Source organism: Jiella pacifica, assembly GCF_010500815.1.
Classification (GTDB): domain Bacteria; phylum Pseudomonadota; class Alphaproteobacteria; order Rhizobiales; family Rhizobiaceae; genus Jiella; species Jiella pacifica.
This window is the reverse complement of sequence record NZ_JAAAMG010000013.1, coordinates 1-56300: the sequence shown is the minus strand read 5'-3', so window position 1 is coordinate 56300 and position 56300 is coordinate 1. Positions and strand designations below refer to the sequence as shown.

General features: G+C 66.8%; 51 protein-coding genes and 1 tRNA gene (1 of these 52 running past the window's edge). 20 read left to right on the top strand and 32 right to left on the bottom strand.

Annotation, left to right across the window (positions count from 1 at the left end; translation table 11 throughout):
* Both ehuA and ehuR read right to left on the bottom strand, forming a co-directional pair.
* Positions 1–407: the 5' portion of an ectoine/hydroxyectoine ABC transporter ATP-binding protein EhuA gene (ehuA, locus tag GTK09_RS16005; protein ID WP_163464319.1), read on the bottom strand. The gene continues 370 nt to the left of window position 1, outside the view; the window shows 407 of its 777 coding nt (coding positions 1–407); its start codon is at positions 405–407; its stop codon lies beyond the left edge, outside the window.
* A gap of 142 nt (positions 408–549) precedes the next feature.
* Entirely contained in the window at positions 550–1932 is a 1383-nt protein-coding gene (gene ehuR / locus GTK09_RS16000) for a MocR-like ectoine utilization transcription factor EhuR (RefSeq protein ID WP_163464316.1), read from the bottom strand.
* Between the two features lie 72 nt (positions 1933–2004).
* Here ehuR and GTK09_RS15995 point away from each other — a divergent pair, with 72 nt between their 5' ends.
* The 4 genes from GTK09_RS15995 to GTK09_RS15980 all read left to right on the top strand — a co-directional run bounded on the left by GTK09_RS15995 (position 2005) and on the right by GTK09_RS15980 (position 7292).
* Positions 2005–2463 carry an Lrp/AsnC family transcriptional regulator gene (locus tag GTK09_RS15995; protein WP_163464315.1) on the top strand — a complete coding sequence of 153 codons (459 nt, stop codon included), beginning with the start codon at positions 2005–2007 and terminating at the stop codon, positions 2461–2463.
* Between the two features lie 236 nt (positions 2464–2699).
* Entirely contained in the window at positions 2700–4193 is a 1494-nt protein-coding gene (locus GTK09_RS15990; RefSeq protein WP_163464313.1) for an NAD-dependent succinate-semialdehyde dehydrogenase, read from the top strand.
* Between the two features lie 52 nt (positions 4194–4245).
* Positions 4246–5619 carry an aspartate aminotransferase family protein gene (locus tag GTK09_RS15985; protein ID WP_163464311.1) on the top strand — a complete coding sequence of 458 codons (1374 nt, stop codon included), beginning with the start codon at positions 4246–4248 and terminating at the stop codon, positions 5617–5619.
* A 392-nt stretch (positions 5620–6011) separates the two neighbouring features.
* Positions 6012–7292, top strand: a complete 1281-nt coding sequence (locus tag GTK09_RS15980; RefSeq protein ID WP_163464309.1) for an NAD(P)/FAD-dependent oxidoreductase — start codon at positions 6012–6014, stop codon at positions 7290–7292.
* 282 nt (positions 7293–7574) lie between these two features.
* On the opposite strand, the gene GTK09_RS15975 is transcribed toward GTK09_RS15980, so the two are convergent.
* From GTK09_RS15975 to GTK09_RS15940, 8 genes are all read right to left on the bottom strand, one after another.
* Positions 7575–8303, bottom strand: coding sequence for an SDR family oxidoreductase (locus GTK09_RS15975; RefSeq protein ID WP_163464307.1), 729 nt, complete (start codon positions 8301–8303; stop codon positions 7575–7577).
* A gap of 50 nt (positions 8304–8353) precedes the next feature.
* Positions 8354–9196, bottom strand: coding sequence for a carbohydrate ABC transporter permease (locus GTK09_RS15970; protein WP_163464306.1), 843 nt, complete (start codon positions 9194–9196; stop codon positions 8354–8356).
* A 4-nt stretch (positions 9197–9200) separates the two neighbouring features.
* Positions 9201–10100: a carbohydrate ABC transporter permease gene (locus GTK09_RS15965; protein WP_163464304.1), complete on the bottom strand. Its 900-nt coding sequence runs from the start codon at positions 10098–10100 to the stop codon at positions 9201–9203.
* A 101-nt stretch (positions 10101–10201) separates the two neighbouring features.
* A complete protein-coding gene (locus GTK09_RS15960; protein WP_163464302.1) occupies positions 10202–11449 on the bottom strand; it encodes an ABC transporter substrate-binding protein in 1248 nt (415 codons plus the stop codon).
* A 189-nt stretch (positions 11450–11638) separates the two neighbouring features.
* Positions 11639–12787 (bottom strand): ABC transporter ATP-binding protein, encoded by a 1149-nt coding sequence (locus tag GTK09_RS15955; RefSeq protein WP_163464300.1) that lies wholly within the window; start codon positions 12785–12787, stop codon positions 11639–11641.
* A gap of 148 nt (positions 12788–12935) precedes the next feature.
* Positions 12936–13880 carry a PfkB family carbohydrate kinase gene (locus tag GTK09_RS15950; protein WP_163464298.1) on the bottom strand — a complete coding sequence of 315 codons (945 nt, stop codon included), beginning with the start codon at positions 13878–13880 and terminating at the stop codon, positions 12936–12938.
* Complete coding sequence (locus GTK09_RS15945) at positions 13880–14680, bottom strand: class I fructose-bisphosphate aldolase (protein WP_163464296.1); 801 nt, start codon at positions 14678–14680, stop codon at positions 13880–13882. The genes GTK09_RS15950 and GTK09_RS15945 overlap by 1 nt, the downstream gene beginning before the upstream one ends.
* 66 nt (positions 14681–14746) lie before the next feature.
* The gene (locus GTK09_RS15940) at positions 14747–15562 is read right to left on the bottom strand and encodes a sugar phosphate isomerase/epimerase family protein (protein ID WP_163464294.1); all 816 of its coding nucleotides are present in this window, start codon (positions 15560–15562) and stop codon (positions 14747–14749) included.
* 167 nt (positions 15563–15729) lie between these two features.
* On the opposite strand from GTK09_RS15940, the gene GTK09_RS15935 reads away from it, so the two are divergent.
* Both GTK09_RS15935 and GTK09_RS15930 read left to right on the top strand, forming a co-directional pair.
* Complete coding sequence (locus tag GTK09_RS15935) at positions 15730–16878, top strand: Gfo/Idh/MocA family protein (RefSeq protein ID WP_163464292.1); 1149 nt, start codon at positions 15730–15732, stop codon at positions 16876–16878.
* The gene (locus GTK09_RS15930) at positions 16875–17801 is read left to right on the top strand and encodes an alpha/beta hydrolase (RefSeq protein WP_163464290.1); all 927 of its coding nucleotides are present in this window, start codon (positions 16875–16877) and stop codon (positions 17799–17801) included. The genes GTK09_RS15935 and GTK09_RS15930 overlap by 4 nt, the downstream gene beginning before the upstream one ends.
* 909 nt (positions 17802–18710) lie before the next feature.
* Here GTK09_RS15930 and hpaI read toward each other — a convergent pair.
* The 12 genes from hpaI to GTK09_RS15870 all read right to left on the bottom strand — a co-directional run bounded on the left by hpaI (position 18711) and on the right by GTK09_RS15870 (position 30941).
* Complete coding sequence (hpaI, locus tag GTK09_RS15925; protein WP_163464288.1) at positions 18711–19511, bottom strand: 4-hydroxy-2-oxoheptanedioate aldolase; 801 nt, start codon at positions 19509–19511, stop codon at positions 18711–18713.
* Positions 19512–19515: 4 nt separating this feature from the next.
* Entirely contained in the window at positions 19516–20322 is an 807-nt protein-coding gene (gene hpaH, locus GTK09_RS15920) for a 2-oxo-hept-4-ene-1,7-dioate hydratase (RefSeq protein WP_163464286.1), read from the bottom strand.
* Positions 20319–21200 (bottom strand): fumarylacetoacetate hydrolase family protein, encoded by an 882-nt coding sequence (locus tag GTK09_RS15915; protein ID WP_163464284.1) that lies wholly within the window; start codon positions 21198–21200, stop codon positions 20319–20321. The genes hpaH and GTK09_RS15915 overlap by 4 nt, the downstream gene beginning before the upstream one ends.
* 22 nt (positions 21201–21222) lie before the next feature.
* Positions 21223–22203, bottom strand: a complete 981-nt coding sequence (hpaD, locus tag GTK09_RS15910) for a 3,4-dihydroxyphenylacetate 2,3-dioxygenase (RefSeq protein WP_163464282.1) — start codon at positions 22201–22203, stop codon at positions 21223–21225.
* Between the two features lie 86 nt (positions 22204–22289).
* Positions 22290–23807 carry a 5-carboxymethyl-2-hydroxymuconate semialdehyde dehydrogenase gene (hpaE, locus tag GTK09_RS15905; RefSeq protein WP_163464280.1) on the bottom strand — a complete coding sequence of 506 codons (1518 nt, stop codon included), beginning with the start codon at positions 23805–23807 and terminating at the stop codon, positions 22290–22292.
* 120 nt (positions 23808–23927) lie between these two features.
* Positions 23928–24326 carry a 5-carboxymethyl-2-hydroxymuconate Delta-isomerase gene (locus GTK09_RS15900; protein ID WP_163464278.1) on the bottom strand — a complete coding sequence of 133 codons (399 nt, stop codon included), beginning with the start codon at positions 24324–24326 and terminating at the stop codon, positions 23928–23930.
* 78 nt (positions 24327–24404) lie between these two features.
* Positions 24405–25160, bottom strand: a complete 756-nt coding sequence (locus GTK09_RS15895; protein WP_163464276.1) for an ABC transporter ATP-binding protein — start codon at positions 25158–25160, stop codon at positions 24405–24407.
* The gene (locus tag GTK09_RS15890) at positions 25157–26929 is read right to left on the bottom strand and encodes a branched-chain amino acid ABC transporter ATP-binding protein/permease (RefSeq protein ID WP_163464274.1); all 1773 of its coding nucleotides are present in this window, start codon (positions 26927–26929) and stop codon (positions 25157–25159) included. The genes GTK09_RS15895 and GTK09_RS15890 overlap by 4 nt, the downstream gene beginning before the upstream one ends.
* The gene (locus GTK09_RS15885; protein WP_163464272.1) at positions 26926–27966 is read right to left on the bottom strand and encodes a branched-chain amino acid ABC transporter permease; all 1041 of its coding nucleotides are present in this window, start codon (positions 27964–27966) and stop codon (positions 26926–26928) included. The genes GTK09_RS15890 and GTK09_RS15885 overlap by 4 nt, the downstream gene beginning before the upstream one ends.
* A gap of 283 nt (positions 27967–28249) precedes the next feature.
* Positions 28250–29401, bottom strand: a complete 1152-nt coding sequence (locus GTK09_RS15880) for an ABC transporter substrate-binding protein (protein ID WP_163464270.1) — start codon at positions 29399–29401, stop codon at positions 28250–28252.
* Between the two features lie 92 nt (positions 29402–29493).
* The gene (gene hpaR, locus GTK09_RS15875; protein WP_163464268.1) at positions 29494–29997 is read right to left on the bottom strand and encodes a homoprotocatechuate degradation operon regulator HpaR; all 504 of its coding nucleotides are present in this window, start codon (positions 29995–29997) and stop codon (positions 29494–29496) included.
* Complete coding sequence (locus tag GTK09_RS15870) at positions 29994–30941, bottom strand: LysR family transcriptional regulator (RefSeq protein ID WP_163464266.1); 948 nt, start codon at positions 30939–30941, stop codon at positions 29994–29996. The genes hpaR and GTK09_RS15870 overlap by 4 nt, the downstream gene beginning before the upstream one ends.
* Before the next feature lie 142 nt (positions 30942–31083).
* On the opposite strand from GTK09_RS15870, the gene GTK09_RS15865 reads away from it, so the two are divergent.
* Together GTK09_RS15865 and GTK09_RS15860 are read left to right on the top strand one after the other, a co-directional pair.
* Entirely contained in the window at positions 31084–32268 is a 1185-nt protein-coding gene (locus tag GTK09_RS15865) for a cytochrome P450 (RefSeq protein ID WP_163464264.1), read from the top strand.
* 210 nt (positions 32269–32478) lie between these two features.
* Positions 32479–32793, top strand: a complete 315-nt coding sequence (locus tag GTK09_RS15860; protein WP_163464262.1) for a 2Fe-2S iron-sulfur cluster-binding protein — start codon at positions 32479–32481, stop codon at positions 32791–32793.
* Between the two features lie 260 nt (positions 32794–33053).
* Here the strand turns inward: GTK09_RS15860 and GTK09_RS15855 are convergent.
* Together GTK09_RS15855 and GTK09_RS27205 are read right to left on the bottom strand one after the other, a co-directional pair.
* Positions 33054–33128 (bottom strand) — tRNA-Glu (locus GTK09_RS15855).
* Between the two features lie 187 nt (positions 33129–33315).
* Positions 33316–33702 carry a fimbrial protein gene (locus GTK09_RS27205; protein ID WP_203561071.1) on the bottom strand — a complete coding sequence of 129 codons (387 nt, stop codon included), beginning with the start codon at positions 33700–33702 and terminating at the stop codon, positions 33316–33318.
* A 91-nt stretch (positions 33703–33793) separates the two neighbouring features.
* On the opposite strand from GTK09_RS27205, the gene GTK09_RS15845 reads away from it, so the two are divergent.
* Positions 33794–34819 carry an RluA family pseudouridine synthase gene (locus GTK09_RS15845; RefSeq protein ID WP_163464260.1) on the top strand — a complete coding sequence of 342 codons (1026 nt, stop codon included), beginning with the start codon at positions 33794–33796 and terminating at the stop codon, positions 34817–34819.
* 248 nt (positions 34820–35067) lie between these two features.
* Entirely contained in the window at positions 35068–35970 is a 903-nt protein-coding gene (gene rpoH / locus GTK09_RS15840) for an RNA polymerase sigma factor RpoH (protein ID WP_163464258.1), read from the top strand.
* Between the two features lie 130 nt (positions 35971–36100).
* Here rpoH and GTK09_RS15835 read toward each other — a convergent pair whose 3' ends face one another.
* Positions 36101–37126 carry a DUF2125 domain-containing protein gene (locus tag GTK09_RS15835; RefSeq protein ID WP_163464256.1) on the bottom strand — a complete coding sequence of 342 codons (1026 nt, stop codon included), beginning with the start codon at positions 37124–37126 and terminating at the stop codon, positions 36101–36103.
* Positions 37127–37297: 171 nt separating this feature from the next.
* On the opposite strand from GTK09_RS15835, the gene GTK09_RS15830 reads away from it, so the two are divergent.
* The gene (locus GTK09_RS15830) at positions 37298–37810 is read left to right on the top strand and encodes a gamma-glutamylcyclotransferase (RefSeq protein WP_163464239.1); all 513 of its coding nucleotides are present in this window, start codon (positions 37298–37300) and stop codon (positions 37808–37810) included.
* On the opposite strand, the gene GTK09_RS15825 is transcribed toward GTK09_RS15830, so the two are convergent.
* From GTK09_RS15825 to ftsE, 4 genes are all read right to left on the bottom strand, one after another.
* Positions 37786–38583 carry a lysophospholipid acyltransferase family protein gene (locus tag GTK09_RS15825; protein ID WP_163464237.1) on the bottom strand — a complete coding sequence of 266 codons (798 nt, stop codon included), beginning with the start codon at positions 38581–38583 and terminating at the stop codon, positions 37786–37788. The genes GTK09_RS15830 and GTK09_RS15825 overlap by 25 nt on opposite strands.
* 123 nt (positions 38584–38706) lie before the next feature.
* Positions 38707–39429: a YdcF family protein gene (locus tag GTK09_RS15820; RefSeq protein WP_163464235.1), complete on the bottom strand. Its 723-nt coding sequence runs from the start codon at positions 39427–39429 to the stop codon at positions 38707–38709.
* Positions 39430–39629: 200 nt separating this feature from the next.
* On the bottom strand, positions 39630–40619 hold the full coding sequence (locus GTK09_RS15815; RefSeq protein ID WP_163464234.1) for a cell division protein FtsX: 990 nt from the start codon (positions 40617–40619) through the stop codon (positions 39630–39632).
* Positions 40612–41271 carry a cell division ATP-binding protein FtsE gene (gene ftsE / locus GTK09_RS15810; RefSeq protein ID WP_163464233.1) on the bottom strand — a complete coding sequence of 220 codons (660 nt, stop codon included), beginning with the start codon at positions 41269–41271 and terminating at the stop codon, positions 40612–40614. The genes GTK09_RS15815 and ftsE overlap by 8 nt, the downstream gene beginning before the upstream one ends.
* A gap of 260 nt (positions 41272–41531) precedes the next feature.
* Here ftsE and GTK09_RS27520 point away from each other — a divergent pair, with 260 nt between their 5' ends.
* The 3 genes from GTK09_RS27520 (at position 41532) to GTK09_RS15800 (ending at position 43285) form a co-directional block, all read left to right on the top strand.
* Positions 41532–42179, top strand: a complete 648-nt coding sequence (locus tag GTK09_RS27520; RefSeq protein WP_246217945.1) for a hypothetical protein — start codon at positions 41532–41534, stop codon at positions 42177–42179.
* Positions 42176–42712, top strand: coding sequence for a hypoxanthine phosphoribosyltransferase (hpt, locus tag GTK09_RS27515; protein WP_312869902.1), 537 nt, complete (start codon positions 42176–42178; stop codon positions 42710–42712). Before GTK09_RS27520 ends, hpt begins: the two co-directional genes overlap by 4 nt.
* Positions 42713–42883: 171 nt before the next feature.
* Positions 42884–43285, top strand: coding sequence for a response regulator (locus tag GTK09_RS15800; protein ID WP_376768008.1), 402 nt, complete (start codon positions 42884–42886; stop codon positions 43283–43285).
* Between the two features lie 195 nt (positions 43286–43480).
* Here GTK09_RS15800 and sciP read toward each other — a convergent pair whose 3' ends face one another.
* The gene (sciP, locus tag GTK09_RS15795) at positions 43481–43771 is read right to left on the bottom strand and encodes a CtrA inhibitor SciP (protein ID WP_163464230.1); all 291 of its coding nucleotides are present in this window, start codon (positions 43769–43771) and stop codon (positions 43481–43483) included.
* Positions 43772–44061: 290 nt separating this feature from the next.
* Here sciP and mnmA point away from each other — a divergent pair, with 290 nt between their 5' ends.
* Positions 44062–45240, top strand: coding sequence for a tRNA 2-thiouridine(34) synthase MnmA (gene mnmA, locus GTK09_RS15790; protein ID WP_163464229.1), 1179 nt, complete (start codon positions 44062–44064; stop codon positions 45238–45240).
* A 97-nt stretch (positions 45241–45337) separates the two neighbouring features.
* On the opposite strand, the gene GTK09_RS15785 is transcribed toward mnmA, so the two are convergent.
* The gene (locus GTK09_RS15785; RefSeq protein ID WP_163464228.1) at positions 45338–46285 is read right to left on the bottom strand and encodes a Gfo/Idh/MocA family protein; all 948 of its coding nucleotides are present in this window, start codon (positions 46283–46285) and stop codon (positions 45338–45340) included.
* Between the two features lie 158 nt (positions 46286–46443).
* Positions 46444–47952, bottom strand: a complete 1509-nt coding sequence (locus GTK09_RS15780; RefSeq protein ID WP_163464226.1) for a sigma-54-dependent transcriptional regulator — start codon at positions 47950–47952, stop codon at positions 46444–46446.
* Between the two features lie 226 nt (positions 47953–48178).
* Between GTK09_RS15780 and GTK09_RS15775 the strand changes: the two genes are divergently transcribed.
* The 5 genes from GTK09_RS15775 to GTK09_RS15755 all read left to right on the top strand — a co-directional run bounded on the left by GTK09_RS15775 (position 48179) and on the right by GTK09_RS15755 (position 55947).
* On the top strand, positions 48179–50005 hold the full coding sequence (locus GTK09_RS15775; protein WP_163464224.1) for a M3 family oligoendopeptidase: 1827 nt from the start codon (positions 48179–48181) through the stop codon (positions 50003–50005).
* Positions 50006–50164: 159 nt separating this feature from the next.
* On the top strand, positions 50165–51721 hold the full coding sequence (locus tag GTK09_RS15770; RefSeq protein ID WP_163464222.1) for an ABC transporter substrate-binding protein: 1557 nt from the start codon (positions 50165–50167) through the stop codon (positions 51719–51721).
* A gap of 199 nt (positions 51722–51920) precedes the next feature.
* Positions 51921–52865 (top strand): ABC transporter permease, encoded by a 945-nt coding sequence (locus GTK09_RS15765; protein WP_163464221.1) that lies wholly within the window; start codon positions 51921–51923, stop codon positions 52863–52865.
* Positions 52862–54976, top strand: coding sequence for a dipeptide/oligopeptide/nickel ABC transporter permease/ATP-binding protein (locus GTK09_RS15760; RefSeq protein WP_163464219.1), 2115 nt, complete (start codon positions 52862–52864; stop codon positions 54974–54976). Before GTK09_RS15765 ends, GTK09_RS15760 begins: the two co-directional genes overlap by 4 nt.
* On the top strand, positions 54973–55947 hold the full coding sequence (locus GTK09_RS15755; protein ID WP_163464217.1) for an ABC transporter ATP-binding protein: 975 nt from the start codon (positions 54973–54975) through the stop codon (positions 55945–55947). Before GTK09_RS15760 ends, GTK09_RS15755 begins: the two co-directional genes overlap by 4 nt.
* Positions 55948–56300 lie beyond the last annotated feature (353 nt).

The window sequence follows — 56300 nt, the reverse complement described above, 5'->3', positions numbered from 1 at the left end:
TCGAGGAGTTCCATCCCGCGCTTCTCGGCATCGACCTTCGACACGTTCTGCGTGAGGATCGGCGCCAGAGTGATGTTCTGCAGCACCGACTTGTGGGGAAACAGGTTGAAGTGCTGGAAGACCATGCCGATCTTGCGGCGCATCTCGTGGAGATGCTTCTCGCTCGCCGGCACGAGGCCGTTGCCGTTCTTCATGTGGAAGAGATAGTCGCCGTCGACGGTGATGCGCCCCTCCGACGGGTGCTCCAGCGTCATCAGCATGCGCAGGATGGTGGTCTTGCCCGATCCCGACGGCCCGATCAGTGCCAGCTTCTCCCCCGGCTTCACCTCGAAGGACAATTCGTCCAGCACGGTCAGGGAGCCGAAGCGCTTGGTGACGGATTCGAGCTTGATGACGGGTTCGACCACGCACGTCCTCTGTCTTCGGGTTTCGAAGACTTAGGATGTGGCCCAGAAGCAAATCATGTCAATCAGGAAAATTAAATCAGTACAATAATCCGACTCCTGCCATGCAATCCGGCAGCGCGCCGCTCCTTCGGCGGCATAATGCCTAGATCGCGAGCAGCAGCGGCTCCGGCGCTGCGTGGAAGAGGCTGGCGACGATCCTGAGACCGGCCCTGAGCTCGCTCTCGTTCGACGCGCCGACGGCGATGCGCACCGCCGGGTGCTCGTCCCGGCCGATCTGGAAGCTGCGCCCCGGCGCCAGTGCGACGCCGCGCAGCCGCGCCTGGGCGACGAAGACCTCCTCCTCCGCCCGGCTGGCAAGCGGCAGCCAGACATGCAGCCCTTGCGGATGGGCGGCATGAGGAATGCCCTCCAGCATGCTGCTGACGATCGCCTGACGCTTCTTCAGCGTCGCCCTCTGCCAGCGCACCAGTTCCATGGCCGTGCCGTCGCGGACCCAGCGCGAAGCGATCTCGGCGAGCAGCGGCGTGGCGATCCAGTGGCTGACCAGATGGCGGTTCGCGACGGCCGGCATCAGCCGATCGGGGGCGACGAGATAGCCGGTGCGAAGGCCGGGCAGCACGGTCTTGGTAAAGCTCGTGACGTAGAGCGTACGCTCCGGCGCCAGCGCCGCGACCGGCGGCGGACGGTCTTCGATCAAAGGGCCGAGCGGATCGTTCTCGATGATCGTCAGGCCGTTGGAGCGGGCAACGTCGATCAGCGCCTCGCGCCGTTCGAGACCCATCATCGTTGCGGAGGGATTGATCGGCGAGGGTTGCAGGAAAACCGCGCGCACGTCCTCCTGCCGGCAGAGCGCCGCCAGCGCCTGGGGAACCATCCCCTCCCCGTCGATCGCCACGCCGGCCATCTTCAGCCCGAGATAGCTCGCCAGCGGCACCAGCGTGTGGTGGCCGACGGCCTCCGTGGCGATCACCGTGCCGGTCGAGGCGGCGCTCATCATTGCGACGGTCATGCCTGCCGTCGCCCCGTTGGTAAGGACGACGTTGCCGGGCGAGACGCTCAAGCCGCAGTGGCGCAGCCACTCGGCGGCGACAATCCGGTGGCCTGGAAAGATGACGTTCGGACGGAACGACAGAGCCGCACTGGCGGGCAGATCCGCCGCCATCTCGGCGAGCACCGCCTTCATCCTGTCGAGATGCATCGTCTCGCAGACCGGCTTGAGGATCGACAGATCGACCACCTCGCCCGGTCTCTCCTGAAGATAGGGCACCTCGCCCGCCGGCTCGTGGCGCCTGACGAAGCTGCCGCGGCCGGTCTCGCCGGAGACCAGCCCGCGGCGAATCAGCTCCTCATAGGCGCGGCTCACCGTCTGGACCGAGATCCCCAGATCGTGGGCGAGGATGCGGTGGGGCGGCAGCTTGATGCCGTTCGCCAAATGACCGTCGGCAATGGCACGGGCGATCTGATCGGCGAGCGACTGATAGACCGGCCGGTGCAGCGTCGCGGGATCGAGGAAAGGCATTGTCATGAAAGCACTCTTTCGCAAATCATGTCATTGGGCAATATGGTGATGCGACGCCTATCGAGGAATGCCATGCCAATGCCGCCCATCAAGCTCGATCCGATCGACCTGAAGATCCTCGGCGCCATCCAGCGCGAGGGGCGGATCACCAAGCTGAAGCTGGCCGAGAAGGTCGGGCTCTCCCCGACCCCCTGCTGGAACCGGCTGAAGCGTCTGGAGGAGGCCGGCATCGTCGCCGGCTATCATGCCCGGATCGAATGGCGCCTGGTCGCGCCGCGGGCGACGGTGCTCGTCGAAATCACCCTCGGCCAGCATCGCCAGGCCGATTTCGACCGGTTCGAGAAGGTGGTTCGGGAGACGCCAGAGGTCACCGCCTGCTGGTCCGTCGGCGGCGGCGTCGACTACGTCCTCAAAGTCGCGACAAGCGACATCGACGCCTATCAGCGGCTGATCGACGGCTGGCTGGAGCGCGAGATCGGCATCGCCCGCTATTTTACCTACGTCGTCACGAGGACCGTGAAGGAAACCGAGGGGTGAGTGTGTCGCGTTGCCGCCGCCTGCGGAGGTGTCCCGGCTCGCATGCGAGGAGGCGGGGGCGGCAGGGCCCGCAGGAGAGAGACTCTCTCCCAAAGCCTCGAACTTCAGTCCAGACAGGCGGTCGCCGGCGCCTGTTCAGCCCGTTCCTCCGGCGCCGACCGCTTAAGCTCATGGCCATGTCGGCACGCATCGCCGGCCTTTTCGCCCGTTCGCGGGGAAAACCCCGGAGATCATCCATGAGCGCCGTCTTCGCCCGCAACGAATTCCACCCCGCCCTCGACCGCCTCGCCGACCCCCGGCTCTTCCGCGACAACGCCTATGTCGGCGGGCGCTGGGTCCGTGGCGGCAGCAGCGCGACGTTTGCCGTCACCGATCCCGCCAGCGGTGCGACCCTCGCTCACGTCGCCGCCCTCGACACCGCGGCGACGACGGCGGCGATCGATGCGGCTCAGGCCGCCTTCCCGGCGTGGAAAGCGCTGCTGCCGCAGGAACGCGGCAAGGTCCTGAAACGCTGGAACGACCTGATCCTGGCGGCCCAGGACGACCTCGCACTCCTGATGGTGCTGGAACAGGGCAAGCCTTACGCCGAGGCGCGCGGCGAGATCGACTATGCCGCGTCCTTCGTCGACTATTATGCCGAGGAGGCCAAGCGCGTCTCGATCGAGAGCGTGGCAAGCCACCTGCCCGGCGCGGCGATGAGCGTGTCGCGGGTGCCGGTCGGCGTCGCCGGCCTCGTCACGCCGTGGAATTTCCCAGCCGCCATGCTGACCCGCAAGGCGGCCGCGGCACTCGCCGCCGGCTGTACCGTCGTCGCCCATCCTTCCGCCGAAACGCCGCTCTCGGCCCTCGCCCTTGCCGAACTCGCCGAACGGGCGGGCTTTCCGGCGGGCGTCTTCAATGTCGTCACCGGCGATGCCGCGACCATCGTCGAAGCGATGTGCACCGATCCCCGTGTCCGCGCGATGAGCTTCACCGGCTCGACCGAGATCGGCCGGCTGATCGCCGCGCAGTCGGCGCCGACGGTCAAGCGCCTCGTCATGGAACTCGGCGGCCACGCCCCGCTGATCGTCTTCGCCGATGCCGATCTCGACCGGGCCGTCGCCATCGCCATCGACGCGAAGTTCGCCACCTCCGGCCAGGACTGCCTTGCCGCCAACCGCATCTATGTGGAGCGGCCGGTCTACGAGGAATTCGCGGAACGCTTTGCGGAGAAGGCGGCGGCGCTGACCGTCGGCAACGGCCTCGACGAGGGCACGGACATCGGCCCGCTGATGCACGAGCGGGCGATCGCCAAGGTCGAGGCGCAGGTAAAGGATGCGAGAGCCCGCGGCGCGAGGCTGCTCACCGGCGGCACCCGCGATGCGGCCGGGCCGCTGTTCTACCGGCCAACGGTGCTCGCCGACGTCCCGGAAGCGGCGTTGATCATGCGGGAGGAGACCTTCGGCCCGGTCGCGGCGCTCGCCCCCTTCGACAGCGAGGACGAGGTCGTCGGTCGGGCCAACGACAGCGAATACGGCCTCGTCGCCTATGTGGTGACGAAGGACGGCGTCCGCGCCACCCGCCTCGCCGCCGCGCTCGAATACGGCATGGTCGCCGTCAACCGGGTGAAGATCACCGGCGCGCCGATCCCCTTCGGGGGGGTCAAGCAGTCCGGCCTCGGCCGCGAAGGCTCGCGTCACGGCCTCGAGGCCTTCACCGACGTCAAATATGTCTGCGCCGATCTGACCTGATCCGGCCGCAAAACCACCAACCTGCAGAGAAAACCTGAAAGGAGCCGTCATCATGCTCGACGCCTCGAACGAACGCGAAGCCTTCGACCGCGATCACTTCTTCCACCCCTCGACCCATATGGGCACCCATGCCCGCGGCGAGAGCCCGACCCGCGTCATCACCGGCGCCGAGGGCGTGCGCATCACCGACGCGACCGGCCGCACCCATGTCGACGCCTTCGCCGGGCTCTACTGCGTCAATGCCGGCTACGGCCGCACCGAGATCGCCGACGCGATTGCCAAGCAGGCCCATGAACTGGCCTATTACCACGCCTATGTCGGCCACGGCACGGACGCCTCGATCCAGCTGTCGAAGATGATCATCGATCGGGCGCCAGAGCACATGAGCCGGGTCTATTTCGGCCTGTCCGGCTCGGACGCCAACGAGACCAACATCAAGCTGATCTGGTTCTACAACAACGTTCTCGGCCGGCCGGAGAAGAAGAAGATCATTTCGCGCTGGCGCGGCTATCACGGCTCCGGCGTGATGACCGGCTCGCTCACCGGCCTGCAGCTCTTCCACAACGCCTTCGACCTGCCGCGCGCGCCGATCCTCCACACCGTCTCGCCTTACTACTTCCGGCGCCAAGACCGCTCGATGAGCGAGGCGCAGTTCTCGCAATATTGCGCCGACCAGCTGGAGGAGATGATCCTCGCCGAGGGCCCGGACACCGTCGCCGCCTTCATCGGCGAGCCGGTGCTCGGCACCGGCGGCATCGTGCCGCCGCCGGCCGGCTACTGGCAGAAGATCCAGGCCGTTCTCGACAAATACGACGTCATGCTCGTCGCCGACGAGGTCGTCACCGGCTTCGGCCGTCTCGGCTCGATGTTCGGCTCGGATCACTACGGCATGAAGCCGGACCTCATCACCATCGCCAAGGGCCTCACCTCGGCCTATGCGCCACTGTCCGGCTCGATCGTCTCGAAGCGCATGTGGGACGGCCTCGTGAGCGGCGTCGACGAGCTCGGCGCCTTCGGCCATGGCTGGACCTATTCGGCCCATCCGATCTGCGCGGCGGCGGGCGTCGCCAATCTGAAGCTGATCGACGATCTCGCCCTCATCGACAATGTCCGCGAGGTCGGCCCGTATTTCCTCGCCGGCCTGAAGGATGCGCTGGAAGGCCATGCCAATGTCGGCGAGGTGCGTGGCGAAGGCCTGCTCGCGGCCGTCGAATTCGTCGCGGACAAGGACGATCGCCGCTTCTTCGATGCGTCCGAGAAGGTCGGCCCGAAAATCGCCGCCGCCCTGTTTGAGCGCGGTGTCATCGGCCGCGCGATGCCGGAGGGCGACATCCTCGGCTTCGCGCCGCCCTTCTGCCTGACGAAAGAGGATGCCGATCTCATCGTCGCCAAGACGAAAGAGGCGGTCAGGCACGTCCTCGGCTGAACGGGCGCGCCCCTCAGGCGGGCAATCCCAACGTGGCTAAAATCCGGCCGGGGCCGGCCGCGTCTCTGCATGAGGGACGCGGCGGGTCCCGGCCGGGCTGATTCTGGAGCTCGTCACGGCGCCGAACAGGCGCTCGTCGCATGCGACGAGCCGGGGGCACGACTGATGGCACACGGCGGCCACCCTTCGGCAAAGGACCGTTTCCGGTCCAAAGTTCCGGCAACGTCGAGGGGCTTGCTCGAATCAGCGCGGCGCGCTCAGATCCTTGCGGCGCGCGGTCGGCAGCGACGACCTTCTTTTGTCGCCGCCGAACGGAACGCCCTGCGGCGAGCCGCAGTCGTCATCGCGTGGACGGCGCTTTCCGCCGGCCCACGTCCGAAGGAACCCGTCCCATGCTGAACGACCCGCGTTCTCACGGCCTCTGGGAGCGTACAGCGCCACCGGCGCCGGTGACCCGGCCGCTCGGCACGGACCTTGGCGCCGACGTCGCCGTGGTCGGCGCGGGTTTCACCGGTCTGTCGGCGGCGCTCCACCTCGCCGAGGCCGGTCTGCGCGTGGCGGTGCTGGAAGCGGCCGAAATCGGCTTCGGCGGCTCGGGCCGCAATGTCGGCCTCGTCAACGCCGGAATGTGGGTAATGCCGGACGACCTCCCCGGCGTCCTCGGCGCGGTCCATGGCGAGCGGCTGCTCGACCTTCTCGGCGACGCACCCCGGCAGGTCTTCGAGCTGATCGATCGCCATCAGATCGCCTGCGAGAGCGAGCGCTCCGGAACGCTGCATCTCGGCGTCGGCAAGAAGGGCGCCGGGGAGCTCGCCGAGCGAGCCCGCCAGTGGCAGCAGCGCGGCGCCCCGGTCGAGCTCCTCGATGCGGACGAGGCGCGGCGGCTGACCGGCTCGCCGGCCTATTCCTGCGCCCTCCTCGACCGGCGGGCCGGCACCGTCCAGCCGCTCGCCTATGTCCGCGGCCTCGGCCATGCCGCCACTGCCGCGGGCGCCGAGATCTTCACGGCCAGCCCGGTCACCGAGACGAGCCGCGCCGGCGAAGGCTGGCGCCTCGCGACGCCCGGCGGTTCGGTGACGGCGGAGTGGGTGGTCGTCGCCACCAACGCCTATACCCGCACGCCCTGGCCGCAGATCCGCCAGGAGATCGTGCATCTGCCCTATTTCAACATCGCCACCCGGCCGCTGTCCTCGAACGTCGCCCGCTCCATCCTGCCGGAGCGCCAGGGCTGCTGGGACACCAAGGAAGTTCTCTCCTCCTTCCGCCTCGACCGGGCGGGCCGGCTAATCATCGGCAGCGTCGGCGCGCTCGAAGGGGCCGGGGCGAGCATTCATCGAAGCTGGGCCCGGCGCAGCCTGAGGCGGCTGTTTCCGCAACTCGGCGAGATCGAATTCGAGGCCGAATGGTACGGCCAGATCGGCATGACCGCCGACTCGCTGCCGAAGTTCCACCGCCTCGACGAGAAGGTGGTCTCCTTCAGCGGCTACAACGGCCGCGGCATCGCGCCGGGAACCGTCTTCGGCCACACCCTCGCCCGACACATCCTCGGCGAGCTCGCGGAAGAGGATCTGCCGCTGCCGGTGACGACGCCGGAGCCGCAGCGCCTGCGCCAGCTGCGCGAGGGCTACTACCGGCTCGGCAGCCAGATCGCCCACCTTTCCTCACGGATCTGACCGGATGGGGTCGACGGCCTCATGACGCCGGATGCGCGGTCCGAGCGCCGTGCCGATCATTGCGCCCGTCGCCTCGGCAATGCGGCGGCTGCCGGCCGAGACGGCGGCGCCGTGGCGCCATCGGGGCAGCGTCATCCCCAGCGCATCGACCAGCAGCGCCCATCGCTCCGGCCGCGGCCTCGTCGGCGGCCACTTGGGTTCGACCAGATATGGCGCCGCCACCGGGAGGCGATGGCGGCGGCCCGGCTGGCGCTGTTCCAGCCGCCATGCCAGCGCAGGCTGTTATACGGCGGTGAACCCGCCGTCGATCGGCAGCGTGACGCCGGATATCATCGAGGCGGCATCGGACAGGAGGAAGACGATCGGCGCGGCGATCTCGTCCTCGCTCGCCCAGCGGCCGAGTGGCATGGTCTCGAGAAACGGCTTCTCGATCTCCGGCTTGCCCCAGTACCAGGTCGACATCGGCGTCATCACCACCGTCGGGTTCACGCTGTTGACCCTGATGCCGTATTTCCCGAGTTCCAGCGCGGAAACGCGGGTGATGTTGTCCAGGGCGGCCTTGGACGAGCCGTAGGAGATGTGGCCCTTGAGGCCGACCAGCGATGCCTGGCTGGAGACGTTGACGAAGACGCCGCCGCGCCCGGCCGCGATCATCGCGCGGCTGGCATATTTCGTCACCAGCAGCGCGCCGCGGGCGTTGATCGACATGACCTTGTCGAAGACGTCGATGTCGGTGTCCATCGGCGTCGCGATCTCGCCGCCCCAGCCGCCGCAATTGACGACGCCGTAGATGTCGAGCCCCTCCAGCGCACCGCGGATTTCGTCCTCGGACTGGAGATCGAAGGGCAAGGTGCGGCTGCCCGTCGCCTTTGCGAGGCCGGCCAGCGCCTCCTCGTTGCGGCCATTGGCGATGACCTCGGCGCCGGCTTCCGTAAGCTGGCGGACTGTGGCGCCGCCGATGCCACCGCTGGCGCCGGTGACGAGGATCGGGCCCTTGTCGAACTTGTACATCGAGGATTCCTTCGTGGATTGTCTCGGGAGTCAGCGATCGCCCTGGGCGATCACTTCACCGAACCGGCGGCCATGCCGGCGAGGAAGTAGCGTTGGGCGATCAGATAGATGACCAGCAGCGGCAGGGAACCGAGCACGCTCATCGCCATCATCTGGTTCCACTCGAAGGCGTGCTGGCCCATCAGGAGCTGGATCCCGATCGGCACGGTGCGCATATCGGTCGACTTGGTCAGGGTCAACGCGAAGAGGAACTCGTTCCAGCACAGGAGAAACGTATATACCGAAGTGGCGACGATCCCGGGAACCGAGATCGGCACGATCACCCGCCACAGCGCCGTCCAGCTGGAGCCGCCATCGACGGCCACGGCCTCGTCGAGGTCGCGCGGCAGCGTGTTGAGATAGCCGGTCATCAGGAGGATCGCGTAAGGCAGGGTGAAGACGAGATAGGTCAGCACCAGCGCCGCGTAGGTGTCGAACAACCCGTAGGACACGACCAGTCCGAAGAACGGGATCAGCAGCGTGATCGGTGGCAGGGTCTGGGTGCTGATGATCAGCGTGCTCAGTGCCGCCTTGCCGCGGAAGGTGAAGCGACTGAAGCCGTAGGCCGCCAACAGTGCGATGAACACCGTCAGGATCGTGACGACTGCGGCGACGAGATAGCTGTTGAAGAAGAAGCGCAGCTTCACCGGGTCGGTCAGGATCGCGGCATAGGCCTCGAAGGTGAAGATCTTCGGCAGGATCGTCGGCGGCAGGGCGAAGATCTCGCCATTGGTCTTGAAGGAACTGGCGAGCATCCAGTAGATCGGGAAGGCGGCGAAGAAAAGGCCGGCGAACAGCCCGACATGAAGCGCCAGGGTGATCAGCTTTTCGCGTCTGGTATTGCGTCTCGCCATGGGTCTACCGGGCCTTCTGATGGCGGATGTAGAAGAGGGTGAGACCGATCGAGATGAGCAGGATCGTCACCGCGCTCGCCGCGGCCTGCGCCAGATTGTACTGGGAAAAGGCTAGCTTGTAGGTGTAGGTGCTGAGCACCTCGGTGGCGTAGATCGGGCCGCCACCGGTGGTCAGCCAGATCAGCGGGAAGACCTGCATCGTCCAGATGAAGTCGAGGAGCGAGATGCTGACGATGATCGGCATGAGCTGCGGGATGGTGATGAAGAACAGCTTCTGCGGACCGGTGGCGCCGTCGATGTCGGCGGCCTCGTAAAGGTCCTTCGGGATCCCCTGGAGACCGGCGAGAAGGCTGACCATGAACAGCGGGTAACCCGCCCAGATATTGGCGAAGGTCACGGCGTGAAGCGCCGTCTCGACCGATGAGAACCACTCGACCTTCGATCCGATGATGCCGAGGTCGATCAGAATGCTGTTGACGACGCCGTTGGGGTCGAGAAGCAGCCGCCAGATCACCGCGATGATCACCTGGGTGAACAGCCAGGGCAGGATATAAAGCACCCGCAACACGCTGCGCAGCATCGGGCTGATCCGGTCGCTGTTCAGCATCAGGGCGAAGGCGAGGCCGATCGTCATGTGCGCGACGACGCTGGCGATGGTGAAATACAAGGTATGCCAGAGCGAGGCCCAGAACACCTCGTCGCCGAAGATCGCCCGATAGTGCTTGAACCCGGCGAAGCTCGTGTCCGGCCGCAGGACGGCGCTTTCCTGGAAGGAATAGGTGATCACCATGCCCATGGGCAACAGCATCAGCAGTCCGACGACGAGAAGCGACGGCGAAAGGTAGAAATACGGGGCGACCTTCCGGCCGAGCTTGTAGTTCGCCTTCGGGCCCCGCGCGGTCATTGAGGTGCTCATCGGTCAAGTGGCCTGAAAGAACGCTTTGGAACGGGTGGGGGCGCAAGCGAACTCGCGCCCCCGGAGAGGTCTCGTCTCGGGTCGAGGCCTCAGAACTTCTCTATCCACTTGGCCTGGGCGGCCGCGGCGGTTTCTTCCGGCGTCTGCTGGCCTTCCAGCATCTTCTGGGTCTCGACGTCGAACTGGCGCATCAGGTCCACGGCTTCCGGCAAGCCGGTGAACTCGTTGGCGAGGTAGCCGGCCTGGAAGATCTCGAAGGCCTTGGCGAAGACCGGATCGGAGGTCACGAAGTCGGGCTTGGCGTTGACGTTGCCGGGAAAGGCATTGGCGAGCGACACGAGACGCGCATTGACGTCCTCGCGCATCATGTACTGCACCAGCTTCCAGGCCTCGTCCTTATGCTCGGTGGATTCGGAGATGCCGATACCCCAGGATGCGTAGGCCATCCCGCGCTTGCCTTCGTACCCCTCGACGACCGGCATCGGGATGACGTCGAAGTTGAGATCGGGATTGCGCTCGCGGATCAGGTTCACGTGGGCGAGCGTGTCGACCATCATGCCGATGCGCCCGTTGACGAATTCCTCGACCTTTTCCTGCTCGGTCTTCGAGGCGATGCCGGGCGAGATGACGCCGGCGTCGTTGAGATCTTTGACGAAGGTGAGCATGTCAAGGACCGGCGCCCCTTCGAGGGCGGGCTTGCCGTCGGCCATCATGCTCTCGCCCGATGCCCAGACCCAGGACATCATGTCGTTCAAGACGCTCGACGGCGACTGCAGCGACAGGGGTAGCGCCCAGCCGTACTTGTTCGCGTCCGCATTGGTCATCTTCTTCGCCGCTTCCAGAAATTCGGCGCGGGTCGAAGGCAGCCCGGTGACGCCGGCTTCCTTGGCGAAGTCGAGATTGACGAAGAGCGGATAGACGAAGGACGCCACGGGGAACATCACCGCCTTGTCGTCGATCTTGATGATGTCCGCGACCTGGCTCTTGTCGAAGTCAGTGCTTTCCATCAGCGGGTTCATGTCGGCGATCGCGTTCTGCGCCGACAGGCTGTTGACCCACGCGCCGTCGAGACCGACGACGTCGCTCATCGTACCGCTGGCCGCGCCGATGGCGATCTGGTCACGCGTCGTGGCATAGGGCCCGCTGATCAGATCGACCTTGATGTCAGGATTTTCCTTCTCGAAGTCGTCCATGATGGCACGCAGCGAGCCCTTCGGCAGCTCCGGCTCCCACCATTGCGAGAATTCGAGCGTGGTCTGCGCCATTGCGCCGGTGGCGCCGAGCAGCCAGATCGCGGTCGCGCCCTTCAAAAGGGTCATGGCTCTGCTGGTCTTCATAATCTTTCCTCCCTTGGTGTTCGCGGCATCCAGCCGCATGGTGATCTCGATGCGTCCGGGCCTCGTCCCTTGGGCTCTTCCCGGCCGTTGGTCCTGCCCCGCTGCTTGCCTCCGGCCCCGCGGCGAGCCGGGCCATTCCGCCATCCTCGTGCCCCTTCCCCAGTGTCCGCCCTGCCCTCCTCCCAGGCGTCAGCGAATGGCCAGATGCGTTTCCGGATCGAAGAAGTGCAGCTTCGAGCAGTCCACCGCCACGTCGATCCGGCTCCTGGCGTGGACGTCGCTCGCAGGCTCGAACCTTGCGACTGCATTCGACAGGCCGCCGAGCTCCTCGACGGCGTCGGGATCGCCGGAATCGACCGGCACCGCGTCGAGACGCAGATGCACCACGTGTTCCGAACCGAGTTCCTCGACCGTGACGACCTCTGCCGGAATGGCCTGATGGTCGCGGCCCGACGCCAGAGTGCTGTCGTAGAGGTCTTCCGGCCGGGCGCCGAAGACGATCTTGCGGCCGTCATAGCCGCGCAGCGCCGGCCGCTCCGACAGCACCGTGTCGGGCAGCTGCAAGGCGAAGCCCGGCGCCTGCAGCGTTCCGCGGCTCAACTCGGCTTCGAAGAGGTTCATCGACGGCGACCCGATGAAGCCGGCGACGAAGGCGTTGACGGGCGCATCATAGAGCCGCTTCGGCGTATCCACCTGCTGCAGCACGCCGCCCTTCATGACGGCGACGCGGTCGCCCATGGTCATGGCTTCGGTCTGGTCGTGAGTGACGTAGATGGTCGTCACCCCGAGCTGGCGCTGCAGGCTGGCGATCTCCGCGCGCATCTGCACCCTCAGCTTGGCGTCGAGGTTCGACAGCGGCTCATCCATCAGGAAGGCCGCCGGCTCGCGCACCATGGCGCGCCCCATGGCGACGCGCTGGCGCTGCCCGCCGGATAGGTTCGCCGGCTTGCTGTCCAGAAGCTCGGTCAGCTGGAGCGTCTTGGCGATCTCGTCGACCCGCTGCTTGCGTTCGGCCTTCTTCTTGCCGGCAAGCCGCATCGAAAAGCCGATGTTCTCGAAGACGGTCATGTGCGGATAGAGCGCGTAGGACTGGAACACCATGGCGATGTCCCGGTCCTTGGGGGCCATGTCCACCACGTCCCGGCCGCCGATGTACAAATGGCCGCTGGTGATGTCCTCCAGCCCCGCGATCATGCGGAGCGCGGTCGACTTCCCGCAGCCGGACGGGCCGACCAGGATCAGAAACTCGCCGTCGGCGATCTCCAGATTGAGGTTCTGGATTGCCTTGAAGCTGTTTCCATACGTCTTGCAGATGTTCTCAAGAACGACCTCAGCCATCCGTCTCCTCCCGATGCCGCCAACCTCTGCGGGATGTGCGTCATGTCTTCGGCTTACCTGACCCCTCGCCAGCGTCGGTCGCCTGTTCTTCTCTCGACAATACGGCAAACGTTACAAATCGCAAATTAAAAAATTACGAGATGTAAAATTAACGCACCTCCACTTCGGATCGCAGATCGCGAAAGCCGGGCGCATCGTCCCGACCGAGCAATTGCTCGACGGCCTCGGCGGATGGCAGTGCCTCTCGTCCGCCACGTCCACCCACGGAGATCGCCGCCGTCGCTGCCGCGAAGCGGACGCAGTCGCCGATGCTGCGCTTTTGAACGAGGGCATGGGCATAGGCGCCGTGGAAGCAGTCTCCCGCCCCCGTCGTGTCGACCACGGCGACGGGATGCGCCGGCAGATGCCGCGGGCGACCGCCCGCCTCCAACAAATAGGCGCCCTCGGCGCCGTCCGTCAGGATCACCGCCGAGCGCGTGTCCGACCACAGGTCCGCCAAGACGTCTCCGGGCGCCTGCCGCCGGGTATGGCGCCGCGCAAAGCCGATCGGCAGCACCAGGTGGTCCGAAACTTCCAGCAGAAGGTTCGTGGCCTCCCCGGCCGTCCACTCGATGTCCGCGATGACCGGCACACCGAGGTCGCGCGCCCGTCGCACGACATCGGACGAACGGATGGCATAGCCGTCGATCAGCAGCGCTCCGGCGGCCGTCAGGATCGCATCCGACAGGTCGGGCGACGTGCCGAGCCGCACGTCGTCGTCATAGGCAATGAACCGGTCGCCGTCCGAGCCGACCGTGATGGTCGCCCGGATCGGCTGGCAGCCGGCCGCACGGGGCGCATCGTCGAGGCGCACGCCGCTGGCCCGCAGTTCCTGGACTACCTCATCATCGGGAGCCTCGTTCAGCCAGCCGACGAAGCTCGCCGCACCGCCCAGCCGGGCGACGGCGACGAGCGCCGTCGCGACGTTGCCGCCGAAGGCGCGGGTGCGGCGAAGCACACGACCCTTACCGGCCTGAAGCGGCGCGTCGACATAGATGATGTCGTCGACCGACAGCGCGCCGAAGCCGATGACCGGGCGCGCCGGCCTCTCCATCAGTCCTTGGCCCGCTTCAATGCGTCTTCCGCGGCGAGCCCGTCATGGATGACGCCGCGAAACGCGCGCGCCGACATCGTCGGATCGCCGTGGCCCCACAGATTGCGCCCGACGACCGCGCCGCGGGCACCCGCCTGGATCGCCTCGGCGGTCTGCTCCAGCGCGCCGAGAAGCGTCTCGGTCTTGGGGCCACCGGCGATCACCACCGGAACCGGGCTGGTGCGCACGGTTTCCTTGTAGCTCTCGAAGTCGCCGGTATAGCCGATCTTGATGACGTCGACGCCGGTCTCGATGCCGATCCGGGCTGCGTAAGCGATTTCTTCCGGGGTGAAGACGATCTTGCAGCCGTCGGAGTAGTCGCGTGGATAGATGTGGGCGACGACGGGCATGCCGAAGCGCGCCGCGGCGTTGACGGAATCGGTGAGCCAGCGGATGTAGCGCCCCTCGGTGGCGCCGCGCACCGGGATGGCGACGGCCAAAGCGTCGGCGCCCATCCGCACCGCATCCTCGGGGGTCGCGATCAGCTCGCTGATCCGATCGTCCGGCGTGAAGCAGCCCGCCTGGATCACCAGCGACGCCTTGCCCGCATAACGCGGCCAGAGCGTGCGCGCCGCACCCGGCTGGATGCTGACGTAATCCGGCTTGCCCTGCATGACGCGCTCCAGCGCGCCCGGCAGATCGGCAAGGCCGCCATAGCGCACATCGCCATAGCCGACGAAGTGGTCGACAGCGCCGCCGAACAGGTTTCCGGAAGGGTGGGAAAACAGGCGCGCAAGGCGCACCGCCGTACCGAGAGTCATCTCAAGTCTCCAAGGATTTGGAATGTTAGATCGGGGCTTCGCACCATCGACCGGCCCCGTCGGGCCTCATGCCTGCGTCAGCGCGCGCATGGTCTCGAAGTTGCGGCGAACCGCATTGGCCGGATCTTTGCCTGCCTCGTCGGATTCTTCCTCGACGACGATCCAGCCGTTGAAGCGGGGTGCCCTCTTGGCGGCATCGAGTACGGCCGCCACGTCGCAGACGCCCGCGCCGAGCATCGCCCAGGTGCCTTCAGCCGTGACGTCCTTCAGGTGGACGTAGCGGATGCGGTGGGCGAAATCGCCGAAGGTTGCGAGGAGATCCTGGCCGCCGCGCAGGATGTGTCCGGTGTCGGGCACCCAGCCGACGGTGTCGTCCAGAAGCGAGAAAATCCGGTCGTAGTCGGCCTTGTCGAACAGAAGCGTGTTCTCGTGGGACGACGGATGCAATGCGAGATCGACACCTGCCGCGCGGGCGATCTTGGCCGAATGGTTGTAAATGTCCGCGGCACGGCCGATCTTGTCGGCGCGCGGGCCTTCCGACATCGCCGTCGCCGAGCCCATCGACAGGACGGCGCCCGGAAAGCGGGCCGCGAAGTCTGCCCATTTGCGGCAGGCCTCATAGTCGGCCTCGGCCAGGTCCGGCTCGCTGAAACCGCCATCAGAGCCGTAGGCGAAGGCGGCGAGCGCCAGGCCGGCCTCGTCGAGGCGCTTTGCGAAGGCGTCCGGCCGATCGGCATAGTGGCCGATCATCGTGTCGGTGATCTCGATGCCTTCGTAGCCGGCGGCCGCGATCGCCTCGACCAGGTCGTCCGGCCCGCCCGTCCAGCCGTCGCCGAGCATTTCCCACGTGAATGTCTGGCACGCAAGGCGCTCTGTCGCCATGGTTTTCCTCCCTCTCCCGGCGCTCCTTCGCATGAAGGGAGCGCTCCCCCGCGCGCCGCTTCCGAGCGCTTCGGGCCGACAACTCGATGGCCCGAGCTAACTTGTTTTTTTACAGATCGTCAAATAAAAATATACGAAACCAAAAAATTTGGATTGGAGGACATCTCATGTCGAAAGCCGTCCCGGATCAACTCAGGATCGGCGTCGTGGGCTGCGGGAACATCTCACACGCCTATCTGCACAACGCGGCGATGTTTGCGGGATTGCGGCCAGTGGCCTGCGCCGATATCAACCTAGAAGCTGCGAAGGCCCGCGCCGGAGCTTTCGGAATCAAGGCGATGAGCCCCGAGGCGCTGATCGCCTCGCCCGAGGTCGATCTCGTCCTCAATCTCACCGTACCCGCCGCCCATTTCGCCATCTCGATGCAGGCGCTCGAAGCGGGCAAGCACGTCTTCACCGAAAAGCCACTTGCCACCACGGTCGGCGACGGTCGCAAGCTGGTCGCAGCGGCCAAGGCTTGCGGGCTTTCGATCGGCTCGGCGCCCGATACCTTCCTCGGCGCGGCAGGGCGTCATGCCCGCCGGCTGATCGAGAGCGGCGCCATCGGCCGGCCGGTCACCGGAACCGCCTTCATGATGGGCCGCGGCATGGAGCACTGGCACCCCGATCCGGCCTTCTACTACCAGCCCGGCGGCGGGCCGGTCCTCGATATGGGGCCGTATTATCTCAGCATGCTGGTCAATCTGCTCGGCCCCGTCCACCGGGTGCAGGCGCTCTCGACCAGCGCCCACAAGGAGCGGCTCCTGACGGCCGAAGGTCCGTTGAAAGGCACCCGCATCCCCGTCGGCACGCCCACCAGCGTCTCCTCGCTGCTCGAATTTGCCAGCGGCACGCAGATCACCTTCGTCGCCTCCTGGGACGTCTATCGCCACTCGAACCGCCAGATCGAACTGCACGGCAGCGAAGGCTCGCTCGGCCTGCCCGATCCCGACAACTTCTCCGGCGTCGTGAGCCTGTCCGATCAGGGCGCGCCCTGGCAGGATCTCGACACCGCGTCCCTGCCCTTCGGCGCGCTCAACTGGCCGCTGGAAGCCCCCGATCGTGGCAACTACCGGATGCTCGGCCTCGCCGATCTGGCGCGATCTTTGATCGAGGGCCGCGCACCGCGAGCCTCGGGGGACCTTGCTTTGCATGTCCTTGAGGTGATGGAAGCGATTCTCAGGGCCGGCGAGACGGGCGAAAGCATCACCGTCGAACCCGCCGACTGCCAGCCCCGTCCCCTCGCCGAGGCAGAGGCCGAAGAGCTCCTGAAATGAGCGGCCTCGACGCATCCGCCGCCGCCGCGCTGCGTGTCATGGCCGAGGCCGGTGCTCCGTCGCTGGCGGATCTGACGCCGCAAGCGGCCCGCCTCCAGTACGATCAGGGTTACGCCGCCCTGCAACTGCCCCATGAGGAGGTCGCGGAAGCGACTGTCGAAAGCTGGCAGGGCTTGCGCGTCAAGATCTGGCGCGGCCACGGCGCGCCGCGTTCGGGCGGACGGGCCCTGCTCTATCTCCATGGCGGCGGCTGGGTCATCGGCGCGATCGAATCCCACGAGGAGATCTGCCGGCGCATCGCCAACCGGACAGGCTCCGTCGTGATCGCGCCGGACTACCGGCTGGCGCCCGAAACGCCCTTCCCCGGCGCGATCGAGGACTGCGTGGCAGCTCTCCGCCATCTGCACGAGAAGGCCGACACCCTCGCCGTCGATCCGGCGCGGATCGCCGTCGGCGGCGACAGCGCCGGCGGCAATCTCGCCGCCGTCCTCGCCCTCCTGGCGAAGGACGGCGCGGCCCCGGCCATTGCGGCGCAGCTCCTGATCTATCCGAACACCGACCAGGCCCAGAACGGCGAGAGCTTCCGTCGCTTCGCCGAAGGCTTTGGCCTGTCAGCCCGGGAAATGGCCTGGTTCCGCTCGCACTACCTGCCGACGCCGGAAGCCTGGCAGGACTGGCTCGCCGCCCCGCTCCTGGCACCGTCTCTTCATGGTATCGCCCCGGCTGCCGTCATCCTGGCGGGCCACGACGTGCTCTATTCCGAAGGCGCGGCCTATGCCGCGAGACTGGAAGCCGAAAGCCGTGCAAGCGTCCGCTGCTGGCCGGGGCAAATCCACGGCTTCCTGTCCCTGTCGGCGCTGATCCCGGAAGCGAACGAAGCCCTCGACTGGCTCTGCGACAGGTGGATGCAACTCGGCGGATGATCCTCGTCGGATCGAAACGGCCGGGCGCTGATCTGCCGAAGATGCCTCAGAACGGCCCTCCGCCAGGTGATCCGGCGGTCAAGGCCGCGGCGCCGGGCGTGCGGTTGACATTCGTCGTCCACTCCAAAGCAAGGTGTGCCCGCCGGCATTCCACGGGCACGGCGAGGACGGGCTACGCGACCTCCATCGGTTCGGGCAGACTTTCATACGCTGGGCCGCGTAAGGCGGAATTGCCGCATGCATCGAGCAGCGTCAATATCCCGCACACAGACGACGAAACGGGGACGGCAGCGCCTCGCTCTTCGGCAGACCAGAACGAAAAACGCAGCCGGAATAGCCGCTTGCAGCACGTCACACGCTCGTGACCGCCAGACTTATCCCCACCCCCGGCTGTGCCCCCACAATTCCCTTGCCGTCTTCCCGAGGGGCACGGACGATCGCCGGGATCGTTCGGGAGGACGGGCGGTGTCCGCGGCGCGACCCCTTCCGGAGGGTGTTCGCGACTCGGACGGGTTCGAGGCTCCGCCGACCCCTCGCCCACTACGAGGCGGGTGCGGATTGGTCCGCTTGAAGGAGAGGCCCTGAAAAGGGGAATCTCGTGAAGCGTCGGCAGCCGGTTTTCCAACCCGCCACCCGGCCGGAGGCGCAAGTCGAGGGCCGGGCGGGTGACGAAGGCCACAAGGGCCCGAAAAGACATCGCGCGGGACGCCGGAGGCGGGCCGTAAGCATATCGAAGTTCGGAGGGCCTGCCTCCGGCGTTCCGCTGTCCGTCCGCTCGGGCGAATGGTGCGACAAGGCGGCCCGGCTCCCCTCGGGAGACGGGCGGATCGCATGGGCCAAGACCGGCGCGCCTCGCGCCGCCGGGGAGTTTGGCGCGCCCGGGGGTATGAGCGGCGTCGATGCCGCGCTTCAGTAGCCGCCGCCCTTGCCCGGCTCCCCACCTTCGCTCCTGAACCGCCGCAGAAGCTCCGTCCCGCCGCGCATCAGCAGCGAGACGTCCGTGCCGACGGCGACGAAGTCGGCGCCGAGCGCCAGGACGGCGTCGGCGAAGTCGGGGGTGGTGGCGAGCGTGCCCGCCGCCTTGCCGCTCGCCTTGATCCGCTTCAGCCCGTCGTCGACCGCCGCCCGGACATCCGGATGGACGGGATTGCCGAGATGGCCCATGTCGGCGGCAAGGTCCGAGGGGCCGATGAACAGGCCGTCGACGCCGTCGACGGCCGCAATGTCCTCGATCGCGGCGAGGCCCTTCACCGTCTCGATCTGGAGGATCAGGCAGATCTCGGCATTGGCCGTCGGCAGATAGTCGGCGATGCGGTTGAAGGCTGACGCCCGGGCCAGCGCCGCGCCGACGCCGCGCACACCATCGGGCGGATAGCGCGTCGCGCGCACCAGTTGGCGCGCCTGCTCGGCACTCTCGACCATCGGGATCAGCAGCGTCTGGGCGCCGATGTCGAGCATTTGCTTGATCAGATACGTCTCGCCGATCGGCAGGCGTACGACAGGCGAGGAGGTCGAGTTCGCCAGCGCCTGAAGCTGGGCGAGAACGAGCGGCAGGTCGTTGGGCGCGTGCTCGCCGTCGACGAGCAGCCAGTCGAAGCCGAGCCCGCCGACCACTTCCGCCGAATAGGGATTGGCCAACGCCACCCACAGGCCGATCTGCGGATCGACGCTTTTCAGGCGCTGCTTGAAGATGTTGATCGGTGCGGGCATGGGCTCACTCGAAATGAAGGCTCACCGAGCCGTAGGGGCCGAAATCGGCTGTGATCGTGTCGCCATGGCGCGCCTCGATCGGCCGGATGAAGGAGCCGGACAGGACCACCTCGCCGGCCGCGATCTTGGAGCCGTATTCGGCAAGGCGGTTGGCGAGCCAGACGATGCCGGTGCCGGGATGGTTGAGCACCCCCGCGCCGAGCCCGGTTTCTTCGACCTCGGCATTGCGAGAGACGATCGCGCCGATCCAGCGCATGTCGGCCTCGAGCGGGCGCACCGGCCGGCCGCCCATGACGATGCCGGCATTGGCGGCGTTGTCGGCGACGGTGTCGAAGATCGTCCGCGCCTTGCCGGTGACGGGGTCGGCACGCACGACGCGGGTGTCGAGAATTTCCAGCGCCGGCACGATGTAGTCGGTGGCGTTGAGGACGTCGAACAACGTCACCCCCGGCCCTTCGAGCGGCGCCTTCATGACGAAGGCGATCTCGGCCTCGACCCGCGGCTGGATGAAGCGACCGGCGGGGATGCGGCTGCCGTCGGCAAAGACCATGTCGTCGAAGAGGACGCCGGAATCGGGCGTCGCAATATTCAGCGCCGCCTGCATGGCCTTGGAGGTGAGGCCGATCTTCCAGCCTTTTCGCACCCGCCCGGCCGATTCCTTCAGCTTCACCAGCGCGCCCTGGACCTTGTAGGCCTCGGCGAGACCGGCCTGCGGAAAGCGCTGGCTGAGCAGTGGGATCTGGCTTCGCGTCCGCTCGGCCTCGAAGAGTTCTGCGGCCATCCGGGCGACGTCTTCGTCCCGCAACGTCATGCAGCGCCCCCCTCGCCTTCGTCTCGCACACCGTTGACCAACGTGCCGAGCCCGGTGGCGGCGACTTCGACCATGTCACCAGGCTTCAGCCACACCGGCGGGTCGAGCCGGGCGCCAGCCCCGGTCGGCGTTCCGGTGACGATCATGTCGCCGGGAACCAGCGTCGTGAAGGTGGAGATGTAGGCGATGAGTTTGGCGAAGGGGAAGATCATCCGCGACGTCCGGTCGCTCTGCCGCAACTCGCCATTCACCCGGGTCGTCAGTTCGATGTCGGCGATCTGATCCTCGCCGGTGAAGGGCACGAACCACGGACCGATGGCGCCGCTGCCGTCGAAGTTCTTGCCCTGGGTGACGTTGAACTTGGCGTGGCGCACCCAGTCGCGCAGCGTGCCTTCGTTGCAGAGGCTGAGTCCGGCAATGTGGGACAGGGCGTGGGCTTCGGGGATATGGCGCCCCGCCTTGCCGATGACGATGACCACCTCGCCCTCATAATCGAGCTGCTCGGAGGCCTTCGGCCGGGTCAGCGGCACCTGATGGCCGACGAAGGACCGGGCGAAGCGGGGAAACAGCGAGGGGTTGGGCGGGGCTTCCTGGCCGTCCTTGTACTCGCCATTGCGATCCGGGTAGTTCACCCCGACGCAGATGATCTTTTCGGCATTCGGCACCGGGATGTCGAAACCGACGTCGGCTTCCGCCATGTCGGGCGACAGCGCCTCGCCCGCCGCGACCAGCCTGTCGACCGCGCCGGCCTCGATCACGGCCCGAAGGTCCGGCCACTCGCTGCCGTGCCGGGCCGAGAGGTCGACGATGCCACCGTCCCTGGCGAGGCCGTAGCCGGGTTTTCCGCCGGCGATGAAGCTGAGGAGCCGTGCCGTCATGATCGTTCCTTCGTCGGCCATCTCAAGGGGCGATGATCGGCTGGGCGGCGAGATCGGAATCGGTCAGTTCCGCGCCGGAAAACAGCGAGCCTTCATGGAACCAGGAGCGCGGCGCCGGAGCCCCCCAGAGCGTCTGGCGCTGCGGATCCTTGAGGTCCCACTTGATCGGTTCGAGATCGGGGTCGACCGTCTGGTAGTCCGAGCAGTAGATCTCGATCCGGTGGCCGTCGGGATCGCGGACATAGAGAAAGAAGGCGTTGGAGATGCCGTGCCGACCGGGGCCACGCTCGATGTTCTGCAACCAGCCTGTGGTCGACATCAGGTCGAGAAGGTCGATGATGGCGAGCGGCGTCGGCACCCAGAAGGCGGTATGGTGCAGCCGCGGGCCGCGGCCGTTGGTGAAGGCGATGTCGTGGACCCCGCCCTTGCGATGCGCCCAGGCCGCCCAGAGCCGGCCGCTTTCCTCGTCCTCGGTATATTCCGTCACGCGGAAGCCGATCTCGTTGTAGAAGGCGACCGCCTCGTCGACATTCTGCGAAAAGACGTTGAAATGGTCGATGCGCAGCGGCTTCACGCCCTTGTAGAGCGCATATTGCTGATGGATCGGCGGCAGCCTGTCCATCTTGCAGTAGAATTCCAGCGGAATGCCCTGCGGGTCGCGGGTCTGGAAGGTCTTGCCCTGATAGGGCCGCTCAACCCACTCGACCGGAAGCTCCCGCCCCCCGAAAAACGCCGCCGCCCGGTCGAGATCCTCCTCGTCGAAGACCTTGAAACCGAGGTGCCGCGCTTCGCCCGCCGCGGCCTTGCGCAGGACGATGCAGTGATGGCCGCGCTCCTCGAGCGCCCTCAGATAGATCACATCGCTCGTCTCGTCGGTGACCTGCAGGCCGAGCGTGTCGACGTAGAAGGCGCGCGACTTGCCGAGATCGGTGACCAGAAGCTCGACATGGCTCAGGCGGACGATGTTGAACGGGGGATAGAGTTGCGGCTTGGGTATGGGCATGACGGTTTCCTCCCGGCTGGCGGAGCGGCTGGACGCGCGGACCGACGCGATCCAACCGCCTGAAAAGTCTTCGATCGTCCCGGCAGTCAGCCGCCGAGCTTGGGGATGCGATGGGCGGACGTCGCGAAGGCGACGTTCTTGGTTTCCATGTAGAAGTCGAAGGACCAGTCGCCGCCGTCGCGGCCGATGCCCGAGCTTTTCACCCCGCCAAAGGGCGTCGGCAGGTGGCGGACGTTCTCGGAGTTCACCCAGATCATCCCGGCTTCGAGCGCATCGGAAAAGCGGAAGGCGCGGGTGACGTCGGAAGTCCAGAGATAGCCGGTGAGGCCGTAGTCGACGTCATTGGCGATCTCGAGCGCCTCTTGTTCGTCCTTGAAGGAAATCGCCGACAAGACCGGGCCGAAGATTTCTTCCTGGGCGACGCGCATGTCGTTCGACACGCCGGTGAACAGCGTCGGCGCGACGTAGCAGCCGCCCCCTGGCCCCTGGACCTTTTCGCCGCCCGCGGCGATCGTCGCTCCCTCCTGCCGGGCGACGTCGAAATAGGAGAGCACCTTCTTCTCGTGCACCGGATGGATCAGCGGGCCGACGACGGTTTCGGGGTCCAGCGGATGGCCGATCCTGATCGCCTTCGCCTTTTCCGCAACCCTGCCCACGAACGCGTCATAGATCGGTGCCTCGACCAGAAGCCGCGAGGACGAGGTGCAGCGCTCGCCATTGAGCGAGTAGATCATGAAGACCGCCGCATCGACGGCGCGGTCGAGATCGGCGTCGGCGAAGACGATCACCGGATTCTTGCCGCCGAGCTCGAAATGCACCCGCTTCAGGGTGTCGGCGCCCTGGCGCATGATCATCGAGCCGGTGCGGCTTTCACCGACGAAGCCGATGGCCTTGATGTCCGGATGTTCGGTCAGCGCCTTGCCGGCATCCTCTCCGAAGCCGTTGACGAGGTTCCAGACGCCTTTCGGAAGGCCGGCCTCTTCGGCGATCTCGACGAGGAGACGGGCGGTCAGGGGCGAGAACTCGGCCGGCTTGTGGACGATGGTGCAGCCCGCCGCCAGCGCCGGCGCGATCTTCCAGGTGGACAACATGAACGGCGTGTTCCAGGGGGTGATCACCCCGACCGGGCCGATCGGCGAGCGGGTGGTGACGTTGATCTGGCCCGTCGTCCGAAGCGAGGCGCCGTCACGTGCGGCTGGCGCCCTGTCGGCGAAGAAGCGGAAGTTCTCCGCCCCGCGCAGCGCCGCCTTCGACATGAAGCGCCAGGCCTGGCCGGTGTCCATGCATTCGACGAGGGCGATCTCTTCGGCCCGTGCGACGATGGCGTCGGCGACCTTGTGGAGGATCTTCTTGCGCTCGTCGCCCGAGATCGCCGCCCAGGCCGGGAACGCCGCCTTCGCCGCCTTGGCCGCCCGGTCGACGTCCGCCGTCTTGCCGTGGGCGACGCGCGCCAGCGGCTTCAGATCGACCGGCGAGATCGTCTCGAAGGTTTCGCCGTCCGCTGCTTCGACCGCCTCGCCGCCGATCTGGTTGGCGACGATGCCTTCGCTGAACCTTGCCAGATGGCGCTCGGCCTTGGCGAGATGGGTGTCGAAATCGCTCATCACGTGGTCCTTCGTCCGTTGCGGCCGCCGACGGAAGCGTCGATCTCCGCCTTGTTCCGCCAGGCCCGGACAGCGGCGGACGACGACCGCCCGCCAGCCATCCGCAGCCGCGGGCTTTCTTCAGCCTTCCCGAGCCGGCGTCCGCAGCCGGGCATGCATGGCGTTCTTCTTCCAGCTGAGAGCCGGATCGATCTCCCGCACTTCCAGCGACAGCGCGAAATGCGGCTCGGCAAAGAGCGGCTTCAGCCGCCGCTCCGCCGCAGAGAACAGGGCCTCGCCGATGCGCTTCTTATCTTCGCCGCTGCGCCCTGCCCCCATGCGCAGGCTCATGTCGAGAAAGGCGTTTTCGGGCCGTTCGTCGGCGATGGCATAGGCCTCGCAGGCGATCGCCCGGACACGCACCGCACCGATCTCGAACAGCCCGGTCTCAAGCAGGGCATCCTTCAACTCGGCGCAGAGCGCCTGAAGATCGGCTCGCTGCGAGAGATTGGCCGAATGTTCGATGGTGAGGTGAGGCATGGAAGTCGTACCGTCCATTTGTTAACGTGTTAATTATATGCACGCAGCTTCGTCAAGGGCAAAATCCGATGCGCCTCATCAGGCCGCCGCCTCGCCTTTGCCGAAGCCGAGATAGGTCTGGATCAGGCGCTCGTCGGCAAGCAGCGTCGCGGCATCGCCCTCCATGGCGATGCGCCCCTGTTCGAGCACGTAGCCGTAGTCGGCGATCCGCAGGACCGCCCGGGCGTTCTGCTCGACGATGAGGATGGAGACGCCGCTTCGGCGAAGCTCGGAAACCGTTTCCAACACCTCGGCAACGATCAGCGGAGCGAGGCCGAGGCTCGGTTCGTCGAGCATCAGAAGCTGCGGCCGGGCCATCAGGGCTCTGGCAATGGCGAGCATCTGGCGTTCGCCGCCGGACAACGTCCCGGCCGTCTGGTGCCGCCGCTCCTTCAGCCGCGGAAAGCGCTGATAGCCGGCTTCGAGATCGGCTTCGACGGCACCTTTCGGCTCGTGCCGCCGCGAATAGGCGCCCAGCGCCAGATTGTCGGCGACGCTCATTTCGGCAAACAGCTCGCGCTTTTCCGAAACGAGGCAGAGGCCCCGCCGCAGCCGGTCTTCCACCGGCATCGCTGCGACGTCGCGGCCGTCGAGCGTCGCCTGGCCCTTCGATGGCAACAGCCCCATGAGGGCGTTGAGAAGCGTGGACTTGCCGGCGCCGTTCGGACCGATAACCGAAACGATGGCGCCCCTCGGCACGTCGAGCGAGATGCCTCCGACGGCCTCGACGGGCCCATAGGAGACGTGGAGATCTCGCACGCAAAGCAGCGGCGTGTCTGGCGATGTTCCACTCATGCGGCCACTCCGAGATAGGCTTCCTGGACGGCGACGTCGTTCTGGACGTGGGTGGGGGCGCCTTCGGAGATCTTCTGGCCGAAGGAGATGACCACCAGGCGGTCGACGAGGTTCATGACGAAATTCATGTCGTGCTCGACGACGAGGACGGCGACGCCCTCCTCGCCGAGCTTCGACAGGAGAGCGGCGAGCTCCTGCTTCTCACGGTAGCGCAGGCCCGCCGCCGGCTCGTCGAGGAGAAGCAGCGCCGGATCGGCGGCGAGCGCCCGGGCGATTTCCAGGATGCGCTGCTGGCCGAGGGCGAGGCTGCCGGCCGGCTCGTGAGCGAGATGGGCGAGCCCCACGCGGTCGAGCTGGCGCATCGCTTCTGCGAGCAGCCTCTCCTCCTCGCGGCGGTCGAGGCGAAGCAGCGCCGAGAGATAGCCGCGGGTCGAGCGCAGATGGGCGCCGACGGCGACGTTTTCGAGCGCCGACATGTCGGAGCGCAGGAGGACGTGCTGGAAGCTGCGCGCCACGCCCAGCCGGGCGATCTTGCGCGAGGCCATGCGCTCAATGCGCTCGCCGGCGAAACTGATCGTGCCGGCGGTGGCCGGGCTGATGCCGGTCAAGAGATTGAACAGGGTCGACTTGCCGGCACCATTCGGGCCGATGAGCCCGAGGATCTCGCCGGCCTTGAGGTCGAACGAGACATCGTTCACCGCGATCAACCCGCCGAAGCGCTTGGTGACGCCCGCGACCGTCAGAAGCTCCGTTCCGCGCTCCGGCTTCGGTCGGGACGAGAAAGGCGCGATGGCGCGGGCCCGATCGAGATCCATCCACGGCCGGCCGCGCGGCGGCAACAGCCGCAGCAGCCAAGGCATGACCCCTCGCGGCGCGGTCTGCAGCAGGACCACCATGACGAGGCCCAGCATGACGATCTCGGTGGCGCCGCCGCTGCCGACCAGTTCAGGCGCGAGCCGCTGCAGGCCGTCGCGCAAAAGCGTCATCAGCCCGGCGCCGATCACCGCGCCGAACAGATGAGCCGAGCCGCCGATCACCGTCATGAAGAGATATTCGATGCTGGCGTTGAGGCCGAAAGGAGTCGCGTTCACGAACTGGATGAGGTGGGCGTAGAGCCAGCCGGTGAGTGCGGCGAGCACCGCGGCATGGACGAAGATGACGAGGCGTAGCCGCGCCGTGTCGACGCCGAAGGCCTCCAGCATTACTCGGCGCCCCCGCAGGCAGCGCACGGCGCGCCCGTCGCGCGAGGCGAGAACATTGGCGACGGTGAGGAGCGACAGCGCGACGGCGGCGACGATCAGCCAGGTATAGGCGGGACCGGAAGGCTCCCAGCCGAAGAGCGAGATCGGCGGGACGGCCGGAATGCCGTCATGGCCGCCGAGGGCCGCGACGTTGCCGACGAGAAAATACAGGCTGAGGCTCCAGGCGATGGTCGAGAGTGGCAGGTAGTGGCCGGAAAGCCGCAGCGTCACCGCCCCGATGACGAGGGCGAAGAACGCGCCGGCGAACAGCGCCACCGGCAGCGCCAGCACCGGCGAGAGGCCTGCCGCCGTCGTCAGCCAGGCGGTGGTATAGGCGCCGACGCCGACGAAACTCGCCTGGCCGAAGGAGGTCAGCCCGCCGATGCCGGTGAGGAGCACGAGACCGACGACGACGATGGCGGCAAGGCCGATGAAGTTCATCAGCGTCAGGCCGTAGGCCGAAAGGACGGCGGGCAGGACGAGGACGATGGCCGTGAAGACCAGAAGGGCGATCCTGCGGGTGCTCATTCCTCGTCCTCCTCGACATGGGTGGAACGCAGCGACCGCCAGAGCAGGATCGGGATGATCAGCGCAAAGACGATCGCATCCTTGTAGAGGCTGGCGAAGAAGGACGAGTAGCTCTCGAACAGGCCGAGCAGCACGGCGCCGAGGGCCGCCAGCGGATAGGAGGCGAGGCCGGCGAAGATCGCGGCGATGAAGCCCTTCAGGCCGATCAGGAAGCCGGTGTCGTAATAGACCGTGGTGATCGGCGCGACGAGGATGCCGCAGAGGGCCCCGGCAAAGCCCGCGAGCAGGAAGACGAGCCGCGCCGCCTGTTCGGTGCGGATGCCGACGAGCCGGGCGCCGACACGGTTGAAGGCGGTCGCCCGCAGCGCCTTGCCGGAGAGCGTGCGGCCGAAATAAAGCGCCATCGCAATGATCGCGACGATCGCCACCGCAACGACCACCATCGCCTGGGCCGAGACCGGCACGCCGAACACGGGAAAGCGGCCGGCGATCAGCGGCGGCGTGCGCACCCCCTCCGGCCCGAAAGCCAAGAGTCCGCAGCCGAGCAGCACGAAATGCACCGCCATGGCGACGATCAGCGAGTGCAGCACCGTCGCATCGCCGAGCGGCCGGAAGGCGACGCGGTAGATCAGCGGCCCCATCGGCACGACGATCAGAAGCACGAGGACGATGTTCCAGAGAAAACCGAAGCCGGCACCGGCGGTGGCGAAGGTCAATGCGGCGACGGCGAGCGGCACGAGACCGTAGGCGGCCATCGCCCGAAGCCGCGAGGTGGAACGGTCGCCGCGCAGGTAGCCGAAGCCTTCGAGCCCGGCGGCCAGCAGGCCGAGGGCGACGATGAGCCAGATCGAGCCCGGCGCCGTCCCCTGCTGCAGGCTCGCGAGCGACAGTGAGGAATAGGTGACGATCTCGCCCTGGGGGATGAAGATGATGCGCGTGACGGAAAAGACCATCACCAGTGCGAGCGCGATCAGCGCATAGATCGCGCCGTTGGTCAGCCCGTCCTGGGCGAGCAGCGCGCCGATGAGATAGGACATGGTCGATCCCCTGGAGGCGGAAGCATGGCGCCCGGGGCCGCCGCTGCTCGCGCATCCAACATGGCGAGAATGATGTGTTTCGAACGGACCCGGCCGTAGGGCCAGGCGAGCAGGCGGATCTCCAGGATCTTGCGGCTCAGGCACCCCCAGCCGCAGGCCAGGCGCCGCAATACCTGCCCCGTTTCGGCGATACCGCCTACCGCGTGGCCGGGCGAAGCCCGGCGCGGCGGGAAGACGCTTCACCCCCGGCGAGCCGCCGGCGTGAAGAAAGCCAGCGCCGAGGCTATTCCAGCGGCACGTAGACCCACTTGCCGTCCTCGATCCTGACGAGGGATTCGGCGCGCAGATCGGTGCCGTTGTGATCGGTCGGGCTCATGTTGAAGACGCCTTGCGCGCCGACCAGCTCCTTCTGGCTCTCGAGCGCCGCGCGGAGCGCCTGACGGAACTCGGGCGTGCCGGGCTCGGCCTCCTGCTTGGCCTCGGCCGCGGCCGCAGCGACGAGCTTGAAGCCGTCCCAGATGGTCGCGCCGAACAGGTTGCGCGTACCCTCGCCGTATTTGCCCTCATAGGCGGCGATGTATTTCAGCGCTTCGGGCTTGACTGGATTTTCCTCGGGCAACTGCTCAGCGACGAGGACCGGCGAGACCGCCAGCATTACGCCGTTCATGGCATCGCCGCCGACGCGCAGCACATCCGGATTGGCCATGCCCTGGTTGATGTAGATGTCGCCTTCGTAGCCGAGATTGCGCAACTCCAGGATCGGCGCAACGCCCGGCGTGCCGGAGGCGCCGATGATCACGGCGTCGGGATTGGCCGACAGGGTCGACAAGGCCTGCGCCGTCACGCTGGCGTCGCGCGGCGAGAAGCGCTCGTCGGAAACCACCTCGATGCCGCGCTTCTCGGCTTCCTTCTTGAAGGCGCCGATGAAGCTGTCGCCGAAGGCGTCGTTGAAGCCGATGAAGCCGACGGTCTCGTCGCCCGCCTTCTGCATGCTGCCATAGACGTAGTGGGCCATAGAGGACTCCTGCGGCGCCAGCTTGAAGGCCCACTTCTTCGGGCCCTCCACGGGGCTGGCGATCACTGCCGAGCCGGCGGCCGAGATGAACACCGTTTCCCCCTTGGCCATCGCCTCCAGAATGGCCAGCGAGGTGGGCGTTACCGACGGCCCGAGCACGACGTCGACCTTGTTCTCCTCGATCAGCTTGGCGGCGGCGCGAACGGCGGCCGACGGATCGCTGGCATCGTCGACGATCGTGTAGCTCACCGGCTCGCCGTCGATCTCCCGCGGCAGGACGTCGATCGTCTGCTTTTCCGGGATGCCGAGCGAGGCGGCGGGGCCGGTCAGGGACAGGATGGCGCCGATCTTGATCTCGGCATTCGCGGCGGTCGAGGCGAGAAGCCCGGCTGCGAGCGTGGCGAGGGCGAATGTGCGCATGCTTCCTCCCGATGATTGGCAACCGAGCCCTCCCGGCCCGGCGACGCGCAGTTAGTTAACATGTTCATATTTCTTCCGCAACCGATCCCTGCCTATTTCGGCTCGATCGGCTCCTTCAGCACCTCCTCCAGCTCCTTCAGCATCGCCTGCAGCAGCTGCAGCCTCTCGGCCCCGAACCGCCGGGTGATTTCCGCGTAGATCGCCTCGGAATGCTGGCCGGCCCGCTCGACCAGATCGCGCCCGGTTGGGCTGATCGCGACCATGCCGCGCCTCAGATCCTCCGCAACGCTCGACCGCTCGATCAGACCTCGAGCCTCGAGATCGCGGATGATCCGCGACAGCGAAGGCGGCAGCAGGAACGTCGCCGAGGCCAGATTCATCGTGCCGATGCTTTCGACCGTCGTCAGCGCACGCAGGACACGCCATTGCTGTTCGGTCAGATCGAAATGGCGAAGGCCGGGGCGGAAATGGCCCATCACCGCCTCGCGCGCGCGCAGCAGCGACATCGGCAGCGAGCGGGAGAAATCGCGCAATCGGCCGCGGCTGGTCTGCGCCGCCCGGGACGAGGCGACGGCCTCGTCTGAGGCTCTCTTCATGCCTCGGTTCCTTTTCGGCTGGGGTTTGCAAGAAAGGTTTCGAAATCCGTCAGTTCGCGCCGACAGTGGCTGCGAAAGGCCTCGGCCCTGCGGCTGAGGCGCACGTTCAGCGGCCAAGCGAGGACGACGCCGAAATCCCGCGACTGTTCGGCGACGGGCCGCCAGACGACGTGGGCACCGTCATGAGTGACGTCGGCGGCCGGGTGATGCAACAAGACGGAATAGCCGAGTTCGGCGCCGACGAAGGAGCGGACCAACTCGAAGTTCGCCGTTCTGCGGCCGATGCGCGGCGAGATGCCGGCATGGGCGAAGATGCCCAAGGTGTTCGCCCCCGCCGGAGCGGCGTCGTAGAGGATGAAGGGCTCGTCGGCCAGATCGTGCAGCGACACCGCCTGCCGTCCGGCGAGCCAGTGGGCGGCGGGCAGCACGACGTGCGGACGAATGCGGTACAGCGTGTCGCGGGCGAAGCGATCGCTGAGACAATGTTCGTAGACGATGGAAAGCTCGGTGCGCCCCTCCTCGAGTTCGGCGAGAAGCGTTTCGTGCCGGTCGTCCCGCAGATCGACGGCGATGGCGGGATGGGCGTCCTGGAAGCCGCGCAGGAGTCTGGCCGCCAGAAACGGCGAGAGCGTCGACACGCAGCCGACGGCCAGAGATCCGGCGGGCTCGAGCTCCCAGCGCTCGGCCAGCGACTGCAGATCGGCGGCAGAATCGAGGACGGTGCGGACCTGGCCGACCAGATTGGCGCCCGCCTGGGTCAGCCGCGCGCCGACCGCACGCTGGCGGTGCAGCAACACCGTGCCCAGTTCCCGCTCCAACTCGTTCAAGGCCTGGGTCAGCGCCGTCGGTGAGACGTTCAACTCTTCGGCCGCCGCCCGCACGGAGCCGCGCTCGGCGACGGCGAGAAAATAGGTCAGCTGTCTCAGCGAAAACCGGACGTTCACGCGCTTGCTCAATTAAACTGAGTTTAGAGTTCGATAAATCCCATTTTACGAGTGATAGGGATAGTTATTATGTTAAGCAAGCCGCCGCCACGGGCGTTTCGATGCGCCTGGCAGGACGGGAGACAACGGTTGGGAGGCCGCCATGGATACGATATCCCGGGATTTTGCCGCTGCGATCGCGCTGGAGGATCTCTGGAACGATCCCTACCCGACCTACGAGCGACTGCGGAACGAAGCGCCCGTGGCCTTCGTGCCGGCCGCCAACCGCTACCTCGTCACCCGCCATGCCGACATCGTCGAACTGGAGCGCAAGCCGGAGATCTTCAGCGCCCATGAGGCGAACTCCCTGATGATCCGGGTGATGGGCCACACGATGATCCGCAAGGACGGGGCCGCCCATCGCCGCGAGCGCCTCGCCTGCGAGCCGGCGCTGCGGCCGGGTGTCGTGAAGAACAAGTGGGTGCCGACCTTCCAGGCGATCGTCGACGCGTTGATCGATGGCTTCGAGAAGGACGGCATGGTCGACCTGTTCGATCGCTTCGCCGGTCCTTGCGCCTCGCTGTCGCTGATCGCCATGCTCGGCCTCAAGGACGTCGACCAGAAGGACCTGCGCATCTGGTCCCAGGCGATGATGGACGCGACCGGCAACTATGCCGACGATGCGGAGGTCTGGCGCCGTTCGGACGAGGCGGCGGCCGGCGTCGACGCCGCGCTCGACGTCGCCATCCCCTATCTTCAGGCCAACCCGGACGAGTCGCTGATTTCCTGCATGCTGCATGCCGACGATCCGCTGTCGCGCGAGGAGATCGCCGCCAACGTCAAGGTGATCATCGGAGGCGGTCTGAACGAGCCGCGCGACGCCATCGCCACGGGCGCATACGCCCTCCTCGCCGATGACGAGCAGCGCCGACTCGTCGAGGCCGATCCGGCCCTCTGGCGCAAGGTCTTCGAGGAAACCGTGCGTTGGGTCTCGCCGATCGGCATGTATCCGCGCCAGACGGCGGTCGACACCGAGCTTGCGGGCATCCCCCTTCCGGCCGGATCACGCATCGGCGTCGTCCTCGCCGCGGGCAATCGCGACGAGACGGTCTTCCAAAATCCCGATCGATTCGACATCAACCGGCCCAAGGCGCCGCACATCGCATTCGGCGGCGGCCCGCATTTCTGCCTCGGCGCCTGGGCGGCCCGGGCGCAGGTCGGCGAAATCGCCCTGCCGACGCTCTTTTCGCGGCTGAAGAACCTGCGCCTCGACGAGAGTGAGCCCGTGCGTTTCGGCGGCTGGGTGTTCCGCGGCCCGCTGAACCTGCCCGCCCGCTGGGATGCCTGAACGTCGGGGTGCGATCGCACGGCCCCGGTCTCCCGGTTGTCCGGCGATCGGCAAGCGCCAGCCTTGGCCTGCCGATCACGACCACCTCATCAAAGCCGACCCCGATGGTGGCGGGCACGGCGGAGGCGTGGGCGAGAATCTGCGAACCGGCGTCACGACGACTGTCCAGGCGTCTTGGCCCATCAAATCCTTCCGTCGAGGAGAAGCATCATGCCCACGATCACCTTCGTCGAAGCCGACGGCACCGAACGCACCGTCGTGGCTGCCGAAGGAACGAGCCTGATGCAGGCGGGCGTCGCCAACGACATCTCAGGCATCGTCGGAGAGTGCGGCGGCTCGCGCATGTGCGCGACCTGCCACGTGGTCCTCGACCTCGCCGATTTGCCCCGGCTCCCACCGATTTCCGAGGGAGAGGAAGAGATGCTCGAATTCGGCACCTCCGAACGCTTCGAGGGAAGCCGTCTGGGCTGCCAGATCCCGGTCACTGACGCATTGGATGGGCTGAAGGTTCGCGTGCCGGGATAGCGCTTCGCTCGCGCCTGCTCTTTCACCTACGCCGTCACGACCGAGGTCGATTGCCGGCACACTCCGGGAACCGCCGACTTCGAGCTATCCATCAGCTTCGACGAATCACGGGGGTGCCACACGGATCGCTGGCTCGGGCGACGCGGTGCGAAGCGGCCTGTCTGGAAAATTCTGGCAGACGTCGTGCAAGCCCGCTCATGTCCCTAGCGAGCATGCCGCCTGCCGGCTGCTTATCTTCAGTGTCTTCGTCTGAAGAGAATTGGTACGCCCAAGGGGAATCGAACCCCTGTTTGCGCCGTGAGAGGGCGCCGTCCTAACCGCTAGACGATGGGCGCGTCGCGCATTGTTCTGCGCTGATGCCGGGTCTCTTAGAGGCTCCAGCCGACGAACGCAAGGGCTTTTTCGTCAGAGCGTGAAGTGACCGACCTTCACCCCCGACACCATCGCCGATGCTCCCCGCAGTGGCAGCCATACCCCACGACCGGCCGTCGCGGCGTAGGCTGTCAAGCAGTCAAGCGGCCGTCAGCGCGAGGCCGCGTTTTCAAGATCGACCCGCGTCGCGCCTTTTCGGCCGACGTCGAGGCGCTTGACGATGGCGCCATCGGAAAGGGAGACAACATACAGGCGGTCGATGCCGCCCGCCCGGGTGTGGATCAGCGCCCGGTCGCCATCGAGGCCGGTGTCGACGATCTCTTCGTCGGCCGGTAGTTCGACGCTCACCGTCGGCGCGCCGACGCCCTTTGTCTGCGGCAACGTCTTGTAGACAACGACGCCGAGCACCGCCATAACGCCGATCAGCATGATGCCGATCGAGACCGCGAGAAGCCGGACCATCTTGCGCCGCAGACGCTCCGCTGCCGGATCGAGCGGCTTTTCGTCCTCTTCCCTCTCCTGTCCGGCCGGCCCCATGATGCTTCCTCTCTCGATCACATTTCGTCCGGCGTCCGCCGTCGGGACGGGACCGGCAAAGGTTCAGGCTGCTCCTACAAGGCTTTAAACCATGCAGACAAGACGCTTCAGCGTGGAAGCCGCCGACGAAGGCGAACGGCTCGACGTCTTCCTGGCGCGGGCTCTGGAAGGCGAATTGTCGCGAAGCCGCATCAAGGTGCTGATCGAGGGCGGCCATGCCAGGGTCGCAGACCGTCCCGCAAGCGGTGCGAAGCAGAAACTGTCTGCCGGCGACGGCGTCGAACTCGCCCTGCCGCTGCCGGAAGACCCCGAACCGAGGCCGCAGGACATCGCGCTCGACATCCGCTACGAGGACGAATGGCTCCTGGTCATCGACAAACCGGCCGGCCTCGTCGTCCATCCGGGCGCCGGCAATCCGGATGGCACGCTGGTGAACGCCCTGCTCGCTCATTGCGGGCCGAGCCTGACCGGCATTGGCGGCGTCCGCCGCCCGGGCATCGTCCATCGCCTCGACAAGGATACCAGTGGCCTTCTCGTCGTCGCCAAGACAGAACGCGCCCATCGCGACCTGTCGGAACAGTTCGCCGCCCATGGTCGCGACGGTAGGCTCCGACGCGCTTATCTCGCCGTCGTGTGGGGCGAGCCACGCCCGCCGGCAGGGACGGTCGACGCCGCCCTCGGCCGCTCGGCGGCGAACCGGATCAAGCGGGCGGTGGTGCCGGCCGGACGGGCCGACGCCCGCCATGCGGTCACCCACTACGAAACGCTCGCCGCCGGGAGGGCAGCGGCCGAGGCCTCGCTCCTCACCTGCCGACTCGAGACCGGTCGCACCCATCAGATCCGCGTCCACATGGCCCATCTCGGCCATCCGCTCGTCGCCGACCCGCTTTACGGCGCGGGGGTGAAGACCAAAGCGGCAAAGCTCGAAGCCGAGGCGAGAGCCGTCGTCGAGACACTGGGCCGGCAGGCTCTCCATGCTGCCGAACTCGGCTTCTGCCATCCCGAGAACGCCCGCCCGCTGTCGTTCCGCTCGCCGCTTCCCGGCGACATGCGGGCGCTCTGCGAGGTCCTCTGCATCGACGCTCCCGAAATCGTGACAAAGCGGTCCGACGGGTGACCTGTCGGCGTTCTGGACACCGGAGGTGGTCTGTCCGATCAAGATACCGGGGCATGAGCGGGAACATCGGCCACCCCATGACCGTAAACCCAGGATGAAATGTCGTTCATAGTCGTGATGGAAACGATGCAATCGACAGCGATCGTCACCATATGCCGAATTGGGTGTGTGCGAGTTGGCGACAGCAGCTCGCATACCGGCCGGCTTCCAGGTCGAAGCGGCCGAACTCAAATGATGGAGGGCGCATAATGGCCCAGATGAATCTTCCGACCATCTCTTCTGGCGATGGCGGACTGACCCGTTATCTCGAGGAGATCCGGCGGTTTCCGATGCTGGAGCCGCAGGAAGAATACATGCTTGCCAAACGCTATGCCGAGCATGACGACCGGCATGCGGCGCATCGTCTCGTCACCAGCCATTTAAGGCTCGTTGCCAAGATCGCAATGGGTTACCGCGGGTATGGCCTGCCGATCGGCGAGGTCATCTCCGAGGGCAATGTCGGCTTGATGCAGGCGGTGAAGCGCTTCGATGCCGAGCGGGGCTTCCGCCTGGCGACCTATGCGATGTGGTGGATCAAGGCCTCGATCCAGGAATACATCCTGCGCTCCTGGAGCCTGGTGAAGATGGGAACCACCGCCAACCAGAAGCGGCTGTTCTTCAACCTTCGCAAGATGAAGAGCAAGATCCAGGCGCTCGACGAAGGCGACCTGAAGCCCGACCAGGTCAAGCAGATCGCCACCACCCTCGGCGTCTCCGACGAGGAGGTGATCTCGATGAACCGGCGCCTGTCCGGCGACGCCTCGCTCAACGCGCCGATCCGCGCGACGGAAGGCGAATCGGGCGAGTGGCAGGATTGGCTGGTCGACAACTCGGACTCGCAGGAAGACGTCCTCGTCCGCCAGGACGAGTTCGACCAGCGGCGCGGCATGCTGCGCTCGGCCATGGGCGTCCTCAACGATCGCGAGCGCCGGATCTTCGAGGCACGCCGCCTCGCCGAGGAGCCTCTGACGCTCGAGGCGTTGTCGGGCGAGTTCGACATCTCGCGCGAGCGTGTGCGGCAGATCGAGGTCAGGGCCTTCGAAAAGGTTCAGAAGGCAGTTCGCGACAAGGCGGCGGCGGCCAACGAGGCGCTGACGCCCGTCCACGCCTGACGGCCCGGACCGGATGGCCGGAGACGAGCGAAGCCGGGGCAGATGCCCCGGCTTTTTCGTGTGCGGACTTCGATGCAGCCATCGCCGGCTGGCCGCCTCGGCGGCGGGTTCGCCGGAGCCGAAAGCCGTTTCAGCGCAGCGACGGCAGCTTGCCGATCGGAAAGATGCCGATGGCGAGAATCCCGTTTCGCGCCTTCAACTCGATCACGGTGCGACCGTCGGACCTGCGCCCCGCCATCGGCAGAGCCGAGGCGATGCCGCTGGCGATGTCCTTCAGGTTCGGCGCGACGGAGGTGACGAGTTCGGCGATCTTTTCCGCGTCGGCGATCGCCAGCTGGAAGGTACCGGACACGCGCCCCTCGTCGTCGAAGGAGAAGTCGCCGCTGAGCTCGGCGTTGGCGGTGTCCATTTCCACGAGCAGGGACCGCAGCGACACGTTTCGCCCGGCGAAGAGTTCCCTGCCCGTCTGGCCTCGCGCGGCACCGGAAAGCCAGTTGCCGGCACCCTCGATCGTCAGATCCGTGCTCGCTTCGAGCGGCGGCAGGTCCGGGGCCCCGGGGAAGGTCAGCTTGCCGCCCTTCATCAGGGTGAAGATGTCGAGATCGTCGTCCCGGCGCCGCGCATGGGCCTCGCTGTGGGCCGCCTCGACGATCGGCTGGGCCTCGCCCTCCGTGGCCGCAAGGGTGGCGACGCGCGGCTCCTCGGTGACGAAGGAGAAGCGATCGAGGCCTTCGGTCCAGAAGGTCGCCGAGACCTGGGCCAATGCCCAGCGGAGGTCGAGCGGCGGAAAGGACGAACCGTCGACCCTCAACGGGCCGTCCATTTCGCCGACGATGCGGTTCGGCCGATAGATCTGCGCGGCGGTGCGCACGGCCCCGCCCACGGCCTCGAACGGCCTGTCGCCGCCCCTTGCGATCGAGAGCGAATCGCAATGAAAGCCGATCCGGAACGGAAACCCGAAGACCTCGCGGTTCGGGCAGGCGATCTCGGTCCCCCGCGCCCGCGCCTGCTCGATCGCCCGGGTCAATTCGCCATCGAGGCGGCCGGCGAGATAGAACCAGGCGCCGCTCAGCCCGGCGGCGAGAAGCACAATGACGAGCACGACGCCGATGAGCGCACGGCGCGCATTGGAGGGACTGTCGCTTGACGGAGCCATCCCGTTATCCTCTTAGAGCATGAAGCCGAAGGCACCGGGAGGTTCCCGGCGCCGGCACGTGTCGCCAAGCCGTCAGACCACCATCGCGGCGCGATGCCGCGCATCGGGCCGCGTCCTGCAAATGGCGGAGCCGGGCGGTCGGAACAGGAGATGCGGGGCGATCTGAGGCCAATGAACGATTTCTGGGTGTTCGGTTACGGTTCGCTGATCTGGCGTCCCGGTTTTGACTATGTGGAAAGCACAAAAGCAAGACTGGCCGGTTATCACCGGGCCCTCTGCGTCCATTCGCATGTCCATCGTGGGACGCCGGAACGCCCGGGCCTCGTCTTCGGGCTGGACCGCGGCGGCTCCTGCGTCGGCATGGCCTTTCGGGTCGAGGGCGCGAGATGGGAGGCGACCATCGACTATCTGAGGGGCCGCGAACTGGTGACCCACGTCTATCGCGAGAGCATCCTGCCGGTCCGCGCGATGGATGGCCGCCGCATAGAAGCGGTCACCTATGTCGTCGACCGTGGCCATCCCCAATATGCCGGCAAGATCGACGTCGCCAGCGCAGCGGCGATCGTCGCCCGCAGCCATGGCCAGTCCGGCCCGAACGTCGACTATGTCAGGAACGCCTTCGAACACATCGCCGCCATGGGCCTGAAGGATCGCTGGCTTCAGGACGTGGTCTCGCGGCTGTGAGCGGGCTCGCCCGGCGCAGTCATGTCCGGCGCGGGACGGCCTCCGGCGTCGTCCTTCCAGCCGCCCTCGCGCATCAGCTCGCGCGAACGCGTCTCGATCGCCTCGCGCAGGGCGCCGATGAAATGCGGTCGATCGAGCCCCGGCTGGATGACCGGTAGAAAATCGGCCCGAATGGTGCCCGGTCGCTTGATGAAGCTGTTGCGGGGCCAGTAGAGGCCGGAATTGATGGCGACCGGAACCACCGGCAGGCCCAGCGCCTCGTAGAGGCGGAAGACTCCCTGGCGATAATCGACCTCGGCGCCCGGCTTCGTCCGGGTGCCCTCGGGAAAGATGATGATCCGCCGGCCCGAGGCGACGGCCTCCGCGGCTGCTTCCATCATCTTCGGGATGGCGTTGCCGCGCCTGCCGCGGTCGACCGGGATCATCTTCATGTGCCGGGCGAAGCTGCCGAACAGCGGAATGGAGAGCAGTTCCTTCTTCAGGATGAAGGTCGGCCGCTCGACGACGGTCAGAAGCGACAGGATCTCCCAGACCGACTGGTGCTTGGAGGCGACGATCGCCCCGCCCTCGGGCAGATGTTCGAGACCGGTGAGGTCGGAGCGCGCGCCGGCGACGTGCTTCAGCAGCCACAGACTGGAGCGGGCCCAGTTCCGCACGATCCACCAGCCGGTTTCCTCGCTCGCGAAGAAGAACACCGGCGACCAGAACAGGAGCTGGAGCGTGAGATTGCCGTAGAAGACGACATTGAACGCGAGGGAACGCAGCAGCGTCATGGCAGCCATCCGAGCTCGAAGGTTGTGCGCCCGTTCCGGCGCGCGACGCGTTCATAGGACCGATCGCCGGCGAGGCAAAGGTCGCTCGTGCGGTTCTCGCCCGCGCCAGCCGGAATGGGGTCGCTATCGCCGATCGAGGCTCGCCACGTATGGGCCGGTGTCGGCGTCCTGCGGGGCCATGCCGAGGAAGCCCCTGATCCGCGTCGCGACGAACTTGCCGTATTCGGTCATCAGGAGCCTGAGCCCCGAACCGGTGGGAAGGCTGTCGCGGCTCCACAGATCGTCGCGCCGCACGGCAACCGGGGTGATCGAGCGGATGCCGGAGATCCGGTCGAATTCGAGCAGCGAGCGCGGCATGTGATAGTCGCTGGTGACGAGAATGAGGTCCTGGTAGCCACGGCGTTCCGCCCAGCGGCCTGCCATCTCGGCGTTGCCCACCGTGTCGGCGGCGACGTAGTCGATGTCGACGCAGCAATCGAACCAAGCCTTGTCGGTCTTCGTCAGCCGCGCCAGCGTCGCGGCACTGGTGCCGGGATGGACGCCGCTGATCAAGAGCCGCCGCCCTCGCCCGCTGCGCAGAAGGTCGAGCCCATAGTCGAGTCGCAGCGCCCCACCCGTCAGGACGACGATCGCATCGGCGTCGGCGCGCGGCAGCGGCTTGGACAGCCGGTCGACCTCCTCGGTGAACCGCCAGAAGCCGCCGATGAGATAGCCGGCAAAACCCGCGACGAGCAGCGTCGCCGCCAGCCGCTTGCGCCAGCGGGGCGCCGCGGGCCGCAGATCCTCGCCGCCCTGCCCCTCGGAGCGGCCGGACCGGTCAAAGCGTGGGTCGATGACGATCGTCATCCAATCTCCGCGTCGGCGCGCATGACGGCTATCATCCGCAACCGATCTTTCTTCCGGCGATCAAGAAAACAACATGGCATCGCCCGGACGCGATTTCCATCCCGCTGCGAGACTGACCGTTTCGTCAGCAACCAGAGCCTCCTTTTGCGATCGGACTCCGGCGGAAGGACGAAGCCTGCGCCAATCCGATGAACCATTTGCTAATTTTCAACCGGCGAGATCATGTCGATCTCCGCCAGATGGCGCATCACGGTCCACCGCGACGTCAACGCCGTAAGGGTCGCCACCGTTGCAATGAGAAGCAGGACGCCGGCGTAGCCGGTCCAGCCGATGGTGAAGGAACCGAACAGGGCGCTGATCTGGTCGGCCTCCGGCGTCTGCCGATTGGCGGCGGTGAACGAGCCGAGCATGGCGAAGAGAGCGATCGCGACGAGGCCGCCGGCGGCAGCGCCGATGAGACCGAGACGCAGGAAGTGCCGCTCGAATTCGCGCGCGATGAAGCTCGAACGGGCGCCGACGAAATGCAGAACCTCGACGATATGGCGGTTGCCGGACATGGCGCCCCGGGTGGCGAAGATCACCGTGAGAGTGGTCGCGACGATCACCAGGGAGAGGACGAAGACGCCGATGAACACCACGGTCCGGGCCATGGTGACGAGCCGCGACACCCAGGCGCGATGATCGTCGAGGTCGGCCTGCGGCACGGCCTCCTTCAACTCCGTCCGCATGAAGGCGAAGTTCGGTGGATCCTCGGTGTCGATCGAAACGATGACCAGCCGCGGCACCGGCAGTTCCGACAGATCCACCCCCTCCCCGAGCCACGGCTCCAGCAGCCGGCCCGTCGCCGCCTCGTCGAGGATCGAGGCGCCCTGGACGCCCGGGGTCTGCAGGGCGATCTGCCGGGCGGTCTCCAGCGCCTGCGGCATGTCGAGCCCCTCGGCGGGTTTCACCTGGATGGTGATCTCGTCCGAGATGTCGTTCTGCCACCGCGCGGCCGTATCGCCGACGAGGCTGACGGCGCCGACGGTCAGCGCAGCGAGAAACGTCATGATGGCGATGACCGTCGCCATCGCCCGCCCGGCGACGTTGCCCGCCGGAACGATCGGGGTCTGGCGCTCGCCCTTGAGGCGCGAGGCGATGCGCCTCGCCCGTGAAAGCACGTCGGCGGTGATCGCGGCCGTGTCAGTCATAGATTTCCAGTCGCCCTTCCGAGAGAATCAGCCGGCGCGCATCCACCTGCTCCATCAGGCCGAGATCGTGGGTGGCGATGACGACGGCGGTGCCGGAACGGTTGAGTTCGAGGAAGAGACGCAGGAGACGCCGCGCCAGCGGCGCGTCGACATTGCCCGTCGGCTCGTCGGCCAGAAGGACGTCCGGCTGGTCGATCAGCGCTCTGGCGATCGCCGCGCGCTGCTTCTCACCGCCCGACAGCACGACCGGAAGCGCATGGAGCCGCTCGCCGAGTCCGACCCACTTGATGAGGTCGACGACGTCCTGGCGATACTCCCGCTCCTCCTTGCCGCGCACCCGCAGCGGCAGCGCGACGTTCTCGTAGGTCGTCATGTGGTCGAGCAGGCGAAAGTCCTGGAAGACGACGCCGATCCTGCGCCGGATCGAGGGCAGATCCTTGCGCGACAGGGTCGCGACGTCGCGGCCGAGCACTGTGATCAGCCCTCGCGTCGGGCGGAGCGCCAGGAACAGCATGCGCAGGAGGCTGGTCTTGCCGGCGCCCGAGGGCCCGGTGAGAAACTGGAAGGACTGTCGGCGGATCTCGAAGCTCAGATCGCGCAACACTTCCGGCCCCATGTCGTATCGCAGGCCGACATTCTCGAACCGTATCAAGAGGGAGCCTCGTTCCTCGCTGATTCCTGAAGTCGCGACGGTCAGACGCCAGCAAAGTGGCCATTTGACGATAGGCCGCCCGCTGGCCCCGGCCGCGCTGCTTCACCACTCGTTAACCATAAAACCTTACCGTTTGCTGAATCATCGAGCGGGGTATCCCTATGCACGGGCAGTCTGACGGCAGAAATTCGCAGAGACCCGAAGCCGATGGCAGAACACGGACACCCGCCGCCGGGCCCTGCATCGACGGCACCGCCGAAGTGACCGGTCGGCGCGGGCGAAGCCGCGGCGACGCCGGGTCGACCACGGTCGGGATCGGCCATGGCGCGGTCTTCGGCCGCCGGCCGGCTGCGGACGACCGGCGCGATCCCGCTCGCCAACCGGCGGAACGACGGGCGGAAGCCAGCGAATGGGCCGAAGCCGTCGAGGTGCCCCCCGCCGAGACGACGAGCAAGCCGCAGGATCTGCCGATGGGCCGCCGCATCGCGGCGATGCCGGGGCGCATCGGCCTCGTCGTCTGCGCCTTCGCGTTCGGTGCGCTGCTGCTGCCCGTCTTCCTGGTTTCCTTTCCCGAAACGCCGGTGGCCGCGACCGTCTCGAACGGCGGCGGCTATCCGGTTCGCCTGTCCACGATCAACGCCAGCCTGGTAAGCCATGGCGACGGCCGGCTCCTGCGCGTCGAGGGCCGGATCAGCAATCCTGCCGCGATCGCGGCCGCCGTCCCGCCGCTGCGGATCGACTTCGCCGATCGCTCGGCGGGGTTGCGCTCGCGGACGCTTCAGACCAGTGTCGACCATCTGAGTGCCGGCACGTCGATCGACTTCGTGACGATGATCGCGGTGCCGGAAGAAGCGAAGGGAGAGGTCAGAGTGGGTTTCGTCGGCACATCGCGCGAAGGCAGCCAGTGATCACCGTCCGCGGCAAGACGATCGACGTTCTGTTCAGCGCCGAGGAGATAGGCGTCGAAGTCGGCAGGCTGGCGCGTGAGATCGCGGCCTCCGCCGCCGAGGACCTCGTGGTCGTTTCGGTCCTGAAGGGCGCCTTCGTCTTCGCGGCCGATTTGATTCGCGCCATGCATCACGCCGGCGTCGCCCCGCAGGTCGAGTTCATCTCGCTGTCCAGCTACGGCGCCGGCACCGTCGGCGGCGAGGTGAACATCCTGCGCGACATCGACGCGGACGTTGCCGGACGACCGGTGCTTCTGGTCGACGACATTCTGGAGTCCGGACGCACGCTCGCCTTCGCCCGCGACCTGCTTCTGTCGCGCGGCGCCACCCGGGTCGATCTCGCCGTCCTTCTTGACAAGGAGGGCCATCGCAAGGCTGAGATCGAGGCCGATTTCGTCGGTTTTTCCTGCCCGGACTATTTCGTCGTCGGATATGGGATGGACGTTGGCCACGCATTCCGCGAACTGCCGTTCATCGGCCGCGTCCTCGACTGACCGCTCGGCTGCGGTGGGTCGACGGTCGGGTTTTGGCATGCGAAGGACTGCAACCCGTTCGCAGTGGGTCAGCGCCCCATTGAGGGACGTAAGGTCCGCGCAAGTTCGTTCGGCCAATCTCGATGATCATTCGACTCAATCCGAATGAGGGAGTTCGACGTGGCAAAGCTTTTGATCGCCGAGGACGACACGGGTGTGCGCCTCCTGGTCGAGCGTGCGCTGCGTCTCGAGGGCCATGACGTGATCGCCGTCGAGGATGGCGAATTGGCACTCGAGGTCCTCGAGGAACACGCGGGCGCTTTCGACCTCCTGCTCTCCGACATCCGCATGCCGGCCATGACGGGGATCGAACTGGCTTATGCCGCCGCGGCGCGCTGGCCGGACCTGCGGATCCAGCTGATGACCGGCTATGCGGAACAGAAGGAAGCGGCGGCGGATCTGGCGGCGATCATTCTGGGCGTGATCGAAAAGCCGTTCAGCGTTGCGGAACTTCGCCGCCACGTCGGCCGAATCCTGGCAACGAACGTCCGGGGGAATCGCTCCGTCCCGGCCAGCCAGCGCTATTGCGCCTGAGCATGGCCGCGGGGGCGGACCTCGTGAAGTCGCCTGCCTGAAACGTGCTTCTGGAAATGCGCAGTTGGACGAGGCGTGGTTCGGCGCCGAGTGAACCACGACGCGATGCGTCGACATTCCTCCAATCTTGGCGCGTCGTCGGCCGCTGCTACGCCGGAATTGACCAGCCGCCCGAGAAACCGACGTCGGCCGGCGTCAGTGAAGATCGATCTTGCGCCGATATTCCTGCAGCTGCGTGGTGCGCAGGCCCGCGAGCCCATGCTGGTCGATGGACATCTGCCAGGACAGAAACTCTTCCACGGTCAGCGTATAGCGCGAGCAAGCCTCGTCGAGGCTGAGCAGCCCGCCGCGGACGGCCGCCACGACTTCCGCCTTGCGGCGGATCACCCAGCGCCTGGTATTCGACGGAGGCAAATCCGCCAGGGTCAGCGGGCTTCCATCCGGCCCGATGACGTACTTCACCCTTGGTCTAACCAGATCGGTCATTGCACACTCGATACACTACCCAAAGACACAATCATTCAGACCGTAGCCCCGGCTTCTAAAAAAACCGTCAAGCCACGCGTAAGCTTTCGATAAGAAGTCGCTGAAAATTCTCATCGAAATCGCGACAGTCATGGGTTTCGCGCCAATTCTGACCCGCATGGCCATATTTGCGCCACCGCGGCGCGTTGAAAATCCGGCGAAAATCGCCGATATGGCGACGTGAGATTTCCCGCTCGTGATCTGCCGCCACTCGGGCTCGCGATCGAAACGGACGCCGCGAAGGCCCACACATGTCATTGAACAGCCTCGACATCGCCAAGCCGCCGGCCGAGACGCGTGTCGTCGTCGCCATGTCCGGCGGTGTCGATTCCTCTGTCACGGCCGCCCTCCTCGCCGAGGCAGGCTACGACGTCGTCGGCATCACGCTGCAGCTTTACGACGGCGGCACCGGCCCGCGCCGGGCCGGGGCCTGCTGCGCCGGCCAGGACATCCACGACGCCCGCCGCGTCGCCGAAGCGCTCGGCATCGACCATTACGTGCTCGACTACGAGGAGCGTTTCCGGCAAGCGGTGATCGACCCCTTCGCCGACAGCTATCTCGCCGGCGAGACGCCGATTCCCTGCGTCGCCTGCAATCAGACGGTCAAGTTCCGTGATCTCCTGGCGACCGCCGAGGATCTCGGCGCGGATGCGCTCGCCACCGGCCACTACATCGAAACCCGTCGGCGCGGCGCCCATCGCGCGATGTTCCGGCCAAGGGATCTCGACCGCGACCAGAGCTATTTTCTCTACGGCACGACGCAGGCGCAGCTCGACTTCCTGCGCTTTCCGCTGGGCACCATGACCAAGGACGAGACCCGGCAGATGGCGGAGCGCTTCGGCCTATCCGTCGCGGCCAAGCCCGACAGCCAGGACATCTGCTTCGTCTCCAAGGGCAAGTATTTCGACGTCATCCGCAAGCTCCGCCCCGAATCGGCCGAGCCGGGCGACATCGTCGATCTGACCGGCCGTAAGCTCGGCCGGCACGAAGGGATCGTGAACTTCACCATCGGCCAGCGGCGCGGCCTCGGCGTTGCCGCCAGCGAGCCACTCTATGTCGTCGCGCTCGATGCCGCGACCGCGACCGTCACCGTCGGCCCCCGCGAGGCGCTGCTCACGCGCCGCATCCGCCTTCGCGACCTCAACTGGCTCGGCGAAGGTTCGCCGGAAGCTTGGCTCGCGGGCGATCGCGACCTCTTCGTCAAGGTTCGCTCGACCCGCCCCCCTGCTCCGGCGCGCATCGTCTCGGCAGCGGACGGCTCAGCCGAGGTCGAACTCGTCCTCGGCGAGGACGGCATCGCGCCTGGCCAGGCCTGCGTCTTCTACGACGGCATGGAAGCCGGCGCCGAAGTGCTCGGCGGCGGCGTCATCGCCGAGAGCCTGTCGGCCCGGAGGCTGGCTGCGCGGGAGGCGGTCGCGGCGGCCGTGTGAGCTGCGAACGGGATTGGAAAGCGAACCAAGGCAGACCCGCCGCGCTCCTTTACCCCGCAGCGATGGCCGAATGACGAACTGCCAGCCCCGCCGGCACTCACCCCAGCGGCGAGGCCGCGTTCAGGATCCGGACCGTCTCGACCGCCTCTTCCGGTCCGGTCTCCGGCTGGCGGCGATGGACGATGCAGTCGATGAAGTGGCGCAGTTCGCGGTCGAGCGGCAGGCCGGGCGAGACCGGTAGATAAGTGACTGGCGCGTTCTCGAACGAAAACACTTCGCCGTCGCGCCAGACCTTGTGGCCGTAGAGCCCCAGCTTCTCGCCCTCCGGGGCGAGATCGTCGAAGACCAGCATGCCTTCGGTGCCGATCACAGAGAAGCGACGGTCGCGATAGGGCGAGATGCGCGAAGCGTGGACCTCGGCCTTCAGCCCGCCGGCGAATTCCATGACGATGTCCGCGACGTCGGTGGCGTCGGACAGCACGGTGCGCCGCATCGCTTGGACGGCGAGCGGCATCGACCCCGCCATCTTCAGGATCAGCGACAGGTCGTGAGGGGCGAGATCCCAGACGACGTCCATGCCAAGGAAGCGGCCGAGGCCCATGCGATTGGCGACGATGTGGCGCACCGTGCCGATCCGCCCCTCGGCGACGGTCGCGACGAGCTTCTGGAACACCGGGTGAAAGCGCAGGACATGGCCGACCATGAGGATGCGGCCGGCCTTCCTCGCAACGGCGGCGGTGAGTTCCGCGTCGGCGACGTCGAGCGAAATCGGTTTCTCGATGAGGACGTCCTTGCCCACCGCGAAAGCCGCCCGCGCCGTCGGGCCGTGAGCGCTCGCCGGCAGCGCCAGCACCAAAGCGTCGATGTCGGGCGAGGCGGTCGCCTCGTCCGGCTCCATCGCCGCGACGCCGTGGCGCTCGGCGAAGGTTTCAGCCCGCTCGACATTGCGGTCGGCGACGGCGACGAGGGCTCCGATTTCGGCCAGGGTGCGGACGTGGTTCTGGCCCCATTGCCCACAGCCGATCACGGCGATCCTTGGATGCATCTTCTCACAGCCTTTTGCGTGACGAACTCATTCGGCCGGCTGGGAAGCGACCTCGGGAGACGCCGCTTCACACCGCCCCCCATAAGGGGCAGCCCCCTACACCCGGCGGCGGCGAAGGGCAAGTCGGTGGCCGGCCACCGAACGCCCGCTGAGGCCCTTCAGCCCCGGTCCTCGATCTTGTATTCGCGCATCTTTCGATAGAGCGTCGAGCGGCCGATGCCGAGACGGCGGGCGATCTCGCTCATCCGGCCGTCATATTGAGCGACCGCCAGGCGGATGAGATCCGCCTCGACGTCGACCAGCCGCCGGACCTGTCCTTCGCCGTCGCGCAACGGGAATTCGGGCGAAAACGGCAACTCCCGCCGGAGCTGCGGCGGAATATCGTCACGGCTCGCCGCCACCGCGTCGAACGACGTGGCGCGTTGCGGGGCTGGCCTGTGGAAGCTCCGGCCGACATCGGCCCCGTTGGCTTTCGCCGCCGCCGGACTGCCTGCGGAACCTGCCGCCATCAACGCCTCGATCTGGCGGAAGTCGGCGACGCCGAGGACGTCCCGTTCGGACAGGACCACCGCCCGGTGCAGGCTGTTCTCCAGCTGGCGGATGTTGCCCGGCCAGTCGTAGGCTTCGAGAAGCGCCAGCGCCTCGGCGTCGATGGCCATCGCGCCTGCGCGTTTCTCGATGGTGGCCAGCCGCGCGAGGAACCGCTCGACGAGCCCCTCGATTTCCGAACGGCGCTCACGCAGCGGCGGCATGGTGATTTCGACGGCATTCAGCCGATAATAGAGGTCTTCCCGGAACCGGCCCGCCTCGACGGCCTCGGCGAGGCTGCGGTTCGTCGCCGATATGACCCTGACGTCGACCCGCGCCGAGGTCTTGGCGCCGATCGGATCGATCTCGCCCTCCTGCAGCACCCGCAACAGCTTCACCTGCGCCAGGGGCGCGAGCTCGCTGATTTCGTCGAGAAACAACGTTCCCCCGTCGGCCTCGGCGAACTTGCCGCGATGCTCGGCGGTCGCGTCGGTAAAGGCGCCCTTGGCATGGCCGAACAAGATGCTTTCGACGAGATCGGCCGGCAGGGCACCGCAATTGACCGCAACGAACGGCTTCGACGATCGGTCGCTCGATCCTCGGATGGCGCGTGCGAGCCATTCCTTGCCGACGCCGGTCTCACCTTCGAGAAGCATCGGGATCGTCGAACGGGCGGCCTTGGCGGCGGTGAGAAGCACCGGCCGCATCACCTCGGAGGCACCTTCGGGAGACAGCGTCGACGGGCCGCGCTTCGGCCGCGCCGCCGTGTGCATTTTCACGGCGTTGGCGAGCGTCTCGCGAAATCGCTCCGGCGACACCGGCTTGACCACGAAATCGAAGGCGCCGGCGCGCATCGCCTCGACGACGGTGTCGATCGAGCCCTTCGCCGTCTGGACGACGATCGGCACGTCGAAGCGGTTGCGGCGCATCTCGGCCATCACCTCCATGCCGCTCTTGTCGGGCATCATCAGGTCGAGCACGACGGCGGCGATCTGGCCGCCGTTGCGCCCGCCGAGCGCGTCCAGCGCAGCACGCCCGCCGTCGCAATGCAGCGGCCTCAGCCCCATGCGGGCCACGTGCGCGTCGAGCAGACGACGCTGTATAGGATCGTCGTCGACGATTAGGACGATCTCGGTCATTGACGCCTCCGGTCTCGTCTTGGTGCGAGAATGCCCCACTTTGGCACGGTCGCCTAAAGTCCGACTGAACGAGCACGGACAATGATCTGTCTGTAATTTCAGTCGAATTTGAACCAGTCGGGCACGATCACGATATGCCGTGCAAAGGCGCATCCGGGCTTGGCCAAACCCTTGCGAACCGGTAATTCAGGATTCAATCGGCCGTAACGAACCCAAAGAGCATTTCATGACCAAGTCGATCACGCCGGCCCGTTCCGCGGTGGAGGCAGCCGCAGCCGAGGCCGGCACGCTGCCCGAGTGGAACCTCGCCGATCTCTATCCGGCCATGGACAGCCCGGAGCTCTCCGCCGATCTCGAAACGGCGCGAAACAGGGCCGGAAGCTTCCAGGAGCGCTGGCGTGGCAAGCTGGCCGCGGCGGCAGCGGCGCCCGAGGGTGGTCTTGCCGAGGCGATCAAGGACTACGAAGAGCTCGAGGAGCTGCTAGGCCGGATCATCTCCTATGCCGGTCTCATCTATTCCGGCGACACGTCCGATCCCGCCCGGGCGAAATTCTATGGCGACACCCAGTCGAACGTCACCGACATCTTCTCCAAGCTCCTGTTCTTCGCGCTGGAGCTCAACCGCGTCGAGGACGGCGTCATGGACGCCGCGATGGACCGCGATCCGGCGCTCGCCCACTACCGGCCGTGGATCGTCGATCTGAGACAGGACAAGCCGTATCAGCTGGAGGACCGCGTCGAGGAGCTCTTCCACGACAAGGCGGTGACCGGCGCCGGCGCGTGGAACCGGCTGTTCGACGAGACGCTGACCTCGCTGCGTTTCACCGTCGACGGCGAGGACATGGCCATCGAGGCCGCCCTCAACATGCTCCAGGATCCCGAACCGGAAAAGCGCCGCAAGGCCGCCAATGCGCTCGCCAACGTCTTCTCGGAGAACCTGCGTGTCTTCACGCTGATCACCAACACGCTCGCCAAGGACAAGGAGATCTCCGACCGCTGGCGCGGCTTTTCCGACGTCGCCGACAGTCGCCACCTCGCCAACCGGGTCGAGCGCGAGGTCGTCGACGCATTGACTGAGGCCGTCTCGGAGGCCTATCCGCGCATCTCCCACCGCTATTACGCGATGAAGGCGAAGTGGCTCGGCGTCGATCAGCTCGAATACTGGGACCGCAACGCCCCCCTGCCGGACGCCAGGCGCCGGGACATTCCCTGGGACGAGGCCCGCTCGACGGTGCTGTCGGCCTATTCGGGATTCTCGCCGGAAATGGCCGACATCGCCGAACGCTTCTTCGACAATTCCTGGATCGACGCGGCGATCCGTCCCGGCAAGGCGCCGGGCGCCTTCGCCCATCCGACGGTGCCGAGCGTCCATCCCTACGTTCTGCTCAACTACATGGGCAAGCCGCGGGACGTGATGACGCTCGCCCACGAGCTCGGCCACGGCGTCCATCAGGTGCTCGCCGGACGGCAGGGGGCACTGATGGCGCCGACGCCGCTGACGCTCGCCGAGACCGCCTCGGTGTTCGGGGAGATGCTGACCTTCCGCTCGCTCCTCGATCAGGCCAAGACCGACGCCGAGCGCAAGACGCTGCTCGCCTCCAAGGTCGAGGACATGATCAACACGGTGGTCCGGCAGATCGCCTTCTACCAGTTCGAGCGGAGGCTCCACACCGAGCGGCGCCAGGGCGAACTCACCTCGGAACGGATCGGCGAGATCTGGCTGGACGTCCAGGGCAAGAGCCTGGGGCCAGCGATCCGCCTCGGCGACGGCTACGACACCTATTGGACCTACGTGCCGCACTTCATCCATTCGCCGTTCTACGTCTATGCCTATGCCTTCGGCGACTGCCTGGTGAACTCGCTCTATGCGGTCTACCGCAATTCGGAGACGGGCTTTCAGGAGAAGTATTTCCAGATGCTCAAGGCCGGCGGTACCAAGCATCATTCGGAACTGCTCGCACCCTTCGGCCTCGACGCGTCCGATCCGGCCTTCTGGTCGAAGGGTCTCGGCATGATTTCCGGCTTCATCGACGAACTGGAAGCGATGGGCTGAACCCGGCCCGGACGGTACCGACAAGCCTCCTCGAAAGGCCGCCCATCCCCGGGCGGCCTTTTGCTTTACGGCCCGACGCGTGCCGCGAAATGAGACCATTTCCTTGCCATCCGCCGGCATCTCCTAGTTTTGAAACAATCGCCACGGAAAGGAGCCCCGATGCGAAACCTCGTCGCCGCCGCGTTCGCCCTATGCGCCATGGCTCTGGCGCTTCCAGCCCTCGCGCAGACGCCGCCGAACGTCCTGATCGTCGGCCAGATCGCCGAGCCGAAGTCGCTCGACCCGCAGGCGGTGACCGCGACCAACGACTTTCGCATCCTGATGAACGTCTATGACGGGCTGGTGCGCTTCAAGCAGGGAACGCTCGAGGTCGAGCCGGCCCTGGCGAAAAGCTGGGACATCTCCGACGACGGCACGACCTACACCTTTCACCTGCGCGACGACGTGACCTTCCAGGACGACACGCCCTTCGACGCCGAGGCGGTGAAGTTCACCTTCGACCGGATGCTGAAGGACGACCACCCGTTTCACGACACTGGACCCTTTCCCCTCGCCTTCTTCTTCTCGCAGGTCGACGAGGTGACCGCCAAGGATGCCCAGACCGTCGTCTTCAAGCTGAAGGAGCCGTTCGCGCCCTTCCTTTCCAACCTCGCCTACCCGACCGGGCTGATCGTCTCACCGGCGGCGGTGAAGGAATACGGCCAGGACTTCGGTCGCCATCCGGTCGGTACCGGGGCGTTCAAGTTCGAGGGCTGGGACCCGAATTCGAAGGTCGTCGTCTCCCGCAACGACGACTATTGGGACGGCGCTCCTCAGATCGAAGCCGTGGTGTTCCGGCCGATCGCCGACGCCAACACCCGCGTCGCCGAGATGCTGTCGGGCGGCATCGACCTGATGGTCGAGGTGCCGCCGGACGGGCTCGGGCAGTTCCGGGACGATGCAAACTACAAGGTTTACGAGGAGGCCGGTCCGCATCTGTGGTTTCTGATCCTCAACACCAAGGAAGGCCCCTTCTCCGACAAGCGCGTGCGCCAGGCGGTGAACTACGCCATCGACAAGAAAGCGCTGACCGAGGACGTCCTGCAGGGCACCGCCACCATCGCGGACGGTCCGATCCCCGCCGCCTTCGAATGGGCCAATGACGGCTCTGTGGAGCCTTACCCCTACGATCCGGAGAAGGCCAAGGAACTGATCCGCGCCGCCGGCGCCGAGGGCAAGACGCTGACCTTCTACGTCCCGGAGGGCGGCTCGGGCATGCTCGACCCGGTGGCGATGGCAACCGCGATCCAGGCGGACCTGAAGAAGGTCGGGCTCGACGCACGCATCCAGACCTACGAGTGGAACACCTATCTCGCCAACGTCAATCCGGGCCTTCAGGGCAAGGCCGACATGGCCGAGATGGCCTGGATGACCAACGACCCGGACACCCTGCCCTTCCTCGCGCTGCGCACCGAAGCGATGCCTGATAAGGGCGGCTTCAATTCGGGCTATTATTCCAACCCCGAGGTGGACAAGCTGCTGGACGAGGCCCGAAGGACGACCGACCAGAAGAAGCGCGGCGAACTCTATGGGCAGGTGCAGCAGATCGTCCATGACGACGCGCCTTGGGCCTTCGTCGCCAACTGGAAGCAGAACGCGGTCTCGACGGCAGGCGTGCAGGGATTTGAGCTGGAGCCGTCGTTTCTGCTGGTCTTGAAGGACGTGACGAAAGGGTGAGGATGATGGGCTTCAACGCGCTCGATGCAAAGGCGCGACCTGTCCCCTTCACCCTCATGGTGAGCCTCCTGAGCCATTGTCGAAGGGCGAACCACGAGGGTGAAGGGGACAGGTTGCGCCGAGCGCCCTTCGCCCTTCGACACGCTCAGGATGAGGGGCTACTTCATCGCCCCGAGCCTCGCTCCAAACATTCCCACCCATGACCGCCACCATCGCCAAGCGCCTTCTCGCCGCCATCCCCGTCCTGTTCGGCCTCTCCGTTGTCGTCTTCGGGATGATCGCCCTCATCCCCGGAGACCCGGCCACCGCCATCCTCGGCTCCTACGCCACGCCGGAAAACGTCGCGCGGCTCAACGCCGCGCTCGGTTTGGACAAGAGCCTGCCGCAGCAATATCTCGCTTGGATGTCCGGCGTCGTCACCGGCGATTTCGGCCGCTCCTACGCCCTCAACCGGCCGATCATCGACATCGTCCTGGAGCGCTTCTCGGCGACTCTGCTGCTCGCCGGCGCCTCGCTGCTGCTCGCCACCCTCTTCGGGCTTCTCGCCGGCATTGTCTCGGCGGTGCGCCAGTTCGGCCTTGCCGACAAGGCGATCACCCTCGTCGTCCTGATCGGCATCTCGGTTCCGTCCTTCTGGCTGGGGCTGCTGCTCATCCTGTTCTTCGCTGTGAAGATCAGGCTCTTTCCGGCCAGCGGCATGGTGGCGATCTATGGCGGCGGCGGGCCGCTCGACATTCTGCACCATCTCGTGCTGCCGGCGATCACGCTGGCCCTCGTCGCCACCGGCGTCATCGCGCGGCTCACCCGCACGGCGATGCTGGAGGTGCTGCGCCAGGACTACATCCGCACCGCAAGGGCGAAGGGCCTCACCGAGCGCCGGGTGATCTACCGCCACGCCTTCATGGCGGCGCTGGTCTCGGTGATCCCGGTCATCGGCATCCAGGCCGGCTTCGTCCTCGGCGGCGCGGTCTATGTGGAGACGGTGTTCCAGTGGCCGGGCATCGGCGCGATGCTGGTCGACGCCATCTCCCAGCGCGACATCCTGCTCGTCCAGGGCGGCGTCCTCGTGGTCGCGGCCTCCTACGTCCTGTTCAACCTTCTGGCCGACGTCTGTCAGACCCTGCTCGATCCGAGGCTGAAATGACCGGTGCGGCAGCAGCGACCCAGAGCGCCGCGCCCTCGCAGCAGCGGCAACGCCGCGAGCGGCCCTCGACCCTCGCGCTCATCCTCAACAACCGGCTTGCGGCGGTCGGCCTCGGCATCCTCGCCGTCGTCGTCCTTGCCGCGCTCGCCGCGCCGATCCTGCCGCTCGCCGACCCCGACGCCACCGACCCCGCCAACCGCCTCGCGCCGCTCTTCTCCGCCGGCCATCTCCTCGGCACCGATGCGCTGGGCCGCGACATGCTCTCGCGGCTGATCTGGGGCACCCGCGTGTCGCTTCTCGTCGGCTTTTCCGCCTCGCTGATCGCCGCCTTCTTCGGCTCGGCCATCGGCCTCGTCGCGGGCTATGCGGGCGGGCGGGCCGACCAGGTCTTGATGCGGCTGATCGATCTGATGATGGCCTTTCCCTACATCCTCCTGGCGCTCGCCATCGTGGCGATCCTCGGGCCGGGGCTGATCAACGCGCTCTATGCGATCGCCATCGTCAACGTGCCGTTCTTCGCCCGCAACATCCGCGGCATCACCGTCGGCCTCGCCCGCCGCGAATTCGTCGATGCCGCGCGGCTCTCCGGCAAGGGCCCGCTGCGGATTCTCTGGTCCGACATCATGCCCAACGTCCTGCCGACCATCGTCATCACGCTCTCGACCACCGTCGGCTGGATGATCCTCGAGACCGCCGGCCTCTCCTTCCTCGGCCTCGGCGCCCAGCCGCCCCAGGCCGATCTCGGCTCGATGCTCGGCGATGGCCGCAAGGTGATGTTCACCGCGCCGACGATCTCGCTGGTGCCCGGCCTGATGATCTTTCTCATCGTCGTGAGCATCAACCTGATCGGCGACGGCATCAGGGACGCGCTGGATCCGCGGCTGCGGTCGGGGGCGCTGGCGCGGCCGTCATTCAGGACGAGAATGGCGAAGGATCGCAGGCGACCGCAGGAAGAGCCTATTCCTGCCGATACATCCGGCGGCGGCCACCCCGGCGCCGACCGTGCCGGATGGAACAATGAGGACCATCGAGACGAAGCCCCAATCCTCGCCGTCCGCGACCTGCGCACTGATTTCCACATGGGCTCCGAGATCTACCACGCCACCGGCGGCGTCGATCTCGTCATCCGGCCCGGCGAATGCCTCGGCCTCGTCGGGGAATCGGGTTCCGGCAAGTCGGTGACGGCAATGAGCATCATGGGCCTCGTCCCCTCGCCGCCCGGCGTCATCGCCGGCGGGCGCATCGGCTTCAAGGGCGAGGACCTCGCCGAGGCCTCGGACAGGCGCATACGGCAGTTGCGCGGCGGCGCCGTCTCCCATGTCTTCCAGGACCCGCTGGCGACGCTGCATCCGCTGTTTTGCGTCGGCGACCAGATCGTCGAGGCGATCCGCGCCCACCAGCCGCTCTCGCGACGTGATGCCGAGACCAAGGCGCGCGAGCTCCTCGATCTCGTCCGCATTCCCAACGCCGCCCAGCGGATGAAGGCGCTGCCGCACGAACTCTCAGGCGGGCTGCGCCAGCGCGTTTCGATCGCCATGGCGCTCGCCAACGATCCCGAGCTGATCATCGCCGACGAGCCGACGACGGCCCTCGACGTGACCGTTCAGGCCGAGGTGCTGCGGCTCCTCGACGAGCTCAGGCGCGAACGGAACACCGCCGTCCTGTTCATCACCCATGATTTCGGCGTGGTCTCGGAGATCGCCGACCGGGTGGCGGTGATGTATGCCGGCCGGATCGTCGAGACCGGCCGGACCGAGGAGATCCTCACCCAGCCGGCGCATCCCTACACGCGGATGCTGATCGACTGCGTGCCCGTCATGGGTGAGCCGGAGCGCCGCCTCGACGCCGTGCCGGGCCGGCCGCCGGCGGTCAACCGCCTGCCGCCCGGCTGCGCCTTCGCCGACCGCTGCCCGCGGGTGGAGGCTGACTGCCGGACGGGGGAGATCCCGCTGGAAGACAAGCGCGGCAGCCTTCAGGCCCGCTGCCTGCATCCGCTGTCTCCCGGCGAGGCGTTGTCGGGCGGTGCGACGTCAAAGGGGTCCCAGGGCGGGAAGCCACACCGTCCCGAGCCCCGCTACCCGGGCGCTCACGCACAGGGGACATCGCCATGAGCGCGGCCGCGCCCCTGATCGAGATCCGCGAGCTCGCTCGAACCTTTGGCGGCGGCCGGACGATCTTCGGCACGAAGAAGCCGCAACTGACGGCGGTGCGCGGGGTTTCGATCGATCTCGTCCAGGGCGAGACCCTCGGCATCGTCGGGGAATCCGGCTGTGGCAAGTCCACCCTCGCCCGCATGCTTGTCGGCCTCGACCGACCGACGTCCGGCGAGATCCGCCTTTCCGGCGAGGATCTCTCGGCCTCCGGCACCAAGGCCCTTGCCCGGCGCGTGCAATATGTCTTCCAGGATCCGGTCTCCTCGCTCAATCCGCGCCAGACCATCCGCGAGATCCTCGAGGCGCCGATGCGCCATCTCCTTGGCCTCGGCCGGGCCGAACGCGAGGCGCGGCTGGCAAAGCTGATCGACGACGTGAACCTTCGGCCGGAATTCCTGGAACGCTATCCGCACGAGTTCTCGGGCGGCCAGGCCCAGCGCATCGGCATTGCGAGGGCGCTCGCGGCCGAGCCGGACGTCGTCGTCCTCGACGAGCCGGTCTCGGCCCTCGACGTCTCGGTGCAGGCGCAGGTGCTGAACCTCCTCGACCGGCTGAAACGCGAGCGCGGCCTCACCTATGTCTTCATCAGCCACGATCTGGCGGTGGTCGAAAGCGTCGCGACCCGGGTTGCGGTGATGTATTTCGGCGCAGTCGTCGAAGAGGCGCTGGCCCGCGCGATGTTCCGGGCGCCGCTCCACCCCTACACGAAGCTCCTCATCGATTCCGCCCCCGTGCCGAACCGCAAGCGGGAGAGGCTGGCGGGCGATACGGGCGAACTGCCGGACCCTTACGATCCGCCCCCCGGCTGCCCGTTTGCCGCCCGCTGCCCACGGGTGGAGGCCGATTGCCGCGAAGCGATGCCGCCGCTGGAGGCGAAAGAACGCGGCGAAGGCCATCGCGCGGCGTGTTTTTATCCTCTGGCCGCCTGATGAGCCCCGCTGCCTGTCATTGACCCATCTCTTGCCGCAGGCAATTTGGGCGGCGAAGATCGAGCATCCACGCCGCTGCTGCAGTGGATCGGCAGGCACCACGCGAACGCCCACCGTAATTCTCAGGCCCCGTCCAGAGAGTCTTGAGATCGTCGGGCGCGATTGGCTTTAGCTGAAGAAGGCGGCTTCAGCTGCAGAAGGCGGAAGCGGGCGATGTTGCGGCGGCTGCCCCTGGCAACTGTGTTCATGCGAACGCCTTTTGGTCGCGTTGCATGGCATTGAGGACGACGAGCAGCTTGTGCGCGACGGCGGTGAGAGCGAGCTTTTTCGACCCCGAGCGATTGGCGAGAGCC

Bases quoted from the DNA above. Each gene is read 5' to 3' on its own strand.
- ehuR (WP_163464316.1), bottom strand. From the start codon at position 1,932: ATGACAATGCCTTTCCTCGATCCCGCGACGCTGCACCGGCCGGTCTAT.
- GTK09_RS15995 (WP_163464315.1), top strand. From the start codon at position 2,005: ATGCCGCCCATCAAGCTCGATCCGATCGACCTGAAGATCCTCGGCGCC.
- GTK09_RS15990 (WP_163464313.1), top strand. From the start codon at position 2,700: ATGAGCGCCGTCTTCGCCCGCAACGAATTCCACCCCGCCCTCGACCGC.
- GTK09_RS15985 (WP_163464311.1), top strand. From the start codon at position 4,246: ATGCTCGACGCCTCGAACGAACGCGAAGCCTTCGACCGCGATCACTTC.
- GTK09_RS15980 (WP_163464309.1), top strand. From the start codon at position 6,012: ATGCTGAACGACCCGCGTTCTCACGGCCTCTGGGAGCGTACAGCGCCA.
- GTK09_RS15975 (WP_163464307.1), bottom strand. From the start codon at position 8,303: ATGTACAAGTTCGACAAGGGCCCGATCCTCGTCACCGGCGCCAGCGGT.
- GTK09_RS15970 (WP_163464306.1), bottom strand. From the start codon at position 9,196: ATGGCGAGACGCAATACCAGACGCGAAAAGCTGATCACCCTGGCGCTT.
- GTK09_RS15965 (WP_163464304.1), bottom strand. From the start codon at position 10,100: ATGACCGCGCGGGGCCCGAAGGCGAACTACAAGCTCGGCCGGAAGGTC.
- GTK09_RS15960 (WP_163464302.1), bottom strand. From the start codon at position 11,449: ATGAAGACCAGCAGAGCCATGACCCTTTTGAAGGGCGCGACCGCGATC.
- GTK09_RS15955 (WP_163464300.1), bottom strand. From the start codon at position 12,787: ATGGCTGAGGTCGTTCTTGAGAACATCTGCAAGACGTATGGAAACAGC.
- GTK09_RS15950 (WP_163464298.1), bottom strand. From the start codon at position 13,880: ATGGAGAGGCCGGCGCGCCCGGTCATCGGCTTCGGCGCGCTGTCGGTC.
- GTK09_RS15945 (WP_163464296.1), bottom strand. From the start codon at position 14,680: ATGACTCTCGGTACGGCGGTGCGCCTTGCGCGCCTGTTTTCCCACCCT.
- GTK09_RS15940 (WP_163464294.1), bottom strand. From the start codon at position 15,562: ATGGCGACAGAGCGCCTTGCGTGCCAGACATTCACGTGGGAAATGCTC.
- GTK09_RS15935 (WP_163464292.1), top strand. From the start codon at position 15,730: ATGTCGAAAGCCGTCCCGGATCAACTCAGGATCGGCGTCGTGGGCTGC.
- GTK09_RS15930 (WP_163464290.1), top strand. From the start codon at position 16,875: ATGAGCGGCCTCGACGCATCCGCCGCCGCCGCGCTGCGTGTCATGGCC.
- hpaI (WP_163464288.1), bottom strand. From the start codon at position 19,511: ATGCCCGCACCGATCAACATCTTCAAGCAGCGCCTGAAAAGCGTCGAT.
- hpaH (WP_163464286.1), bottom strand. From the start codon at position 20,322: ATGACGTTGCGGGACGAAGACGTCGCCCGGATGGCCGCAGAACTCTTC.
- GTK09_RS15915 (WP_163464284.1), bottom strand. From the start codon at position 21,200: ATGACGGCACGGCTCCTCAGCTTCATCGCCGGCGGAAAACCCGGCTAC.
- hpaD (WP_163464282.1), bottom strand. From the start codon at position 22,203: ATGCCCATACCCAAGCCGCAACTCTATCCCCCGTTCAACATCGTCCGC.
- hpaE (WP_163464280.1), bottom strand. From the start codon at position 23,807: ATGAGCGATTTCGACACCCATCTCGCCAAGGCCGAGCGCCATCTGGCA.
- GTK09_RS15900 (WP_163464278.1), bottom strand. From the start codon at position 24,326: ATGCCTCACCTCACCATCGAACATTCGGCCAATCTCTCGCAGCGAGCC.
- GTK09_RS15895 (WP_163464276.1), bottom strand. From the start codon at position 25,160: ATGAGTGGAACATCGCCAGACACGCCGCTGCTTTGCGTGCGAGATCTC.
- GTK09_RS15890 (WP_163464274.1), bottom strand. From the start codon at position 26,929: ATGAGCACCCGCAGGATCGCCCTTCTGGTCTTCACGGCCATCGTCCTC.
- GTK09_RS15885 (WP_163464272.1), bottom strand. From the start codon at position 27,966: ATGTCCTATCTCATCGGCGCGCTGCTCGCCCAGGACGGGCTGACCAAC.
- GTK09_RS15880 (WP_163464270.1), bottom strand. From the start codon at position 29,401: ATGCGCACATTCGCCCTCGCCACGCTCGCAGCCGGGCTTCTCGCCTCG.
- hpaR (WP_163464268.1), bottom strand. From the start codon at position 29,997: ATGAAGAGAGCCTCAGACGAGGCCGTCGCCTCGTCCCGGGCGGCGCAG.
- GTK09_RS15865 (WP_163464264.1), top strand. From the start codon at position 31,084: ATGGATACGATATCCCGGGATTTTGCCGCTGCGATCGCGCTGGAGGAT.
- GTK09_RS15860 (WP_163464262.1), top strand. From the start codon at position 32,479: ATGCCCACGATCACCTTCGTCGAAGCCGACGGCACCGAACGCACCGTC.
- GTK09_RS27205 (WP_203561071.1), bottom strand. From the start codon at position 33,702: ATGGGGCCGGCCGGACAGGAGAGGGAAGAGGACGAAAAGCCGCTCGAT.
- GTK09_RS15845 (WP_163464260.1), top strand. From the start codon at position 33,794: ATGCAGACAAGACGCTTCAGCGTGGAAGCCGCCGACGAAGGCGAACGG.
- rpoH (WP_163464258.1), top strand. From the start codon at position 35,068: ATGGCCCAGATGAATCTTCCGACCATCTCTTCTGGCGATGGCGGACTG.
- GTK09_RS15835 (WP_163464256.1), bottom strand. From the start codon at position 37,126: ATGGCTCCGTCAAGCGACAGTCCCTCCAATGCGCGCCGTGCGCTCATC.
- GTK09_RS15830 (WP_163464239.1), top strand. From the start codon at position 37,298: ATGAACGATTTCTGGGTGTTCGGTTACGGTTCGCTGATCTGGCGTCCC.
- GTK09_RS15825 (WP_163464237.1), bottom strand. From the start codon at position 38,583: ATGACGCTGCTGCGTTCCCTCGCGTTCAATGTCGTCTTCTACGGCAAT.
- GTK09_RS15820 (WP_163464235.1), bottom strand. From the start codon at position 39,429: ATGACGATCGTCATCGACCCACGCTTTGACCGGTCCGGCCGCTCCGAG.
- GTK09_RS15815 (WP_163464234.1), bottom strand. From the start codon at position 40,619: ATGACTGACACGGCCGCGATCACCGCCGACGTGCTTTCACGGGCGAGG.
- sciP (WP_163464230.1), bottom strand. From the start codon at position 43,771: ATGACCGATCTGGTTAGACCAAGGGTGAAGTACGTCATCGGGCCGGAT.
- mnmA (WP_163464229.1), top strand. From the start codon at position 44,062: ATGTCATTGAACAGCCTCGACATCGCCAAGCCGCCGGCCGAGACGCGT.
- GTK09_RS15785 (WP_163464228.1), bottom strand. From the start codon at position 46,285: ATGCATCCAAGGATCGCCGTGATCGGCTGTGGGCAATGGGGCCAGAAC.
- GTK09_RS15780 (WP_163464226.1), bottom strand. From the start codon at position 47,952: ATGACCGAGATCGTCCTAATCGTCGACGACGATCCTATACAGCGTCGT.
- GTK09_RS15775 (WP_163464224.1), top strand. From the start codon at position 48,179: ATGACCAAGTCGATCACGCCGGCCCGTTCCGCGGTGGAGGCAGCCGCA.
- GTK09_RS15770 (WP_163464222.1), top strand. From the start codon at position 50,165: ATGCGAAACCTCGTCGCCGCCGCGTTCGCCCTATGCGCCATGGCTCTG.
- GTK09_RS15765 (WP_163464221.1), top strand. From the start codon at position 51,921: ATGACCGCCACCATCGCCAAGCGCCTTCTCGCCGCCATCCCCGTCCTG.
- GTK09_RS15760 (WP_163464219.1), top strand. From the start codon at position 52,862: ATGACCGGTGCGGCAGCAGCGACCCAGAGCGCCGCGCCCTCGCAGCAG.
- GTK09_RS15755 (WP_163464217.1), top strand. From the start codon at position 54,973: ATGAGCGCGGCCGCGCCCCTGATCGAGATCCGCGAGCTCGCTCGAACC.